A 57,031-nucleotide genomic window follows, 5' to 3' on the forward strand; every position below is an offset into this window, starting at 1 on the left:
GCTAAAAACCCGCATGCGAATCCCCCCCTTTCGCAAGAGTTTACAAAAGCTTCATCGTTGCGTCCGACACACTGGAAGGTACTTGTCGGCATTCTGATTTTGAGTGTCGGCCAACAAGTATTAAGACAGGCCAACGAAAGCTACGAGACCATAAAGCAAAGCTATGGGATAGGTGCCGCAGCCGGGCTGGGTATCGGGGGCGCGTTGATGCTGGTGATTGGTTGCGTTCTTATGTTCCGCGGCCTTACTGCGGCAAACAAGCAGCAAAACAAGACAATCTCACACGGTTCAGGAACTGATGGGCGCCCTAAACGTAAAGCGTCAAACAGGGCGCGGACCATCAGTTCTGTTGTGGGCTTCACTTTTGGCGCGATCGCGTCATTTTACCTGATCGTCGGAAAAGTCGCCCACTCAATCGGCACCAATGTTGCGCGTGAGTTCGCCACTGAGGCAGGCGCGGTCATGATTGGGCTAGCTCTTCTTTCCGTGTTCATCGGAATTACCGGGCTTCGCCTACGTGGGTTTGCCTTGGGTCGGGTTCCTGTTTACTTTCTAATTGGAGCCTTAGTAACGATTTCCGCCATGAAACTGAGCGGCATTAACCCCTACGAATGGAGCTGGTTGCTTTCCAGACTGCGCTGATCAACGCGAAGAATGCACAGCGTGTCTTTCCAAGCTCAATCTTCACGATATCTCCCAGTCATCCTCGTGAGGCACTTCACCTATTGCCGTCCACGTCACCCGTATCCTGGCAATGCGTGTGTCTGACCATGTACGGAACACGGCGACAAAACCTTCGGGCGTTATGTCCGCAGCCGTCACTTCGGCACGCAGGGCCGAGGATGTGTCCACATCCCACAGCGACACGCCGATCTGAACCACCGGCACCGACCGGAAGGGCTGACTGAAGGTGATGGGTTTGCGCCGTTCGCGCGGCCCCTCGCCCGTCCACATATCGCCACCATCAGCGAATTCGGAAAACAGCACGGCCTCGCCTTGGTCGATGCCAATCGGGTGGGTTCGAAATGTCTTCATTACATCGTCTTTTTCTTTGAATTCCGACACCTTATCCCGAGGTTTCGTTAAAATCACCACAAAAAAACGGCCCCGCGCAAGCGAGGCCGTTTTCGACATTCTGAATGCAGTGAGCCTTACAGGCTCATATGCGTTCCAAGGGCTTCCATGTCGGCCAGCAGCTTGGCGGCGTCGTCGACGATGGATTGGTCATCGCCTTCCTTCGCTGCTTCGTGCGAAGCGCGGGCCTCGGCCACCAGATCGTCCAGATGCGACCGGGTCACCTCGGCAACCGGAATGGCCTTTTCGGCCAGAACCGACAGGCTATCGCCGTTGATCTGAGCAAACCCGCCGGTGACCAGATATTCACTGGAGCCTTCGGGTGAGTCGACCTTCAGGATGCCCGGGCGCAGAGTGGTGATGGTGGGGGCATGATCGGGCATCGCCGTCATGTCCCCGTCCGCGCCGGGAATCTGGACCGCCGTCGCGCTGAGCGAAGCTAGGCTCCGCTCGGGGCTGACGAGGTCGAATTGCATCGTGTTTGCCATCAGGGATACTCCTTAGGCGGCTTCTGCGGCCATCTTTTCCGCTTTGGCGATCACTTCTTCGATGCCGCCAACCATCAGGAAGGCCGCTTCGGGCAGGTGATCGTATTCGCCGGCCACAACGGCCTTGAACGACGCGATGGTCACATCCAGAGGAACCTGAACGCCCGGCGACCCGGTGAAGACCTCGGCCACATCGAACGGCTGCGACAGGAAGCGTTCGATCTTACGGGCACGGGCCACGGTCAGTTTGTCTTCTTCCGACAGTTCGTCCATGCCGAGGATGGCGATGATGTCCTGCAGCGACTTGTAGCGCTGGAGGATCTGCTGAACGTCGGTCGCAACCTTGTAGTGCTCTTCACCAACGATGGCCGGGTCGAGCAGGCGCGAGGTCGAGTCGAGCGGGTCAACCGCAGGGTAGATACCCTTTTCCGAGATCGCACGGTTCAGAACGGTGGTCGCGTCCAGGTGCGCAAACGAGGTTGCCGGCGCAGGGTCGGTCAGGTCGTCCGCAGGTACGTAGATGGCCTGCACCGAGGTGATCGAGCCCGACTTGGTCGAGGTGATGCGTTCCTGCAGGGCGCCCATGTCGGTGGCCAGCGTCGGCTGGTAGCCCACCGCCGAAGGGATACGACCCAGCAGAGCCGAAACCTCGGAGCCCGCCTGCGTGAAGCGGAAGATGTTGTCGACGAAGAACAGAACGTCGGTACCGGACTGGTCGCGGAACTGCTCGGCCAGGGTCAGACCGGTCAGAGCAACACGCGCACGCGCTCCCGGAGGTTCGTTCATCTGACCGTAAACCAGGGCCACCTGCGATTCCGACAGGTTGTCGGGCTTGATGACGTTCGATTCGATCATCTCGTGGTACAGGTCGTTGCCTTCACGGGTCCGTTCACCAACACCCGCGAACACCGAGAAGCCCGAGTGCACTTTTGCGATGTTGTTGATCAGTTCCATGATCAGAACGGTTTTACCAACGCCGGCGCCGCCGAACAGGCCGATCTTACCGCCTTTGGCGTAGGGGGCCAGCAGGTCAACAACCTTGATGCCGGTGACCAGAACTTCCGACTCGGTCGATTGTTCGTCGAAGGTCGGCGCGGGCTGGTGGATCGCGCGGGCCTCAGACGCTTCAACCGGGCCTTTTTCGTCGATCGGTTCACCAACCACGTTCAGGATGCGGCCCAGGGTGGCGTTGCCAACCGGAACCGAGATCGGTGCGCCGGTGTCAGTCACGGCTTCGCCGCGGACCAGACCTTCGGTCGCGTCCATCGCGATGGTGCGGACGGTGTTTTCACCCAGGTGCTGAGCAACTTCCAACACCAGGCGCTTGCCGTTGTTGGTGGTTTCCAGCGCGTTCAGAATTTCAGGCAGCTGATCTTCGAAGTGCACGTCGACGACGGCCCCGATGATCTGTGTGACTTTGCCTTTTGCATTCGCCATGTTTCGTCTCCGGTTTTCTTACAGCGCTTCGGCGCCGGAAATAATTTCAATCAGCTCGTTGGTGATCACGGCCTGACGCGAGCGGTTGAACTGGATCGTCAGCTTGTCGATCATCTCACCCGCGTTGCGCGTCGCGTTGTCCATCGCGGACATCCGTGCACCCTGTTCAGACGCTCCGTTTTCGAGCAGAGCCGAGAAGATCGCGGTCGCGACCCCCTTAGGCAGCAGGTCGGCCAGGATGGCCTCTTCGCTGGGCTCGTAGTCGAAGATGGCACCGCTGTCGCCACCCGCCGCTTCGTCTTCGAACGAGGCGGGGATGACCTGCTGTGCCGTCGGGATCTGGGTCACAACGTTGACAAACTTCGAGTAGAAGATCGTGGCAACATCGAACTCACCCCCGTCAAAGCGGGACAGGATGTCCTTCGCGATGTCCTGCGCGTTGGTGTAACCAATGCGTTTTGCTTCGCTCAGGTCGACATGCCCGACGAACAGATCGCCCAGATCACGCTTGAGCGCGTCGCGGCCTTTCTTGCCGACGGTCAGAACCTTGACCGTCTTGCCTTTGCCGCGCAGCTCTTCCGCCTTTTGGCGGGCCAGCTTGGCGATGTTCGAGTTGAAGCCGCCACACAGGCCACGTTCAGCTGTCATCACAACCAGCAGATGGACATCATCACTGCCCGTACCACGGAGCAGCTTGGGGGCGCTGTCGCTACCCCCGACCGACGCCGCCAGCCCCGCCATCACGGCATTGAACCGTTCGGCATAGGGGCGCGAGGCTTCGGCAGATTCCTGGGCGCGGCGCAGTTTTGCGGCCGCGACCATCTGCATGGCCTTGGTGATCTTGCGGGTCGATTTGACCGACTCGATCCTGTTTTTAAGGTCCTTCAGACTAGGCATCGGAACCTCCTCTTATGCGAAGGTCGCGGCGTATTCGTCGATCGCTGCCTTGATCTTGTCGGACGCATCACCTTTGATCTTCGGATCTTCGTCGGTGAGCCACTGAAGCAGGTCAGCGTGCTTGCCGCGCAGGTGCGCCAGCAGACCGGCCTCGTAGCGGCCAACGTCGGACACTTCGATCTTGTCGAGGTAACCGTTGGTGCCTGCGAAGATAACGCAGACGATTTCCGCGTTGGTCAGCGGCGAGTATTGCGGCTGTTTCATCAGCTCGGTCAGACGCGCACCACGGTTCAGCAGCTGCTGAGTTGCGGCGTCAAGGTCAGAACCAAACTGCGCAAAGGCAGCCATTTCGCGGTACTGCGCCAGTTCCAGTTTAACCGGACCCGCGACCGATTTCATCGCGTTGGTCTGAGCCGACGAGCCCACACGCGAAACCGACAGACCGGTGTTCACGGCAGGACGGATGCCCTGGTAGAACAGTTCGGTTTCCAGGAAGATCTGGCCGTCGGTGATCGAGATCACGTTGGTCGGAATAAACGCCGAAACGTCACCACCCTGGGTTTCGATAACCGGCAGAGCGGTCAGCGAACCAGCACCGAAATCTTCGTTCAGCTTCGCCGAACGTTCCAGCAGGCGCGAGTGGAGGTAGAAAACGTCACCCGGATAGGCTTCACGTCCGGGCGGACGGCGCAGCAGCAGGGACATCTGACGATAGGATACAGCCTGCTTCGACAGGTCATCATAGATGATCAGCGCGTGGCGGCCGTTGTCACGGAAGTACTCGGCCATCGCGGTCGCGGCGTAGGGTGCCAGGAACTGCATCGGCGCCGGGTCGGACGCGGTCGCGGCCACAACGATCGAGTAGTCAATCGCGCCGGACTCTTCCAGTTTCTTCACCAGCTGCGCAACGGTCGAACGCTTCTGACCAACCGCAACGTAAACGCAGTACAGCTTCTTCGACTCGTCGTCGCCTGCTGCGTCGTTGTAAACTTTCTGGTTCAGGATGGTGTCCAGAGCAACGGCGGTTTTACCGGTCTGACGGTCACCAATGATCAGTTCCCGCTGGCCACGGCCAATCGGGATCATCGCGTCAACCGATTTCAGGCCGGTTGCCATCGGCTCGTGCACCGATTTACGCGGAATGATGCCGGGGGCTTTGACGTCGGCAACGCCACGCTTCGACGCGTTGATCGGACCTTTGCCGTCCAGCGGGTTGCCCAAACCGTCAACAACGCGGCCCAGCAGTTCGTCACCGATCGGAACGTCCACGATCGAGTTGGTGCGCTTGACGGTGTCACCTTCTTTGATGTCACGGTCGGAGCCGAAGATAACGACACCCACGTTGTCGCTTTCCAGGTTCAGGGCCATGCCCATGATGCCACCGGGGAATTCGACCATCTCACCCGCTTGCACGTTGTCCAGGCCGTATACACGGGCAATCCCGTCACCGACGCTCAGCACGCGGCCGATCTCGGCCACTTCCGCTTCCTGACCAAAATTCTTGATCTGGTCCTTCAGGATTGCAGAAATCTCTGCAGCTTGGATTCCCATTTATCCGACCTCTTTCATTGCATTCTGTAGGGAGTTCAGCTTCGAACGGATCGAGCTATCGATCATTTTCGAGCCCACTTTAACGACAAGACCGCCGATGAGGCTTTCATCCACGGTCGCATTGATTGTCACGGTCTTGCCCACACGCTCGGACAGCGTTTTGGACAGTTTATCCAGTTGTGTCTTGGTCAGCGCCTTGGCCGAGGCGACATCGGCGGTCACTTCGCCGCGCTCTTCGGCCAGCATGTCGCGCAGAACCTGCACCAGCTGCGGCACCACGAACAGGCGGCGTTTCTGCGCCATCAGGCCCAGCGTATTGCGCAGGATGGCGTGCAGGCCCATTTTGTCGGCAACCGCGGTGATTGCGCCTTCCTGTTCGGCGCGCGAAACCAGCGGAGATGCGATCAGGTCGCGCAATTCAGCGCTTTCGCCCAAAGCTGCTGCCAGATCATTGATGCCGGATTCCAGACCTGCAAGGTCATTGTTCTCTTTTGCAATCTCAAAGATTGCAGTGGCATAGCGCTCGGCGATGCCAGTGGAAATCGAAGCTGGTTCGGACACGTCCACCCTTCCGATATTTGAGGCCCCGATTTTGAGTAGCGGCCGCTACCTTGGGGCGTGAGGAAACCCCGTCCATGTAGGGCGGGGATCAAAATCACCGGGGATGTAGCAGAGCAGAACCAACCAAGCAATATACTATAGCGGTAACAGAATTATCCACAAATCTATATTTTTCAAATGCTTACACCAAGTGCGACGGTTTGGACCCCCTAGGTCAGTTGAAAAATGTTACGAATATGCAGGTTTTTGCGATTCCTGTGACTTTTTTCCCGCGTTTTTTCCGACCGCATGGCGGCTCAGCGGTCACGCGGGCTTCAACAAACCGTCCAACGCTTTGATGGGGCGCCGCTCGGTATCTTTGGTGACGCTGCCGCTGGGGGGGCGGATATGTTTGGTCACCTCAACCATCAGAACACCACCGGCCATGACCGTAGGCAAGCGTTGTCCGGTTTTCTCGATCAGACTTCCCGATTTCAGCCAGAAGCGCCGAAAGGACGGCGGCATGTAGAGGGCGGAACAGTGACTTTCCGGGATGAAATGATGCCCCTTTAGCTGACTTTCCAGCTGCGACGCCGAATACGGCCGCCCGAACCCGAACGGCGTCCGGTCCGTTCGCGACCACAACCCGGCCCGGTTCGGCACCACGAACAAGGCCCGCCCACCCGGCCCCAGAACACGCCAGCATTCATCCAGCAGTTCACTGGGGCGGCTTGAGGTCTCAAGCCCGTGCATGACCACCAGCTTGTCCACATGGCCGGTTTCAACGGGCCACGAGGTTTCCTCGGTCAGAACCGACACGTTGGGCATACCCGCGGGCCACGGCATCACCCCCTGTGGCCCCGGCATCAGGCCGATCACACGGCGTGCATCGGCCAGATAGGGGCGCAGCAAGGGCACCGCAAAACCAAAGCCCACCACAGTCTGTCCCTTGGCTTCGGGCCATATCTCGGTCAGCCGGCCCCGAATAGCCGCCTGCGCCGCCCGGCCCAATGTGCTGCGGTAGTAGAAGTTCCTCAGATCCTGCACATCAAGATGCATTGCGGACACCCGGTCAATCGGCTTAGCTGAGCGCAGTCTAGCAACGAAAGGGCAAAAGGCCATGCCTCTTGAGATCGTAACCATCCCATGTCTCCGCGATAACTACGCTTTTCTGGCCCATGACGCCGTCAGTGGCCAGACCGCCCTTGTTGATGCGCCCGAATCCACCCCGATTTTGACCGAACTGGAAGCACGTGGCTGGAACCTCACCCATGTGCTGCTGACCCATCATCACTGGGACCATGTCGACGGTCTGCCGGGCATTCTTGAAAAGCACCCCGCCAAGGTCATTGGAGCTGCTGCCGACGCCCATCGCCTGCCCCCGCTGGATCAGCAGGTCGCGGACGGGGATACGTTCGAGGTTGGCGGCGAACCGGTTCAGGTGCTGGACGTCTCCGGCCACACGGTCGGGCATGTTGCTTATTACATGCCGCAAAGCTCTGTTGTGTTCACCGCCGACAGCCTGATGGCGCTTGGGTGTGGCCGCCTGTTTGAAGGCACCGCGCCGCAAATGTGGGCGTCCCTCAGCAAACTGGCCGCCCTGCCGGACGATACAATCGTTTGCTCGGGGCACGAATATACACAATCCAACGCCAAATTTGCGGTGACCGTCGATCCCGACAACGCCGCACTGCAGCAACGCATGATCGATATCGACCGCGCCCGCGCCGAGGGGCGGCCCACGGTGCCGTCGACACTGGCGCTGGAACAGGCCACAAACCCGTTTCTGCGCGCCGCCGATCCTGCGATTCAAGCGCATCTGGGGATGGAAAATGCTGACCCTGCGGCAGTTTTCGCCGAAATCCGGGCTAGAAAAGACCGCTTCTAGTGCCTATTTCGCTCTCTTCACGGCCACGGTCACGTTAAATGTGACTGTCAAGAGCAAGAAAACCCTTGAAGCCGGGCCACGATCAACCAAACTCTAATAGTATGAGGACATGGTTGGATTGGGGCCATAGCCGCCCCCCTTCGACCCAAGACAGAGGAGCACCCGCGTGCCTTCATTCTCGAGCACATTAGAACAAGCCATTCACGCGGCCCTGGCGGCTGCGAATGAGCGGCGACATGAATTCGCAACGCTGGAGCATCTGCTGTTGGCGCTGCTGGAGGAACCTGATGCCATCCGCGTCATGAAGGCCTGCAGCGTCGATCTGGAAGAATTGCGCAGCACTCTGGTTGAATTCATTGACGAAGACCTGTCCAATCTGGTCACCGATATCGACGGATCTGAGGCCGTACCGACCGCTGCCTTCCAGCGTGTAATCCAACGCGCCGCGATCCATGTCCAAAGCTCGGGCCGGACCGAAGTGACCGGCGCCAATGTCCTGGTTGCGATCTTTGCCGAACGCGAAAGCAACGCGGCCTATTTCCTGCAGGAACAGGACATGACCCGCTATGACGCTGTGAACTTCATCGCACATGGTGTGGCCAAGGATCCGGCCTATGGCGAAAACCGCTCGGTATCCGGCGCGGATCAGGTCGAGGAAGAGGTTCAGGCCACCGCTGGCGAGGGCGACCAGAAAGAAAGCGCGCTTGGGAAATACTGCATTGATCTGAACGCGAAATCGCGCGCAGGCGACGTTGACCCGCTGATCGGCCGCGCCGATGAGGTTGAGCGTTGCATTCAGGTTCTCTGCCGCCGCCGCAAGAACAACCCGCTGCTGGTGGGGGATCCGGGCGTGGGCAAAACTGCTATCGCTGAAGGTTTGGCGCACAAGATCGTGGGCGGCGAAGCACCTGATGTGCTGTCTAATACCACCATCTACTCGCTGGACATGGGCGCATTGCTGGCGGGCACCCGCTATCGTGGAGATTTCGAGGAACGGCTCAAGGCGGTCGTAACCGAATTGGAAGATCACCCCGACGCAGTTCTGTTCATCGACGAGATACACACCGTGATCGGCGCCGGTGCCACATCAGGTGGGGCGATGGATGCGTCCAACCTGCTGAAACCTGCCCTGCAGGGTGGCAAGCTGCGCACCATGGGCTCGACCACGTACAAAGAATTCCGTCAGCACTTTGAAAAGGACCGCGCGCTGAGCCGCCGGTTCCAGAAGATCGACGTGAACGAACCTTCGGTCGAGGACAGCGTGAAGATCCTGCGCGGTCTGAAGCCCTATTTCGAAGAGCATCACGAGATCAAGTACACTGCGGACGCGATCAAGACCGCCGTGGAACTCTCGGCGCGCTATATCAACGACCGCAAACTGCCGGACAAGGCCATCGACGTAATTGATGAGGCCGGAGCCGCGCAGCATCTGGTCGCGGAAAGCAAGCGCCGTAAAACCATCGGTGTGAAAGAGATTGAGGCGGTCGTCGCCAAGATCGCCCGCATCCCACCGAAGAACGTCACCAAGGACGATGCAGAGGTTCTGAAAGACCTCGAAGCTTCGCTGAAACGGGTGGTGTTCGGTCAGGATGACGCCATCGTGGCGCTGTCCAGCGCGATCAAGCTGGCCCGTGCCGGTCTGCGGGAGCCTGAAAAGCCCATCGGCAACTACCTGTTCGCGGGTCCGACCGGTGTGGGGAAAACCGAGGTGGCGAAACAGCTGGCCGATACGCTGGGTGTCGAACTGCTGCGCTTCGATATGTCCGAGTACATGGAGAAACATGCGGTCAGCCGTCTGATCGGCGCGCCACCGGGTTATGTCGGATTCGACCAGGGCGGTCTGCTGACTGACGGCGTTGACCAGCACCCGCACTGCGTGCTGCTGCTGGATGAGATCGAAAAGGCACATCCGGACGTGTTCAACATCCTGTTGCAGGTGATGGACCACGGTGAACTGACCGATCACAACGGCCGCACGGTGAACTTCCGCAATGTGGTTCTGATCATGACCTCGAATGCGGGCGCGCAGGAACAGGCCAAGGCCGCCATCGGCTTTGCCCGCGACCGTCGCGAGGGCGAGGATACCGCCGCGATCGAGCGCATGTTCACGCCCGAGTTCCGCAACCGTCTGGACGCCGTGATTTCCTTCGCGCCGCTGCCGAAAGAGGTCATCCTGCAAGTGGTCGAGAAATTCGTGCTGCAGCTGGAAGCACAGCTGCTGGACCGCAACGTGACCATCGACCTGACGCACAAAGCCGCCGAATGGCTGGCCGACAAGGGCTATGACGACAAGATGGGTGCCCGCCCGCTGGGCCGCGTCATTCAGGAGCACATCAAGAAACCCCTGGCCGAGGAGCTGCTGTTCGGCAAGCTGGCCAAGGGCGGTGTGGTTCGCGTCTCGGTCAGGAAAGGTGAGCTGAACCTGGAAATCTTCGGCCCCGATCAGCCGCGTATTCCGGGCGACAAGCCGCCGTTGTTGACTGCGGATTGACCCCGGTCCCACAACAAATCCATACGCCCGCCGACCTATGTTGGCGGGCTTTTTTTGTGACGGATACCCGTCTGCGGGAGGAGAGCCGGAATGCGTAAAATCGGGGCGTTGATCTTTCCGGGGTTCGAGTTGCTGGATGTATTTGGCCCGATGCAGATGTTCGGCCTGCTTACCGATGACTTCTCATTGGAGCTTGTGGCCGAAACCGCAGGCCCGGTCACAAGCAATCAAGGGCTGAAAGCCTTTGCCGAAAAATCGCTTGGGGATGGTGGTCGCTATGACGTCCTGTTTGTACCCGGCGGTGCGGGAACGCGCCGCGAGGTTGGAAACGCACGCCTGCTGGACTGGATCACGCACTGTTCGAACTCCGCAGAGTTCACCCTCAGCGTCTGCACCGGCAGCGCCCTGCTTGCCAAGGCGGGCCTGCTGGACAATCGGCGCGCCACAACCAACAAGGCCGCGTTTTCGTGGGTCCGCGAACAGGGGCCGCATGTCGACTGGATTCCGCAGGCGAGATGGGTGGAAGACGGGCCATTTCTGACCTCGTCCGGCGTGTCCGCCGGCATGGACATGGCGCTTGGCGCAATCGCCCTGATGCACGGAAAGGACGTGGCCGAAAAAATCGCTAAATGGTGCGAATACACGTGGCACGAAGACAAGACCAACGACCCGTTTGCCCGCATTCATGGGTTGGTCTGAACGCCCGGAAGTTAGCGCTCGGTCAGCTTCAGCTCGATCCGACGGTTCTGCGCGCGGGCTTCGGGTGTGTCGGCCGGGTCGACGGGCTGAAACTCGCCAAAGCCGTTGGCGGCCAGCCGGTTCGGCGGAATGCCCAGGGCGTCGACCATGTAGCGCACCACCGACAAGGCCCGCGCCTGGCTCAGTTCCCAATTGTCGCGATAGCGCCCCGTCCCAGCCAGAGGCACGTTGTCCGTGTGGCCGTCGACGCGGATCACCCAGTTCAGACCTTCGGGAATTTCCGCCGCCACGCTGCGCAGGATTGTGGCCACTTTGGCGACCTCTTGCTGACCGACCGGGGACAAGATGGCCGACCCGGTGTCGAACAGCACCTCGGAGGAAAACACGAAACGGTCCCCTTCGATCCGCACGCCCTCTTCATCGCCCAGTACGTCGCGCAGGCGGCCGAAGAATTCCGACCGATAGCGTTGCAGGTCCTCGGCCTGCGCGGCAAGGTCCTGCGCCTCGGCCTCAAGACGGATACGTTCTGCCTCTTCCAGCAGGCGGCGGCGGCGCTCTTCCGAGGCCGCACGCGCCAGCGCGGCGTTCAGGTCCTGCCCCAGCGACTGGATGCGGATGTCAGCGGCAGCGTTGCGCTCGGCATAGTCGTCCAGCAGCGCCTGCAACCCACCCAATTGCTCGCGCAGCGCGGCCATCTGCTGGTTTAACAGCGCGGTTTCACGTTGCGCCTTTTCGGAAATCGCCTGCTCGGCTGCCAGCGTGTCGCGCGCCACGGCCAGCAGGGCCGCGCGCTCCTCGGCCAATGTCCGTTGTTCCTGCGCCTCGGCCTGAGCCTCGGTCCGCGCAGCAAGGGCGGCGTCAAGCCGGGCCCGCAGGTCTTCGTTGTTCAGATCGCCAAACTGCTGTTCCAGTTCTGCCTTAGCGGCCTGCGCCGCGGCCAGCAGGGTCAGCGTTTCCTCAGCTTCCTTGCGCTGTGCCTCCAGCGCGAGGGTCATGGCGGTCAGTTCGGCATCTGCGTTCTGCAGACGGGTCCGCAGGTTTTCGGCAGCGGCGGCCTCGGCCAATCTGGCGGCTTCTTCCGTTGTCAGCTGTTCTTCCAGCTCGGATATCCGGGTGGTCTGCGCCGCATCCGCTTGTTCCAGATCGGCCACCAGCGCCTCAAGCGCCTCGCGTTGGGCGGCGGCCAGACGGGCGGCCTCGGTCTGTTCGTCGATCTCGGCCCGGCTTTGCGCCAGAGCCAGGTTCAACGCGTCCTGTTCACTCTGCAGTTCGGCGATTTCATCCTGTGACCGCGCCTGATCCAGTAACAGGGCCGCGACCTGATCCTCAAAGTCGGTGAGTTGTATCTGCGCCTGCACCAATTCGGTCTCGACCTGGTTCAGGGTCGAGCTCAACACCCCCAACCGTGCCTGCAACCGGCTGTTTTCCCGTTCTTCCAGACCCAGCGCCCCGGCCAGGGCCGCGACCTCGTCCGACAGGGCTGTCAATTCATCCTCTTGTCCGGAAATGGTTTCTCGCAGCACGAATTGCACCACCATGAAGATGGTCAGCACAAAGGTCAGCACCATCAAAAGCCCGGTGATCGCATCCACGAATCCGGGCCAGACCGAGCCCTGAAAACGCTGACCTGTGCGGCGGGACAGGGCCATGGGCTACTCGCCTTCCGGAGCAGTACGCACGGCGCCTCGGGGCAGTGTCAGGGCTTTGACCAGCAGTTCGATATCCTTGCGCAGCTCGCTCATGCTCTCTTGCCGGCCAGCCGAGATTTCTTCGAGAATGCGCAGCAACTGCACGTCCATTGACCGCAGGCGCATCCGGCTTTCGGCATCGATCCCATCGCCGGTGCCCTGCTCGCGCATGTGATCCAGAAGCGCGTCCTGACCCAGGGCCACACGTTCCAGGGCCGCCGTCACGTTGTCGTTGTTCGATTGCCGCGCGTTCATTTCGCCAATCGAGTCCGCCAGTTGGCCCAATTTGGTCGATACAGCCGCGCCATCCGCCCCTTGCGCGGAAAACAGATCCTGCAGCGCGTTCATCTGTTCGGACATGGCATCCAGCACAGGGGTCAGCACGGCCAGTTCGGCGTTGCCTTCGTCCCCGGCGGCAAAGCCGACGCGAGTGATCGAGGACAACCATTCCTCAAGCTCGCGGTAGAACCGGTTCTGCCCGTGACCCGCGAACAGTTCCAACAGGCCGACGATCAACGACCCCGCCAAGCCCAGCAGAGAGGACCCGAAGGCCACGCCCATGCCCTGCAGCTGCGATTCCAGCCCGACCATCAGGCGGTTGAACACGGCCAGCCCCTCTTCGCCCTGTTGCGGGTTGAGGCTGCGGATGGTGTCGACGATGGCCGGAACGGTGGTGGCCAGACCGAAGAACGTACCCAAAAGGCCAAGGTAAATCAGGACGTTGGTGATATAGCGGGTAATCTCGCGCTCTTCCTCGATCCGCTCGGCCACCGAATCCAGAATGGACCGGGTTGAGGTTGAACTGATCTGCGACCGCGCGCCCCGTTCGCGCAACAGCGACGCCAGCGGCGCCAGCAATTGCGGTGTGCGGGCGTCCTCACCAACAACACCGCCGACAAACGCCTCGATCCAGCGGACCGACCCAATCAGCTGTGTCACCTGATAGAAACAGGCGAACACACCGATGATGAAGACGAGTATGATGAAACCGTTCAGGTAGGGGTTGGCATAAAAGACCGGCAAAACGTAGGGCAGCGCCATGAAGACCCCAAGCCCCGCCAAGGCGATCGCGACCAGCATCGTAACGATCTGACGAATGGGTTGCGAGAAATGCGGTCTCGCGCCCTGCTGTGCCTGCGCCATGCGCGTGGTTCCCGGTTTTTTGCCTGCTCTGAGTTGAATCTAACGAAAATACACCGGTGACGCCAAGGGTTTATGCTGTGATGGTCCGCACCCGTTGCGCCAACCACTCAAGATCGGGATCGCGCAGGTCGATCTCGGCCAGATGTTCGGCTGTGTTATACAGGTATTCGGTGTTCGGCCCGCGCCCGCCGACCGCATGGGCGATGATCTGCGCCTGTTCCTCCAGCGGCATCCCCCCGCAATACTGCACATGGTCGGCGTCGATCACATATGTCACCGCTGTCACCACTTCGCCACTATCCAGATGCACATCCAGCATCTTCTCGACATAGGCCGATGAAATCAGCTCGCGTTCGCGCAATTCGTGCAGTGTGCGATCTTCGTGGCCGGCCTCGACCGCCAGCGCCAGGCCTTTGCAATGGGCATCGGCCTGCTCGTCCAGCGCCAGCACGAGGCCGGGATGATCCTCGGTGCCGCGATGGTGGATCGAGCTCATGCAGAAGGACCGGGCATAGCCGTTCAGCGTGGCGCGTTCGCTGCGGGCCACCGGAAAGCCCGGATTCCACAGCAGTGATCCATATCCGAAAACCCACATCGTCATAGCACTGGTCCTTGCCCGTTTGCGCCTATAAACATCAATTCCGAGGCGGGAAAAAGGGCCATCTGTCATGCGCGGTCTGATGCGGTTTATCATTTTCATCTTTGTCGCGTGGAGCGCCTATTGGTTCATCGCCGGTTTCGGGCTGCGCAATGCCATCACCACTTGGTTCGACAAACAGCAAGAAAGGGGCTGGCAGGCCGAGTTTGCAGATGTTGAGACCGCCGGATACCCGTTCCACCACTTGACCCGCCTGAACAGCCCGGCACTGGCCGATCCGGTCAACGGCACCGCATGGAGTGCCGACTGGATCGAGTTCCAGAGCCCCGCGATTTGGCCCGGCCGACAGGTGCTGCGGTTTGCCGACACGCCACAGCGGCTGTCCTACTACGATCAGACGGCCACAATCGAAGCCAGCGACCTTCAGGCCGAACTGCAATTGCAGCCCGGCGTCGCGCTGGTGTTGGAAAAGATGGCGCTGACCGCTGGTCCGTGGTTGATCACCGACGATGCCGAGGCGCTGGCCGGTGGTGATACTCTGGCCCTGGTGATGGAGCAGACGCCGACCCCCGAGGCCTATGTAATTGGTGCCCGGATTGATGGCTTCACCCCCGGCGACGACCTGCGCGAATTGATGCGCTCGGCCACGACCCTTCCGCAGGCGTTCGAGGCGCTGGAACTGGATATGATTGCCACCTTCGACAAGGCCTGGGATCGCTCGGCGCTGGAGGAAAGCAGGCCGCAGCCGGTGAAGATTGACCTGCGTCTGGCCGAGATGAAATGGGGCGCGCTGCGTCTGTTCGCAACCGGAGAGCTGGAGGTCGATCGACAGGGCATCCCCACCGGAGAGATTGCCGTAAAGGCCGAGAACTGGCGCGACATGATCGCCATGGCCAACGCGGCTGGCGCCCTGCCCGATCAGGCGGTTGATCCGGTGACCCGCGCGCTGAACTTCATGGCCGGGCTGGGCGGCAACCCCAACGCCTTGGACCTGCAACTGAATTTCCGCGATGGTTTCGTGGCGCTTGGCCCCCTGCCCCTTGGACCGGCGCCACGTCTGATCCTGCGCTAACGGCAGTACGGCCCCCGGCGGTGGCGCGCCGTGTCCAGATGGAAATGATCCCGGTGATACCGGTCCGAGTTTGGCCCCAACACAGTGCCAAACGGCCCACACGCCCCGCGCCAAACCTTGGTCAGCTGCCGCTTTGACGGGTTCTTGCGCCAGCCTTTGAGCACGGTCACAACCTCTCCGTCTGCCATCTTGAAACCCGAGATATCGATCGCCCGGCCCTTGCCGTGTTCCGAGATACGCGCACCTTTGCGATTGTTACGCGTCCTGCAGGCGTAATGCGCGGCGACCTGAAGCTCGACCACCGGACCGCGCCGCTTGAAGGTGGGCTTGACCGACTTGTCGACCCATTGGTTCAGCGCAATGGCCGTGCCGCAATCCATTGTCGACGGGCGGCTGAGCGCCACGCCCGAGACCGAGGTGACCTGAACGGCATCCTGGATGCCGCACGCTGTGATCCTGCCGGGGACGTTGCCGACCGGTTTGCCCTGAATGTCGATATCCCCGCACACCGAGGTTCTGCGCAGCTTGCGTTTCTTGAACAGCACCTCAAGCTCCAGCGCTTTTGGCCGCAAGAGCGGTCGGATGGGCACGCTTTGCTCCAACACAGACACATCCGCCGGGGCTGTCGCTGCGGCCAGAACGATTTGCGGTTCGGGCCGCAATTTGGGGCGAATCTCAACGGGGGCCGGGCTTGCAAAGGCCAGCACCCCTGCCTCAGAAGGGCGCGTGACGGGAACCAGTGACTGTTCCGGAGGCGCCGCGTAGGACCATGTGGCGCTGACCGCCACGCATCCAACCATCAGAAACCTCCAGCCGCGTCTCATGGGTTCGCTTTGCCTCGTCCAAAGTCCGGCGCGTCCGTGTCCTGCCCCGCGTCGATGATCCCGCGCCGGATCGCACGTGTGCGGGTGAAATAATCGAACAGTTGCTCGCCATCGCCGGTACGGATGGCGCGCTGCAGGGCGAACAGCTCTTCGGTAAAGCGTCCGAGGATTTCCAGCGTTGCATCCTTGTTGGTCAGGAACACATCGCGCCACATGGTCGGGTCCGAGGCCGCAATCCGCGTGAAATCCCGGAAACCGGCGGCGGAATACTTGATCACCTCGCTATCGGTCACCCGGCGCAAGTCATCGGCGACACCCACCATCGTATAGGCAATAAGGTGCGGCGCGTGAGACGTTACAGCCAGCACCAGATCGTGGTGATCCGCATCCATCTCATCCACATTCGCTCCCATGCCTTCCCACAGCGCCCGCAGACGGGCGATGGCGTCGGGGTCCGAGCCTTCGACCGGCACCAGCAGGCACCAGCGATTGTCATAAAGCTCGGCGAAACCGGATTCGGGGCCGGAATGCTCGGTCCCGGCCAGCGGGTGGGCGGGGACGAAATGCACGCCTTCGGGGATATGCGGGGACACAGCCTGAATCACGTGCCGTTTGACCGAGCCCACATCCGTCACCGTCGCACCCGGTTTCAGAACCGGGGCGATATCTGCGGCCACAGCCTCCATCGCGCCGACGGGGACGCACAGAACCACGAGGTCCGCGCCCTCAACCGCTTCGCGCGCGGTATCGCACACACGGTCGCACAGACCGATGCGGCGCGCCGTTTCGCGTGTCGCATCGGACCGGGCATAGCCAGTGACCTCACCGGCAAGACCTGCGCGCTTGATGGCCCAGAACATGGACGATGCGATCAGGCCCAACCCGATCAGCGCGACGCGGTCGTAAACCTGGCTCATGCCGCACCTCCTTTGAACGCGGTGATGGCCGCAACAACACGGCGGCAGGCTTCCTGGTCACCAACGGTGATCCGCAGGGCGTTGGGCAGGTTGTAGCCCGCTACGCGGCGCACGATCAGACCTTGGGTCTTGAGGTAATCGTCACAGGCCTCAGCCTCGGCCTGATCGGCAAACCGGACGAGGATGAAGTTGGTGCAAGACGCATCCGACGGAACTCCGATCTTGGCCAGCTCCTCGGACAGCCACACCCGCAGGCGCACATTTTCTGCCTGACAGAAAGACAGGAACTCTACATCCTTCACCGCAGCTTCGGCCGCCGCCAGTGCGGTCAGCGACAGGTTGAACGGCTGACGCACACGGTTCAGCACATCGATGATCGACTGCGCGGCATATCCCCAGCCAACACGCATGCCGCCCAGACCGTAAACCTTGGAAAAGGTCCGGGTCATGATCACGTTCTCGAACCGGTCGACCAGAGACGCACCACCGTCGAACCCATGGACGAATTCGGCATAGGCGCCGTCGATCACCATAAGACAAGTCAGCGGCAGCGCCTCGGCCAATCGCACCAGTTCAGCCTCGGGGATCATGGTCGAGGTCGGGTTACCCGGGTTGGTCACAAAGACGATCCGCGTTTGGTCCGTGACCGCCGCAAGGATGTTGTCCACGTCCACATGCCGGTCCCGCTCGGGCACCATCACAGGCGTCGCACCGGCCATGCGGGCAATGATCGGGTACATGGAAAACCCATGCTCGGTATAGATGACCTCATCCCCCGGTCCGGCATAGGCTTGCGCCACGAATTGCAGCACCTCGTCACTGCCCACGCCACAGATGATCCGCGCCGGGTCCAGCCCGTGCCGCTCAGCAATTGCCGCACGCAGGGGGGCGTGGTCGGTGCTGGGATAGCGATGCAGGGTCGCGGCACTGTCGCGCACCGCCTCAATCGCCCTGGGGCTGGGGCCAAACGGGTTTTCGTTCGAACTCAGCTTGATCACATGCTCGACCCCGGCCACATGCGACTGGCCGCCCTGATAGAGCGCGATGTCCATAATGCCGGGTTGAGGGGTGATCTTGTTCATAAGAGGCTCCGTTAATTGGAGCCCCTCATACCTGTCTCAACGCGTTGAGAAAAGCGGCAATTCCGTCACGCCGCTTTGAAGCGGGCGGTTGCCGGGTCAGCGCTGTAATAGGGCACAAATTCCTCGGTCCGGCGGGACAGGTCGTTGACGCTGTCGATGATGAACTGAACCGTCTCTTCGCTCATCAGATACGAGAAATTCAGGCGCACCCAGCCCGGTTTCTTCATCTCTTCCCCGGCCGACAATGCCGCGTGCAACTCATCCGAAGTTGCCCGGTCGATCCCCAGCAAACGGTGCGCATACGGCCCGGCACAGGCACAACCGCCCCGCGCCTGAATCCCATAGATATCGCTGAGCATCCGGGTGAACAGCTGCTGATGAACAGGCTGCCCCGAGTTGTCGTGCACCAGAAAAGAATAGATCGGCAGCCGATGCGGGTTGTCCGTGCCCAGCAAGGTCAGGTTCGGGTTGTCGCCCCACCCGTCCAACGCCATGCGGTTGTATTGCGCCTCGCGGCGGGCAATCTCATCGGTGCCGACCACATCCTTGACGATGAAGGCCAGCGCCGCGCGGATATCACCGATCACGTTGGGTGTTCCGGCCTCTTCGCGCGCGGCCAAATCCTCACTGTAGTCGTGCCGCCAAGGCGAGACGAAGCTGACCGTGCCGCCACCGGGCCAACTGGGACATGTGCGTTTCACAGCGCTTTGGTTGACGATCAGCACGCCCGACGCACCCGGTCCGCCCGGAAACTTGTGCGGAGAGACAACGATGGCATCCTTGCGCGCATCCTCAGGCCCCATGTCCATCGGCAAATACGGCCCGCCGCCCGCGTAATCCCAAACCGACACCGCCCCATGCGCCTTGAGCAACCGGGTGATCGGGTCCGGGTCGGTGATGATTCCGGTGACATTCGATGCGGCCGAGAACGAGCCGATGATCAGATCGGAACCGGCATTATCGACCAAGGCTTGTGCAAGCGCCGCCAGATCAACGCCGCCCCCTGCAGCCTCGGGGATCTCAATCACCTGCGCCTTGCTTTCGCGCCAAGGTAGAATGTTCGAATGATGCTCGTACGGCCCGATCAGAACGACCGGCCGGTCAGCCGCGTCCACACCCAACAAGCTGACCAGCCGGTTCAGACCCGCAGTGGCGCCGGACCCGGTGAAGATCACCGCGTCTTCGCCCCTCGCACCAACAATGCGGGCAATTTCTGCGCGTGCTTCACGGCGCAGACGGGTCATATAGGACCCGCAATAGGAGGCCTCGGTATGGCTGTTGGCATAGAAAGGCAGCACCTGTTCGGCGACAAAATCCTCAACCTGCCGCAGCGCACGGCCCGAAGCGACGTAATCCGCGTATACCAGCGGCACGTCCCCATGCAGACCCGGGATCAGAACGTTTTCTCCGATCAGCCCGTCGCGCAAGCTTGAATTGCGAGTGGTGGACTGGATGTCTGCGCGAAATTTGGACAGGGTCATGGCATAGGCTCCGTATTGCCCTTCCAATGTGATTGAATAGAAGCGAGGAAACTTCACCTTTCTTTTGATGGTTTTCTCATTTTTTGTGTCATATGATCAGTTATGCCAGAAAAAATAGATCAGATTGACAAACGCATACTGCGAGAGCTGCAAACCGACGCCACGCTGTCCCAACGTGAATTGGCGGATCGGGTCGGGTTGTCACAGAACGCCTGTTGGCGTCGCCTGAAGGCGCTGAATGAAAATGGGGTCATCACCGGCTCAACCGCCCGGATCGCACGCGAGAAACTGGGGCTGAGCCTTGTGGTCTTCGTCATGCTCCGCACGCGGCACCATTCGGCCGAATGGCTGCAGGCCTTTCGCAGCCACGTCCTGACCATTCCCGAAGTGGTGGATTTCCACCGCATCGGCGGCGACTATGACTATCAGCTGAAAGTCGTGACCGAGGATATGGCCTCGTATGACAAGGTCTATCAACGCCTGATCGAAAAGGTCGAACTGGACAGCGTGACCTCATATTTCGCGATGGAAGCGATCGCCGAGGGGCGACCGCTGCCGATCTGAGTGTCAGGCGAGCCCAAGCGTCGTTTTCATGCCACCGATGAAGGCCGCGTCATCCAGAGCCTTGCGGTTGTCCAGCAACTCAACCGCATCGGCCCCGGCGCGATAGCGCAGCGTATCCGTTCCGTCGGTTACCGCATCCCAGATCACTTCAGCCACAACACCGGGCGGCGAGGTGCGTTCAGCCATTTCCTCGGATCCCCAGGTGCTGAACAGGGCCTGCACCACCGGTTGGTATTCGGCCATGCTTTCGTCATTGACGAAATCGAAGGACCGGCCGCCGAAATCCGTGGCGATCAGGCCGGGCTCGACGATCTTGACCTTGATGCCGGCCGCGGCAAGTTCGTAATGCAGCGACTCCGACAGGCCTTCGACCGCGAATTTCGTGCCGTGATACAGCGCCCCAAGCGGGAAGGTGATCTGCCCGCCGATGGATGAGATATTCACGATACAGCCTGCCCCGTTGGCGCGCATATGCGGTAGAACGGCCTTAGTCACGGCCAGTAGACCGACCACGTTGGTATCGAATTGCCGCCGGATGCGATCCATTGGAAAGGCTTCCAACGGCCCATAGGCGCCGTAACCTGCGTTGTTCAGCAAAACATCAATCTGCCCGAACCGCGCAATCCCCTCGGCCACCGCCGCCGTGATCGAGGTCTCGTCGGTGACATCCAGCCGTGTCACCAGCACGTTTTCCAACTGCGTCAACTCAGTTTCCCTCTCGGGGCTGCGCATGGTAGCGATGACGTTCCAGCCTTGCTTCTGAAACAGCTCCGCCGTGACTTTGCCGATGCCCGAAGACGCGCCGGTAATGAGGATTGTCTGTGCCATAGTCTTTCTCCGCTGTGAAAAGCCTAACAGTCAGATAGCCCCCGGCGTCGTGACTTGCCTGCCGGATTCTCCGCAAGTTCTGCCTGATTCTCTGAACCTAGGGATTTTTACTGGCAGGTATACACCCTGCACAATATGCTCAACGGGACCAAGAGGCCCGATATGACAGAATTCGATCTGATTAGCGAAATCCGCGAAGCCGTGAGAAACGAGCCGGAAGACGCAGCATATTACCCTACTTTGATAGAGGACTTTGGCCTGCTGCACGACGTCAAGACCAAGTCCATCGAGGCACAGGTTTATGAACCCATCGTCTGCCTGGTTCTACAAGGTAAGAAAGAAACGCGTATCGGCGACCGCTTGGTCCATTTCGGAGCGGGTGACTCTTTGATCGTCAGCCATTCGGTTCCGGTGCTGGCTGCGGTCACTGAAGCGAGCCGCCAGAAACCCTATGTCGGCCTCGTCTTCTCACTCGATTTATCTATCCTTCGGGGTCTTAATGACGAGGTCGGATCCGCCACGGTCAACACAGAGGCGGCCCATAGCCTTGCGGCCTCCAAAGCCTCACCCGATCTGGTCGACGCCATGGCGCGCCTTTTCCGGGCCAGCCAGACCCCGACAGACGCGCAGGTTTTGGCACCGATGATCAGCCGCGAGATCCACTATCGGCTGCTACAGGCCGATCACGGTGGAATGCTGCGCCAGATGTTATGGCGCGACAGTACCGCCAGCCGGGTCGCGCGGGCGATAGACGTCATCCGGGCGGATTTCCGGACCCCTCTGCCCGTGCCCGACCTTGCGCGGACCGCTGGCATGAGCGTTTCGGCCTTTCACGCGCATTTCAAAGCGGTGACCGCCAAGTCACCGCTGCAATACCAAAAAGACCTCAGGTTACTTGAGGCGCGCCGATTATTGTCCCACGGCACGCTGAGCGTGTCGCAGGCGGCCTTTGACGTGGGGTATGAAAGCCCGACCCAGTTCAGCCGGGAATATTCGCGCAAATTCGGCGTGTCCCCGCGACAGGACATCGGAACGCAAAGCGCAGCCTGAACAAAAAAGGCCGCGCAGAACGCGCGGCCTCGGAAATCTGTATGTCGGCGAAGATTAGTTCTTCGCGTAGAATTCGACGACCAGGTTCGGTTCCATCATGACCGGGTAAGGCACATCGCTCAGGCCCGGTGCGCGCACGAAGGTCGCGGTCATTTTCGAGTGGTCGGCGTCGATGTAGTCAGGCACATCGCGCTCGGCCAGAGCAACAGCTTCCAGAACAACAGCCAGCTGCTTGGACTTATCGCGCACTTCGATGATGTCGCCTTCTTTGACACGGTAGCTGGGGATGTTGACCCGCTTGCCGTTCACTTTGACGTGGCCGTGGTTCACGAACTGACGTGCGGCAAAGACGGTCGCGACGAATTTGGCGCGGTAGACCACAGCGTCCAGACGGCGTTCCAGCAGGCCGATCAGGTTTTCACCGGTGTCGCCGTTCACACGCACGGCTTCGGCATAGATGCGGCGGAACTGCTTCTCGGTCAGGTCGCCGTAGTAGCCTTTCAGCTTCTGCTTGGCGCGCAGCTGCAGACCGAAGTCCGATAGTTTGCCCTTGCGGCGCTGACCGTGCTGGCCGGGGCCGTATTCACGACGGTTGATCGGGGATTTCGGACGACCCCAGATGTTCTCGCCCATCCGGCGGTCGATTTTGTACTTGGCAGACGTGCGTTTGGTCACGGCTGATCTCCTTCGTTTAGGTCGAAGGCGCTCCCCTGCTAAGGGAGTAGGTTAGCGCCTACTATGAAGGGCGTTGTCCTCTTGAGGTTTCCCCCATGACAGGCATCCCCTTGCGAGGGCCACCAACACCAATGAAGCCGCGCTTATATCCGCGAAACTGGCAGAGTCAACCGGCCGCACCATGCGACAACGGCTTTTCTGTCAAAAATTTGGGATTTATTCGGCCCTGCGCCCGGCGGTAACCGCAACCCGCAGGTCGGCCCCGCCCATGTCCTGCCTTGCTCGGGCCGGGAATGCGACGACGGTATTCACCAACTCCGAGGACGTGCCGTCTTGAAGTCCGCTTTCCGCAATTTCGCTGATCCAGAATTCCTGATCCCGTTCGGGGCAATCGCCTTCGAACACCAGCATCGGAACCGATTCACCGGCCACCAGGAACAAGGCCGCTGTGAAGGTTTGTGCGCCATTGGTCAAAACAAGCAGACCGCTTGCTTCTTCCGGTAGATTTTCAATTTGAGCGCAATGATCAAGAGTTGCAGCCTTGCTGCCGCCGGCATGTCCGGTCCATTCCACTGCGTGGGCGGCCGTCTCAACCAGATATCGCGCCTGTCCGCGCCAGGACCACGCTGCTCCGACGGACAGAAAGGACAAAGGCGCTGCCTCAAGCCCATCGATTTCCGTCTGACTCCAAAATACTGCCGTTCGACCGTTTTTTCCGGCTCTCATTGTACCCGCCTGCACCTTAAACATTTCACTACTGACTGGGCTTTTCTTATCAACGCAAAATGAGGCGGAAAAGAGACGTTAACGCAACATTAACGAAATTTTTACCTAAACGATTCGGCCATTGACCGTGGCTGCAAAGACACTTGCCAATCTGGTTTTATCTACCGTGTTAGCGGCTGGCGGTCGCAACGGCACCAACCTCAAGATGCTTTGGCTTCTCAAGCCATCCCAAGACCAGTCACAAGCTTACCCAAATAGGCCAGTTGGCCTATAGCAAAGAATGACTGAGAGGATCAAAAATAGAAGTCGCCCGATCCATAAACCGGGCGCCTGCAAGCGGTTGAAAAACCAAGGGGTCACGAGCTTTGAGCGTCACAGCCCCTTCGGGTGGAGGCCAGGTTCTACCGAGCCGCTTCGCGTCGCCTTGTATTTCATTGGCAGTTCTGGAACGATACATAAGGTGACACTTTTTGCGACTGGAGCCCCCTTGTTTTGTGGGGCTTCCTGATAACGCCGACATCTAACTTGCCATTTCCCGACACGTAACTTGCAACTCATCGAACAAATAAGTGCTGCAACACCCAACCCACGGCATTTCTCAATAAATCTCAACCAAATGACGCGTCTTCGCGCCCGAAAATTCCTCTCGGCATTGCCCGACACTGACTGCGTGTAGAATCCAAACCCTTTCGATCGATAGATGAGAAAATTCCGTCACTTACTAAAAGGCATACAGACTGAAATGAGCTTTGCTTGTCGCTAGGTTTCACTCGAAGCATCGTCAACAGCACAGATCGCGTCCAATACCTTCAATACCTCTCTGAGTTCCCGTCTCACGAGCTCGACGCGCTGCATTGCCAAAGTCTCATGACGTCCAGCTAGCTCCAAAACCACGTCCATCACACTATCCGAGTGCTTCATCAAACCAATCAAATGCTCACCACTTGGGCCGTATGAACCGGCTATCCAGTTCTTTGCGGTCCTTTCGCTGACACCTGTCCACTTTATCGTTGCTTTCGCCGCCCGGCCCGCGCCTCCCAGTTCATAGGTCAGCGCAGACCTAACTGCCTCTCGATATTCTACAGCCGAAACTAGATCCTGGCTGCCTCCATGAAAGATGTTGCCCTTTTTATGAAACATGTTTCCGTCTCCCTTCCGATAAGTTCGTGAAAGGAATCGCAGAACAGCTGCGCAAAATTACGAATTTGAATATGGAGGGCCACGTCATTGAGTTGGCCAAATAACAAATCAGACGGAGACAAACGCCGGAACGCAGCCCAGTACGTTCGTATGTCGACCGAGCACCAGCGATACTCAACCGAAAACCAGGCCGACGCCATCCAGCGATATGCGGAAGAACGCGGCTACAAGATAATCCAAACCTATTCTGATGCTGGCAAAAGCGGATTGAGCATTCAAGGACGCGCTGGTCTCTCGCAACTCATCTACGACATCGAAGCAGGTGAGACCGATTTCAAAACAGTTCTCGTCTATGATGTCAGTCGCTGGGGCCGTTTTCAGGATGCGGATGAAAGCGCCTATTATGAGTATATCTGCAAGCGCGCTGGCATTTCTGTTGAGTATTGCGCCGAGCAATTCGAAAACGACGGAAGCCCCGTTTCCACCATTGTGAAAGGCGTCAAGCGCGCGATGGCTGGCGAATACAGTCGCGAGCTGTCGCAAAAGGTCTTTGCAGGACAGCGCCGACTGATTGAGTTGGGCTATCGACAAGGCGGCGCACCTGGGTTCGGGCTGCGGCGCATGTTGATCGATGAAGCCGGTCGTACCAAGGGCATTCTGTCGCGAGGTGAGCACAAGAGTATTCAAACCGACCGGGTTACACTTGTTCCGGGTCCGGCTGATGAAGTCGCTATAGTAAACCAGATCTTCTTGAGGTTTGTGAATGATAGCTGGTCTGAAGCTGAGATTGCGTCAGACCTGAACCGACGCGGCATCCGAACTGATCTGGATCGGGACTGGTCACCAGCGGTTGTACGTCAAATTCTGACCAACGAAAAATACATCGGGAACAATCTCTGGAACCGCCACTCTTTCAAACTCAAGAAACGCCATGTCCAGAACGATCCGGAAAACTGGGTCCGCGCTGTTGGTGCCTTTGAAGCAATTGTTGACGCTAACCTGTTCAACGCTGCCGGAGCAATCATTGCAGCTCGTTCACACGTATTGTCCGACGATGAAATGCTGGATCGGCTAAAGGAGGTTTTGGAAGAAAACGGCTACCTCTCAGGCTTTGTCATCAATGAAGCGCCAAAGCTTCCATCAAGCGGCGCCTACCAGAACAGATTTGGCAGCTTGTTGCGCGCTTACAGCCTCGTCGGCTTCAAACCTGACAGAGATTACCGTTACATTGAGATCAACAGACGATTGCGCAGCCTGCATTCCGACTTCGTCCAGGACATCATCGCCGGGGTCGAAGCCGTTGGCGGAAACGTCGCTCAAAGCCACAATGCAGATACTCTCATCATCAATGACGAGTTCACCGTTTCCATTGTCATCGCACGCTGCATGCAAACAGGCGCGGGCGCGTATCGCTGGAACATTCGCCTGAGCACCGGCCAACTTCCGGACTTGTCCATCGTCGTCAGGATGGGACAGGCCAATACCGCGCCCCTCGACTACTACTTGCTGCCCACCTTTGACATGACCAAATCAAAGCTACGCTTGGCGGAAAACAACGGCTTGTCCCTGGATGCATTCCGCTTCGACAACCTGGCGCATTTCTTCGACATGGCTGCACGTGCGCCGATACTGGAGGTAGCGTGATGAACTACGCACCAGTCGAGCACACTGTTCTTGTTCCCGTCGATGCAATCACTGTGGTCAACCCAAGGCTCAGGAACAAAAAGGTATTCGATGAGATTACCGCGAACATCGCGGAGCTTGGGTTGAAAAGACCCATTACGGTTGCGGCGCGTGAGACTGAAGACGGAGACAAGCCGGTATACGAATTGGTCTGCGGCCAGGGCCGACTGGAAGCATTCAAGGTTCTTGGCCAATCTGAAATCCCGGCAATCGTCATCAATGCCAGCAGCGAAGACTGCCTTGTAATGAGCCTGGTAGAAAATCTGGCGCGCAGGCAGCATCATTCGCTGGATTTGCTCCGAGATATTGGGCGCCTCAAGGAAAAGGGATACTCTGAAGCTGAAATCGCCGCCAAGACCCAGCTGTCCAAGAAGTATGTCCACGGCGTTATTAAGCTTCTGGAAAGTCATGAACATCGCCTGCTGCGTGCAGTGGAGAGCGGTAAAATTCCGGTCAGTGTTGCCGTTGACATTGCGGACGCGGATGACGTCGGCGTGCAACGTGTTCTCCGGCAGGCTTATGAGAAAAAGCTCCTGCGCGGCGGAAGACTCCTTGCAGCCAAGCGTCTTGTTGAAGCGCGCCAGAAACACGGCAAGGGTCGCGCGAACACTGTCGAACGGCCACGCAAGAGTCTATCTGTCGAGACACTGCTTAAGACCTATGAAAACGATGTCGAGAAAAAGAAGGTGCTGCTGAGAAAGGCAGGCGCAACGCGGAGCGAATTGCTTTTTCTGACACAAGCGCTCAAGACGCTGATGGCTGACGAAAACTTCGTCACTTTGCTTCGCGCCGAAGGGTTGGCCAGTCTGCCAAAACAAGTTGCAGACCGCCTAACTCAGCCCGAGGAGGCGCCCGCATGTCGGTGACCCGGGAAGAACAGACGGTTGCAGCTGCTTTTGAGCAGGAGCTGGTAACGCTTCCATTCGAAGAGATCGCGCCACTCTATGTGGTCACCCCGCAAAAGAAGGCCAGCATTAAGTTCAAACAGATCGCTGCATCTGTTCTGGAAATTGGCCTTGTTGAACCTATTGTCGTGTCCCGCGACCCTTACAACGCTGGTCAATATACATTGCTTGATGGTCATCTGCGCCTTGAGGTTTTGAAGGACCAGGGCCAGACACATGCGCGATGTCTTGTCTCCACCGACGATGAAGCCTTCACCTACAACAAACGCATCTCTCGTCTCGCGACCATTCAAGAGCACAAGATGATCCTGAGAGCCCTCTCTCTTGGCGTGCCGGAGGCCCGTCTGGCGAGCGCGCTCAATGTCAACATCAAGACCCTGAAACAGAAGCGCCAGCTTCTGGATGGTATCTGCGACGAGGCGGCGGAACTGTTGAAAGATAAACAAGTGGCTTTGACCGGGTTTCAGATTCTCAAGAAAATGAAGCCGATCCGGCAGATTGAAGCGGCGCAACTCATGGTCGCCATGAACAAGTTCACGATCAACTATGCCCGATCGCTTCTGGCCGCGACGCCCGAAAACCAGTTGGTGTCGGCGGCAACGCCGAAAAAGATCAAGGGCATTTCGCGCGAGCAACTGGAGCTTATGGAGCGCGAGTCTGCCAATCTGGAACGCGAGGTCCGCCTTGTCGAGGACAGCTACGGAGCCGATCATCTCAATTTGGTCCTGACCCGTGGTTACATCGCGAAATTGATGCGCTGCGAGCGGATCACACGTTACATATCGCTGCACCATGACGCGTTCTTACCCGCATTTGAAAAGATCACCGAGAACGAAGCCTTCACATCATGATCTCTCGCGGCTGATTGAAACGGCTATTGGGGACCCGGACCCATCAAGCGCGGGGACCGCAGGAGACGCCGCACTGTGGGGCGGATCGAGTGCGGCGATGGGAAGGACGGCGACCCCGTCGGGGCCCATCATGCCGGGCCAGACGCCCGGCGAAGCGACATCAATCAGTCTGCGCGCGCTTTTTTGTATGGGCGCGCAGACAGCTTTTGGTTGAAGCACGACATCGTAACGAACCGGGAACGTCGCTGAACGGGTGTTATGTAAACCGCCTTCAGGTTGAGTTCAGCCGTTCAGATTTCAAAAATCAGATCTCTGATCCGCGCTGCAGGGTCCGCAATTTCGTCGGGATATCCGAGTGACACATTGATCAGCTGGGTATCGCCAACACTTGAATTTCTAACCCCGTGACAATGCCCGAAGAACCAGCGTTCGGGGCGATGCTTCAGAATAAGCTCACTTAGATCGCTGGCATAGGCGGCAGCAATGTTGCCGTCGTGCTTCTCAAGCACGGAAGGATGAGGCGCATGATGGGTTGCCACGAAGGTTTGGCCGTCAAAATCCTCTGCGAGAGCGCCACTCAGCCAATCGAGTTGATTGCGATGGGCAAATACTAGGTCGGACGGCCTCAGCTTTCGATATCCCTTGGAAGCGACGCGAATGTGCCTAAAGTCATTCATTCGCGCGGAGGCGTGACTTTCGTTGATGGTTCTACCTGCTCCCAACTCAAAGTCGGTCCAAAGTGTCGCACAAAGAACACGTGTGCTGCCAAATACGAGCTGCTTCTTTTGCACATACCCGACCCCAAATGCGGAGGCGATTTGTTCCAGACGGTCCTCGCCATCGAGGCGAAAATCATAGAAGTCGTGGTTGCCTGGGAAAACCGAAACTCTTTCAAGCGGCAGCAGCTTCGATAATCTCTCAAACGCGTACTTCCACCGCACCTTTGGCTTGTTGGTAAGATCGCCCGCAATCAGTAGGTGGTCGAGCCCGCCAATTTGATCCTCGATGCCTTCAAAGGGATCACGGTCGGCATCCACCCAGAAGTCATCGTGCAGGTCCGAAAGGAAAAGCAGTTTCAAAGGCTGCCTCCCGTGTTATTTGAGCTATTCAAGCCCGTTAATTCGTTTCCAGATAGCACGTCTTCACGCCGAAAAAATCTCCCTCGGCACTTTTCCGGCACTGGCAATTCATACAAGCCAGTCCCTTTGATCAGATAGCTGAGATTGCGTGCTGAAATTTGCATTTCCTGGGCCAGATTTCTGAGGCTGATGTAGGTTCCAGAAAACCGTTCAACGCTGGAAATAGTTATATATGAGCGCACCTTTCGAGACTGCCTGCATCGGGTTCGGAACTCATCAAAGTGACCTTCACGCAGCAGAAAGGCCAGTGTTTTCCCACAGACGCCGAAATGCTTCAGAAGCTCTTCCCGTGTCATTGCATCGGTCACTTCCCGATAAGCTGGCAGTGCCTCAAAAACCTCGGCGGGATCGACACGTATAGCATCAAAACCTTGCTCGCCTCCAACCAGACCGACATCCTGAAGTTTCCCGGAAGTCAGCAGTGTTACGACTTCACTGATACTGCAAACAGATTGATTTGCAGCCTTATAGACCGGCACCAGATCCGCGCTTTCTCCCGACAATACGCGAGCGTTTTTACACATCGCGTCCCGCAGGTGTTTCAGTTCATGAAGACAGTACATGTATTGCCCTCTACAGGCTGGATTAACCGGCGCAATCAATCCGGACTCCTGAAGGTTCATCAAGTGCCGCCATGGCAGCCCGAGGAAACTCAACGCATCCTTTGTGAGTACCGAGGAGGACAGCTTTCGAAGCATCTCTTCCGCTGGTTCTGCTTCGATCATGATGGGATCTGACGCTGATATCTCAGCCATAAGACCTGCCGACCTCAGCACATTTGCAAGCTTCACAGGATGTACACCGGTCAGATCGGAGGCGGACGTAAGGGTGTGAAACCTTCGTGTCGCACACACCTCGCCAAGTAGTTTGTCACCCGGGTGTATTACGAAATTCTCAAGAATAACGTCTCTGAGAACGGCCCTGACCATTGGGATTGCGTCACCCATTTTCCCATCCATAAGATGAAAAAACACGCCGAAAGTTTTGCGCAGGCTGGATCGACCGCGTTGCTCTATGAGTTCCTCCAACACGCGTTGCAGAGATTCCGGCCCATTTGAAAGCACTGCAAAGCCAACATCTGCCAGCCTGGCCAGTTCTTGACGACTTAACTGCCTGGCAGATCTGAATCCCTCAATTATGCAACCCAGTCTCTCGCTCGCACGGGACACTGCATAGGCACTGCTGCCCGCCAGCCAAGTACTGTCAGTGTTCCCGGAGAATGAAGCAATAGAGAATTCATCTACTCTGGTTGGAGCATGTGTCAATAGACCAATCAGGGTCTCTTTCCCAATCTGAGCCTGCGACAAACGGGCCGTAAAATCATATGGAAACCAGCCGACCTGCTGCTCTGGCATTGGGACCAGCAACAATCCGTGTTTCGGGCAGGTTCGCACAAAATCAAGATACCAAAACACATCGGGGGGAACATGATACCATTCGCGATCGTCGGCGGCTTCCAGAACGCATTTTGGGCAGATGTACTGGGTTTGAATCTTGATATCTTTGTTCGGAAATATTTGACCTCCAAGAGTACGTGGGGCGCGTGTATTCGTCCGAATGGAGAACCGCGCCAAATTCGCGACGACTATACCCGACAGATCAGAAAGGTGGCTCAGCTCCTCTGGGTCAGCGCGCGAGAGCTTCAAAGCGGAAAGACCCACCAGACTGCAGAATGCCCAGAGACTGGAGCAGCCATTTAAGGCAGCCAACCGAGAGGCGTAAGCCACTGCTGGTTCATTTCGCCCGATTGGAAGAGTTAACCCTAGTCTTGCTCGCCTCATGACAATGCCCAAGGCTTATTGTGCCCCCCCTTTCCTGACCAGCTTCCCTTCCAGAACGACTCGCGTATTGATGCTATTGAAATCGTCCGCAACAAACGGGTTAGCACCATCCACGGCTCCGGTACGATGTCGATAGACCTCTTTGAAATCACCTGTCTCTAGGGTTGTTCTACCGGCGTCGAAGACAAGCTGTATTGCCTCCAGAATAAACTCGAAAACCAGACCAAGCTGCCCCGAGGCAGAGACTATCAGCCTTGCCAAGAAGTCGCTCATCTCCGTGGGCGGCTTAAACTCCAGCTTCGCAGCACTAAGATATTGTGACAGGATGTGTTCAACATCATCCAGGTCGGCTTCTGGTGCCAGATTTTCAAAATGGACGGGCGGAAGCCGCCGTCCAAGCTGAAAGTCACTGTCCAGAATATCGGCCAGAACGGTATTACCTGACAATATAACCGAAACCGGCCAGGTCTCAGATTGGGTCAGGCTCTTGATCGTGTTGATCACGCTGCTCGCTTCACGGCCAGACTGGTTTAGAATGAAGTCCTGAGCCTCGTCAAAATGCAAAAAGAACACCTTGTGCTCGGCGAGATGATGGCGCACCAACTTCCAAAGTTCAGGCGCACTTAGTTTTCCCACAATATCAAACTGCAGGGCTTCCAGTGTTGCGATGCCGGTTGACTTCAGTGTTGCCGGTGAAGGTGTTTCGACCGTTACAAACTCACCGACACGTTCATCGGGCGCGTTTTTGCGCGGCACACAGTAGTTTTGACGAATTTTCTTAAGTGCTTCTGATTTTCCCGCACCAGACTCGCCGATCACTGAGAGTCCCTTCTGCCTCCTGATCTCCCCAAATTTGAGTTCAGCACGCCGCTGCCTGGCCAAGGCAGCAATACGCTGTTCAAGATCAACAAACCGATCATGGCGCACAAACAATTTGCCGAGCTGAACCATGCGATCAGCGCTGTTTGCCAGAGTTTCCTCTCTGCTCAAGTCGCTCATTCTCCGCCCTCCAGAGTCCATTTGGGTTTCAGGCCTGACGGCTTTGGAGCTTCGACGATCGGAGACTCTAGATCATTCTCACCCTGTTTGGGTTGACCGGTTGGCATACCGCCAGTGAAAACCTGAGCAACATCAGGAACTGGCTCCGGATCGCGCCATGGGATGACTTCTTCACCATTGAAGAGCTCCTCTTCCAACTGGTTTATGTAATCCGCAGTCAACCTCTTGGGAGTTAGACCCACCAGAGCTGCGGCATCCCCGTTGATCTTTCTGATGGCTGCAATTGCTTTTCGAATGGCTGGCAGGTCGCGTTCAAACTGCGCCTGCCCCTTTCGTTTTTTCGCGAGATTGGCCTCAGCCCATTCCTCGGATGTCACCCCTTCAAGATCAGGAATGGTAGAATATGCCGCAATCCAGTTGTCATCGACGCGCACAACAACCCAACTAATGTCGTAAGGATCAACACGAATATCGACGTCACACATATAGTTGTCGATGAAGAATTTTCTAAGCTTCGGACTTGTATACCGAATCCCATTCACAAGGACACCGGTACCGTCAACCTGACGGGTGATCATCTCTCCAAATGCCGCACGCATCCGGTAGCCGTCCGGCGGCGCAGATGTCCCGACCTCCTTGGTAAGCTCGGCCCATTTGACTGAGGGAGCTACGTACCCGATACCTGCGTGAGGGGTCCGGTGATAGATATCGACAACATACCAAATCAGAATCCGCAGAAGTTGTTCCGGCGTTAAGGCGGCGGTCGAAGCCGGATCAATATCGCCCCGTTCAAAGATATTTCCAAAGGTGCGGCCACTCATCATCGGGGTGATCTTGGTTGAAAAAATCCCAAAGAGCCTTTCATTGACACCCCTAAGAGATGGGGCGGCAGCAGGGTTTCTTTCGTACGCACCGAGCGCTGCAATTGCTGCCGTCTCGAATTGCTCATTAGCAAATTCGCTGCCCTGATCGGAAACGACCGTTGAGAATCCGCCTCCTTCAACCCAATTAAAAGTCGTGCCGACCGCATCAGATATCGTCGTCTTGTCGCGGGTTGCCATCTCAAGGGCACGGACTGTTTCATCTGCACTGCCATTCAGCACAACACGAAGCCCGACAACACAGCGTGTGGCATGATCAATGACAACATAAACCCAGACACGGCTTCTGGGAATTCTCTGTAAAACTTCGGGCGGCAGTTTACTTGATATTCCTGCATCATGAAGCAGAAGCATTACGTCGCCTTTCCAACCGTCCATCTCGAAACGCTCACATGGCAAGAGTGTTTCAAGGCCAGTCGACGAGCAGTTGAAAATGCCTCGTGCGCGATCTATGCCTTCGCGTTCGCATTTTACAAGGAAGGGTGGAAGCTCTGATATATACCGCTCGATCTGCCTGACGCAGGGCCGACCGAGTTGGTTTTGACCCGCCTCAAGACGCGCTTCGTTCATGTCATCGATTGCAAGCTGCGTCTCAAAGGCAACTTCATTTGCATAACGCCTTTCTGGAGACGCATATGCCAGAATCTGAGTATCTATGAACGCATATGTTTCATCACAGAACTTTCGGTTGTGATTGCCTGAATTGCATCTGCCATCCTTGAGACTGAGAGGGTTATAGCCCGACTTCTCATACTTCCTGACCCACCTCATCAGGGTATCAAAGGACGGGCCAAAGGTTACCTCTACAATTTGTCCGGTTTGCCGCTTCTTTTGCTGAAGCGTCCTTCCAATACATCTTTTCATCATTTCGATATCTAATGCAGTGATGAATGGTTTAGCGTTGAGCGGAGTGCGCTTCACTCTCCCCGCATCTTCTTCGGTGAACCATCTTTGAATACAAAACAGCCGGTCTCGGATTTTTTGCTGCTGCCAGAGAGGCTGATCAGCGATCAACTCCTCTGTTCCCAGTGCCCGAAGACGGGCCGAACTCTGGGAATAGTGCCCCGGCCAAATCTTAAAATGCGGAGCCTTTAACAGGTGCCGCAACTTTTCGTGGGATATGGTGTCAAACACCTCGGGATTGTCACTGCAGCGAAGTGTGACGCCGTTAGGACCGTGTGCGAACGCTCGCCACGTTGCTCCGTTGTAGTCCACCTTGTCATGCGGATAGATGCGGAAAATGGGTGCAACTTTCATGCTGCTTCCTCCGCTTTGAAAACAGAGCTGCTAGCGGTTAGCGATCCCGCATTTGCCCGTTGGATTTCACCCCGAAAAACGGCACGAAATGCTGCCCGGAAGCCTCGGCCAGCCAGGTCAGTCTTCCCAGCCAGTGCTCCCAAAGTGGTCGTACCACTCAGGCGATCGATTACTTCGCGGATCGCGTCATCCGCTTCAGGGTCAGGATGCTTTTGAAACTCATGTAGGCGACGTGCATCGGCGACGAGCCACTTCGGGCAGCTCTTTTCCGTGAACAGCGTAACTTGATTGGCAAAGTCAGCTGGCACAAATTCCGCAACCCGCGTTAGCTTGAGTTCCGTTTGTCGTTTAATCGCGATCGCAGACGGCTTGGTTTCAACCAGGACTTTGAAGCCGGATCGGTATTCGATCAGTGCATCGGCTGTGTATTCTGCTTGGCGACCATCCCATTCATAGTATTTCACCGATTTGGGCTGATCCCAGATGTGCACAACATTTGGATCCGCCATTGCGACATAGTGACAAGCCCCCTCTAGGTGGCTTTCAGTTTTTAGAGTCACATATTTTTGCAACTTTGGGCTAAAGTATGGGATACCTCCCCGGCTACTTTGACGTGACCTCTTGCTGAGCTTTCTGGTTCCGTCATTGCCCATTGGAACCCTCACGATTCCCTGAGAGCAATCGACATAGGATTGCCGTGCATCAAGTTCCGATTTCGGGCTAGATTCTTGTTGATCGTCGGCCACAGGGCCAGATTCTGGTGACGACATCATGCGCCTCCTTCATTTTACGTAAAAACAATAGCCAGCGCCGCCGCAGAGCGGCGTCGCAGCTTGACTTTTGGCGTATGAGAAGGGAAGTTCGTCAGAGGTGGCCTAGAAATCTACCTACTGAGAGCCCTCGATCGTCATTGACGAAAGAGGGTTTTCGTCTTCCCGGGGGTTGCTTATTTATTCATCCGGGTTCTCCTTTTTTGGTTTATCCGTGCCAAACAGTTCTTCGACTGACGTCCCGAGCTGTTTCGCAATGAATTCTTGAACCGGTTCTGAACTCCGGCTGCGATGGATCACTTTGCTTACGAGGCTACGTGAGACACCGACGCTCTCGGCCACATCAGCCAGCGCAAGTCCAGCCATCTTGAGCTGGTACTTCAGAGTTTCTGCATCCGTGCGCTGTTCATTCATTGAATCGCGTGCCTCAGAAATCAGCCGTCTTCCCGGTGCACCAGATCTGGTGTCACCTCGTGTACACAATACGATCCCAGGTGAGGCACACAAGATAAATCAAGTGCAAAACCGAAATTAATATTATTATTTCAATGGGTTAGTTAATATTCAAAACGATTATTAACTTATTGCATCTGCGCCTGCGACTTTTGCGACCCCTCGTAAATCCGCTTGGCTCTAATGCTCTGAAATTTGACCAAAGCCCAAATAGCGTGCAGGCACCGCATCGGTAAGCCAAACACCATTGTCGGCGCGGAAAAACTCAAACCCGTCGTCAAACATCCGCTGAGCTTCAACGCGCAACACAACCGGCCGACCATGGCGCTGCCCGACACGTTCAGCGGTATCCGGATCAAGAGACAGATGAACCTGCTGACGATTCCCTGGCAACAGACCATTTGAAAAGATCGCATCCAAGTTCGCGCTGGCCGTTCCATGATACAACTCGCATGGAGGCTGCTGAGGCTTCAAACCAAGATCTACCTCAATCGAATGACCTTGTGCCGCTCTGATACGTTTTCCGTCCTCAGACAGAGTAAAGCGTTTCTTGTCGCTGGTATCGACAATCTCAATAAGCTCATCATGGCTGAGTTTCCGACCGGATTTCTTAAGCTTTCGCAGCAACTCGTCAACGCGAGCCCATCCATGCGTATCGAGCTGAAGATCAATTTCTTCAGGTTTGTGCCGAAGCACCAGACTTAGAAATTTGCTCTCTTTACTCATGTTAAGCACAAATACACTTTTGTTTGTTGCCCTATACTAACGACTCAACCTCTTAGGAAGTACGCTGGCCAGTGATCAAGCTATATCTTCTCAAGAATTCAGTTCACTGAATTGCAACGTAAGGAATGTCTGAACTCGAAAAGCGCATAATATTTGAATTCAGTGCGGTCATCGGAGCCAGTGTGGAAACTAATCTGTGGAAGAAGGAAACCACTTTTTGAACGACCCATACCTGCCATTCATCTGGTTGGATCACCGCAACGCTGCAGCCTGTCGGACCGGACTTTCGCTGCGGAAAGGTATAAGTGAACTCACGGACTAGGGCAAAATCCGCCTTCGCCGCAAATTTGCCAATGTCCAGATCGGCGAACTCGCCCAAAATGATCTTTTTCGCAGTAAGGACGCCCCCCCCTCAAAGTACATGGTAAAAAGGGGGAAGAGCCCTAAATTCACTGTCGGCGTCGGAAAAATCGGTTAAACAACACCCAGAACAATATGGTTTGGAATTGCGATGCCCTCAGTTTTCTTCTCTTACAGCCATGCAGACGAGGCGCTTCGCGACCAGCTCGAAAAGCAACTGGCCATCTTGAAACGCCAAGGCTTGATAGAAACATGGCACGACCGGCGGATTGATCCTGGCCAAGAGTTTGGCGGCGAGATCAACACTCACGTTGAGAACGATGACATCATACTTCTTTTGATCAGTTCTGATTTTCTTGCATCTGAATATTGCTACGAAAAGGAGATGTTGCGGGCGATTGAGAGGCATGAACGTAAGGAAGCAATCGTCATTCCAGTTATCTTGCGTGATTGTCTTTGGCACGACACTCCGTTTGGCAAAATTCTCGGAGTTCCAACCGACGGAAAGCCAGTCACGCAGTGGCCTGATAGAGATCAAGCCTTTCGGGAGGTTGCTCAAGCTGTTCAGAAAGCTGCAAAGCGACTCGGTGGTTCAGCGCAATCCCAAGCTTTATCTGAAGCCACTCATCAGTTTTCAACTTCGACGACCGAGCCCAGAATTAGATCAAGCAATCTCAGAGTATCCAAATCGTTCACAGACCGTGATCGTGACGTCTTTCTGCATGAAGCGTTCAACTACATGGCCAAATATTTTGAGAATTCGTTGACCGAACTTGCATCTCGCAATCCAGAGATCGAAGGGACCTTTAGGCGTATCGACGCCAACAGGTTCACGGCAGTTTGTTATCGCGGCGGCGAAAAAGTCAGCGCTTGTACTATTTTTATGGGGTCAGGGCATTTTGGTGGAATTGCCTACTCAGGGAGCGAGAACGCTTCCACCAATGGCTATAACGAGCAGCTTACGGTAGAAGCTGACGATCAGGCCTTGTTTTTGAAAAGTCTTGGAATGGGGTTTGGTCGCCAAGAGGGTGTTAAGCTAACATTTGAAGGTGGAGCTTCACTTTACTGGGACTTGTTGATCGAACAACTGCAGTAGGATTCCTAGTTATGGCAATATTTCAATCAAGACTGCGAAACCTGCTTAGAGTGGTTGTGGCGGAAGATCACGGGAGCTAGGCCAGTCTCAGGATCAGTCTCGCCGAGGACAATTTTCCAAGATTTAAACACTGCTTCAACGGGCGATCTATTGGAAACGGTGCCAGTCAGTGGAATGTTGATCTTTCTCTTCATGGGGCTGTGAGACTGAGACGCGCACAAACCATAGACACCATTCCACATAACTATGTCGCCAATTTCGGGGGAGGCATAAACTCCCATTTGGATATCGCCAGTTGGGTCGATAACTAGTTTCCAGTCCTGACCATAAGAAAGGCAGAGGTCAGGTCTGTGTTCCACATAGTGAATACTGAACAGATCATTGCCCTGGTCATGCATTGTAGCGAATCCAAGATCCTCCTCGAGTTTGACAACAAGCATGGCCAATTCCGCCCCTCTGCCAAAGTTGCAGAAACCGATTTCTCCCACTTCAAAGTCGGCCATGGGTTTGAGGGTTGTTGAAAAGAGAACGTCCATTGGGTCACCTAAGTTGGCTGTATGTTGTATTAGAAATCTGCATCTTTTCACGAGGATGATGCTAAACGCCTGCTCGCGTCATCCTAGCGCACATTCAAAGCACTGAAACTTAGATTTATTGGGCAAGTATATCCGGTCTGAAACAGTCATGCATCCCGCCGTTCGCCGCCGCAGCGCAACTGCCGCATAGCGGACATTTACCACATCGGCCTATCCAGGACCTCTGAAACGCAGGATCTTGCCGGTTTACCCTGCGAGAATGGTTGCCTCAGGAACTCGATCCGGCTGGTGGCTCAGCAATCCCTGCATTACAGATAACGCGGGTAAAAATGCTTCTTTATAGCCCATAGAATGCCAGTCGATGTTTTCGCGAGCTCCCAGGCGGTCCTGGTGGAGCAAATCGCGAACGGACTTGGCGACTGCTATACTGGCTTCTAGTTCTAGGCTACCGTCTTCATCGAAGTGCTCGACCAATGCGGCAATCCATTGCTTTGTAGAAACGCGCTTTCCTGTGGATCCATCATCGCCCTGATCCGTTAGATAGTAAATTGAACCCAGCCCTTCACAAACTGAGAACGTGCCGACACAGAATTCGAAGGTCATGATTTGAGAATAGGGCTCGAACAAGACTGATCGCCCAGCGAGACGTTCGCCATGTGGAATGAGGAGCCCGGCTTTCATCTCGAGTCCAACTATGGTGCGTTTCAAGTTAGAACTAAGTCGGCGACAGACCTCTTCATGAGCTTCTTTGGGAATAACAGACAATAGCCAAGGCTCCCATTCCGAGGACGTCGAGTTTGCCGTGAATCCTGTCGCTTCGTCTGAAAAATCATCTAAATAAAACACTACTTTCTTTACCCTCACTTTCAATAGGATTTTCGTCGATCTCTCAAGTCCTTCCAAGACGATCTTGTGAGGCGCTCACGAGCCAATTCCAGCTCTCGGTAGTGGCAATTCCGTAGCCGCTGCCCGCTTCCACATGGGCATCGAGCGTGTCCCTTCATATTTCTTTGAGACAAGATGGCCAACGCTCGATCTACCTGAACATTTGGGATATCGCTCAGCATTTTCATCACTGCTTGATCTAGCCCTTTTTTGTCATGGTCACGCTGACCGAAAGGCCATTCCCCAGTCATCTCAAATATCGACTGGCTGACAAAGTATGAATGGAGCGGCCCGACAAGAAAGTCCTCGAAGCCAACGTTAGGTTTCCCGCAAAGCCATTCTTCCCAAACACACAAACAGCAATTGCCAGGCTTTGGATAGATGTGGCGGTCTGCAGTTCTGGGTATACGATCGCCGGTTTCCCAAACGAATGGCTCCGTCAGTGGAAAACCAACCGGTAGTACAGCGGAGATTTTGAAAAAATCAAACGGCCCGTCATCGCCTGTGCAAATAAGATTTCCACTGATGCAGATGCTTTCTTTGACGAGGCTTGAAGAAAGCTCTGGCTGAAGACGACGAAGCACAGCATCGACGTGCTCGCGATACTCATCACCGTTCTCAGGGGTCAGTGTTTTGTCGAAGCCCATGGACTTGTTCCACGCCCGCTAGATCGAATACCATCTACGGCCGAGGCCGCCCTGCGAATTTTCTCTTCGGCGGAAAGAGACTTTGTAGCAAGCGATGTATGCGCAGTTGCCGCTACCGTTGATGCACCGAGCAAAGCTGGAGCGGCGAGCGCTGATGCTTTCGATTTTTCGTTCTTGTACCGATCAGAGAAAAACGTTGTGTCAAAGACCTTGTCCCAACATTTTAGCGCCCTTTCGCGCGTGCAATCAGGTTCAAACAGCGGTTGCAGGTCGCCCAAAGCGCTCTCGAGTTTTTCGAGAAAAAACTTCGCCTTGGCGTCCTCGGGACCGTTTGTAAGCCAACCATTTGGCGTAACAGGATGTTTGATTTCCAGATCCCAAAGGAGACGAGAGCGAATAGCCCTCATGGTATTGTACATTGCAACGTCTTCGCGCGTCGAAGAGGCTGAGAATTTCTCAGTTGTCAGTACGGAAATAGCGAAACCGCTAAGTGTTCTGCTCCCCCAGCTCGCTCGACTTTTTGCAAATTTTTTCAAGTTGCGGTTGATGCGGCGCATTTGAGTACCGTCCAAGCTAAACTTGCGCTTGTCTTCATACCAATTGGTGACATCGCGCGCGTCAGAGCGAACCCAGGTTGAGCCTGAAGCGAGTTCATAGTAAACGATCTCGTTTCCAAAAATGTCTTCGTCGACTATCTTTCGATATACGGGTTGATCAACGTGGTACCCGGCATCGTAATAGACACGCACACAGTTTTGGCGCACTTCGGGTGCTGTCTTGAATGACCCATCATCGACAGCATCCCGCGCCATCTCTCGGGCTTGCCTTGGTGACATTTCGCCACCTCTAGGTCCGACCAAGTTTTCCTTACGGAAGTAGATGCCGTCGTCGATATCGTAGTCCAGGTCGGGATTCCAGACCATCGTTCTCATCGCGTAGCTACCTTGGCTCACGAACTCCAACGGAGCAGGTTTACCAGCGTCCTTGAGGCCTTTCTTGACGCGGTTTCGGTTGCTGTTGCGGCGGTCCCGCATCTTATCTTGGTCCTTTTGGGGGAGGGTCACTCGATCATTGTGAAAGGCTCGCACGTCTTTTGCGCAATCAAACATTTTCCACCTCACTTCTGACGCGCATAGACGCGAGCCAACTGTCTTCTGTTCTAAGTTCGGGCACATCCACAAAAATCTTTTTGATGCGTATGCCATCTGGGTTATTGTCATCGTCACACGCACTTTTTGTGAGATCCGCATCAATGTGTGCCTGCTGAATCAAGCGTTCTCTCGCAATTTTTCGTGTGTCATCGAGCCCCAAGAAATCCATCATGGATGCGGGAACTGGTTTTTGCGGGAAGCGGATGGTTTTTACCTCCCTCCCCAGCTCAGTGAATGAATTAGCGAGCATTCTCGCCATATCGTCGAACGCGCTTTCCTGAGCTGCTATGCCCAACGGAGCCACTTTAGCGCCCATCCACCATTCAAAAATGGTTCTGTGCGCTTCCTCGCCTTCTACGTGCTCTCCTTCTGGCCGAGGGCAAGTGCCTAGGGAAAAAAGTTCAATCGGCTGATCAGGTGCTGCGTTTCGAATTGCGTCAATTAACCCGACCAGAACGGGATTATTTGCCCAAAGCCCACCGTCGGCAAAGACCTCTTTTCCACCCGCGCCGCCGCTTGGGTTGTCAATTGCGGCCAGGGACCGGTAGATCGGTGCGGCACTAGTAGCAAGGCAAACATCGACCAGTGGATAGTTGTCGTCTCGAACGCCACTTTTGAGAGTCTTTTTGAACACCCAAGCTTTGTGAGTGTTCATTCGAATTGCGGGTACGGCTAGGGATATCCCCCTGCCGTTATAAACGTCAGACATAGTAATGTTGCCGAGCACTTCGGATAAAGCAAGCTTCAAGCGCGCCTCGCCATGTTCAAGCGACTTACGTCCCTTCAATCCGTGTTTGATCGCACTGAGAGGTCCAGTAATCCGGTTTTGAAATATGTCGCTGCCATGATTTGAGTAAAGCTCTATGACTTTGCTCATTGGTATACCCGCCGCGAGGCCGACACCGACAATGGCACCTGTGCTGGTCCCAACGATTAGATCGAAACCCAGACCAACATCGAGGGCTGAGAGACCGCGGAGACGAGCATACTGGTCAGACAAGCGCTCCAGGAACGCCGCAGTGTATATCCCGCGCATTCCTCCACCGTCCAAACACAATACACGATACGGTTTCACAGCCACCATTTCTTCGACCTTTGTGCGCACAAGTTGCTACTTCTCTCGTACCGTGGTTCCAGGGTGGGTTTTCCCGTATTTTGCGCTCACAAAACGGCCGCTTACGGCGCTTCTGTAGCTGCCGCCGGTCGATCCACTTTTGCCCGGTGCCTCTTTCACAGTCGTCCGCGGATGCGATTTTCCGTATGCCTTCGTGACGTACCGGCCCGATTTCGCGCTGCGGTATCCTCCCCCGCTTTTTCCCCTACCTGCCATCGGATGTCCCTTTCTGCTGAATTGCCCGATTCTTTAAGTATTGAGGTGATCATGATTGGGAATCATATTGTTGTCAATTCAAACAATATAATGTTTATATTACAAACAAATGTTTAATATATTGACAAAGCGATGTCGATATAAGTAACTAGAGGCATGTCAAAAGACGCTATTTATCAAGCGTTCGGACGCGCTGTTGCAATCCGAAGAAAACAGCAGGGCAAAATGACCCAGCTGGATCTCGCTCAAAAAACCGGACTGTCCCGCGCGTCTATCGCGAACATTGAGCGCGGGCAGCAGAATGTCGGCCTGCACCATCTTTATGCGATTGCGAGAGCCTTGGAGATGACCAAGGTCTCTGATCTGTTGCCGCCACTCGGCATCGGCCGTGAAAGGGAGGAAGAAACTACCATGGAAACCAACGAAATTTTGTCGGAGGCCAGCAAAGCAACTCTCGAACAAATGATCCGTAATGCGCGCCTGCACGTCAAGAAGCAGAGTAGCGACAGATGACTGGCCCTAAGCAACATGCAATTGAAGCTGCGAAAAAGGTTTTGGAAGAATGCGGCATTAAACGAGCCCCGATTCCAATAGAACGGATCATCAAGTCCAGAGGTATAGTGCTCGATTACGAGCCCCTAGATGAAGAATTGTCGGGAATGGCTTTTATCGAAGACGGCATATCTATCATTGGCGTGAATGCCCTGCATCACCCCAATCGACAAAGGTTCTCTGCGGCGCACGAGCTCGCCCATCATATCCTCCATGAAGAAGAACTTCGTGGAAAAATTCATGTATCAAAAGGGTTGCGAGCGCTAAAGAGAGACTCTGTGTCTTCGCAGGGCATCGATCCATTGGAAGTCCAAGCAAATGCATTCGCATCCGCACTTCTTATGCCAGAAGAGCTTCTGTTGGAGGCTTGTGATAGGGACGGTTTAGACCTCGACGACGAGGCCAGCGTTGAGAGACTGGCCAAAAAATTTCGTGTCAGCGTATCAGCGATGAATTACCGACTGGCCAGCCTCATGTGATAATGGTGACCTCTTGCCTTTTGTATTCTTTGACACCGAGACCACTGGACTTCACGCTGGTTTCGACCAAATCGTTCAGTTCGCCGCCATAAGAACCGACAACGACCTAAACGAAACTGATCGGTTAGAATTGAGGTCAAGGATCGACCCGAATGTTGTTCCAAGTGGCCAGGCGATAATCGCTAATGGCCTCTCCATTGATGAGCTGACAGACCAGAGGCTTCCTACTCACTATCAAATGATCTGCGAGTTAAATGCACGATTGGAGTCTTGGTCGCCTGCTATTTTTCTTGGATACAACTCCATAAGATTTGACGAAGAGTTCCTTCGTCAGGCGTTGTATCAAACTCTGCATCCGCCTTACCTTACGAGCTTTCACGGAAACGGGCGTAACGACGTAATGTCTTTGGCTTTGGCCTGCTCCGCTTCCGGTGATACCGCTCTAACCGTCCCGCTCAAAGAGACCGGAAGCGCAAGCTTCCGACTTCAGGACCTAGCCGCCGCCAACGGCATAATATCGACGAAAGCACACGATGCATTGTCCGACACCCAGACGGCGCTTGAACTCTGTAGGCTTGTGAAAAGACTGAGTCCTGACCTTTGGCGAAGGTTTGTGCGTTTCTCCAATAAAGCCTCGGTCGCAGACTTTATTTCATCGGATGAACCCTTCTTGCTTACTGAATTTTTTGCAAACCGAGCTTGCCACACTCCCGTAGTGTTCGTCGCAAATGAACCCGATCAGCCGAATACCATGCTTTGTTTGAGTCTGAATGCACCGATCCGCGATCTCGCATCAATGTCAGATGAACAGTTGGTGGCCAAACTATCAAACCAACCAAGCCCTATCCGAAGAATCCGAACGAACGCCGGCCCTACGATGGTGCCACTTTGGGAGGCCCCCGAAGAACTTTTTGAGGGCGTATCTTGTGAAGAGCTGGAAGATCGTGCGGCTCAAATAGTTGCAGACGAAAACCTTAAGTCCAGGCTCGCGGAATGCTATTTAGAAACTCGTCCAAAGTATCCTGAACCAACTCACGTTGAAGAGATGCTATACGCGAGGTTTTCAAGCTGGAACGACGTCGCGCTTTGTGATCAGTTTCACGCCGCGCCTTGGAAGGAAAGGCAGAAGATTGCACACAGTTTTGAAGACGACAGACTCAAAGAACTAGCCCTGCGGATAAACTATTTCGAATGCCGCTCCTCGTTGCCACCTGAAAAAGTTCAGAAAATGGATATCGATTTAGCGCGTCGCCTGATGTCTTCGGAATCTAAGCCGCTTTCCATTGAACAAGCTCTGAAGCAAGTCGAAGAGATTCAAGCAAAGTCCAAAACTGACCCGAACGCAACTGTGCTTTTGGAGGGGTATGCAATGTTCCTTGTCGAACGTCGCTCAAACATCTTGAAGTTTCTAGAGGCGCAACCAAGGTCCGCTTTAGTAAGTTGAGATAGCCGACCAGCCTATTGCGACGAAGGTTCGGATTCCGCCGCTAATTTATGGAACACGCAAAAATCTGCTATGAAAGTTGCAGGTTTGACGCCAAGAAATGGCAACTCGGCGTCAATAAATGTCACCTTATGTGTCGTTCCACAGCAGTTTACCCCCCAGGGTCAGCCACATTTGGAGTGCCCACAACTGCGGCAGGTCATGCAGCCTTCGATCATCACCATGTCGAACTGGCCGCAGGACGGGCATGCTTTGCCGCGGGGGGCATCCATGTTGACCACCTGCGCTTGCGGGTCGGACTTCAGGCCCATGCCTTCGCCCTCGAGGAAACCGATGTTGATCAGGTGTTGCTCAATCACCCCGCCGATCGCGGCCAGGATCGAGGGGATGTACTTGCCCTTCACCCAGGCGCCGCCGCGGGGATCGAAAACCGCCTTCAGCTCTTCGACCACGAACGACACATCCCCACCTCGCCGGAACACGGCCGAGATCATCCGGGTCAGGGCCAGCGTCCAGGCGTAATGCTCCATGTTCTTCGAGTTGATGAACACCTCGAACGGACGACGCCGCCCGCCGATGACGATATCATTGATGGTCAGGTAGATCGCGTGCTCGCTATCTGGCCATTTCAGCTTGTAGGTCGAGCCTTCCAGCGATTGCGGCCGATCCAGCGGTTCGGACATGTATACAACCTCGCCTCCATCGACCTCATGCGGGGCAGCCGCGCTTTCACCCGGTGCGGTGTCGGCGCTCTCGGATACTGTCAAAACCGACCCAGTCACGTCGTTCGGACGATAGGTCGTGCAGCCTTTGCAACCCTGATCCCAGGCTTGCATGTAGACATCCTTGAAAGCGTCAAAGCTGATGTCTTCGGGGCAGTTGATCGTCTTCGAGATCGAGCTGTCGATCCATTTCTGCGCCGCCGCCTGCATCTTGACGTGATCCGACGGAGACAGCGTCTGCGCGTTGACGAAATAGTCCGGCAGCTCCTTGTCACCGAACTTGTCCCGCCACATCTGCACGGCGTAGTCCACGACCTCTTCTTCGGTGCGCGAGCCGTCCTTCTGCAAAACCTTGCGGGTGTAGGCATAGGCAAAGACCGGCTCGATCCCCGAAGACACGTTGCCCGCATACAGGGAAATCGTGCCGGTCGGCGCGATCGAGGTCAGCAGAGCGTTGCGGATACCATGCTCGCGGATTGCGTCGCGTACATCCTCATCCATCTGCTGCATGGTGCCGCTGGCCAGATATTTCTCGGCATCGAACAGCGGGAACACCCCTTTTTCCTTGGCCAAATCCACCGACGCCAGATACGCGGCGCGGGCGATCGCCTGCAGCCAGCACTCGGTCTGACGCGCCGCCTCGTCGGACCCATAGCGCAGACCCAGCATCAGCAGCGCATCGGCCAGACCGGTCACACCCAGCCCGATCCGGCGCTTGGCCTGTGCCTCAGCGGCCTGTTCGGGCAGCGGGAATTTCGACGCGTCGACCACATTGTCCATCATCCGCACGGACGTCGCCACCAACTCCTGCAGCGCGGCTTCATCCAGATGCGCGGCGTCCTCGAAAGGCTCGGCCACCAGCCGCGCAAGGTTGATCGACCCCAGCAGGCAGGCGCCATAGGGTGGCAGGGGTTGTTCACCACACGGATTGGTCGCCGCGATGGTTTCCACATAGCTCAGATTGTTGGCCTGATTGATCCGGTCGATGAAGATCACGCCCGGCTCGGCATAGTCGTAGGTGGCCTGCATGATCTTGTTCCACAAGTCACGGGCTTGAACGGTGTGATAGACCTTGTCGCCGAACACCAGCTCCCACGGGCCATCGGCCTTGACCGCCTCCATGAACGGGTCGGTGACCAGCACCGACATGTTGAACATGCGCAGACGCGCCGGGTCGGATTTGGCGGTGATGAACTGTTCGATATCCGGATGGTCGCAACGCATGGTCGCCATCATCGCCCCACGGCGCGAGCCTGCGGACATGATCGTCCGGCACATGGCATCCCATACGTCCATGAAGCTCAACGGCCCCGAGGCATCGGCTGCCACGCCATGCACATCGGCGCCCCGCGGGCGAATGGTCGAGAAATCATAACCGATCCCCCCGCCCTGCTGCATGGTCAGCGCAGCCTCTTTCAGCATGTCGAAGATGCCGCCCATACTGTCGGGTACGGTGCCCATGACAAAGCAGTTAAAAAGCGTCACCTGCCGCGCAGTGCCTGCACCTGCGGTGATACGACCGGCGGGTAGGTATTTGAAATCCTCCAACGCCTCAAAAAACTTCTCTTCCCAGTGCGCGGGGTCTTTTTCCACCCGTGCCAGATCGCGGGCGATGCGTCGCCAGCTGTCCTCGACCGTCTGGTCGATGGGCGTGCCATCCGCCTGTTTGAAACGGTATTTCATGTCCCAGATCTGCTCGGCGATGGGGGCGGCAAAGCGGCTCATTGGCGATTCCCTGTATTAGAAGAGGGATACAGACTATCACCTACTAAACCTTGATGACAATCGCGCATGAGCTACAATGGATAGATAGTCGATGGACGACTCTGTGGGAAAGCTGTGGATAAGTACGTAAACCTCATAAAACTCTCGGTTGGCTCGGAAAGCGTCGACACGCTGATGGCGTGGCAGGACAGCCGCAAACCGCTGTATGAGGACGGCTGCCCGCGCCACGTCACCCGCATGTGGCCCAAGCGCGAGGCCGAGATTCTGAACGGCGGTTCGATCTATTGGGTGATCAAGGGCGTGATCCAGTGCCGCCAGCGTATCCTGCGGCTGGACGAGGTGCGGGGCGAGGATGGGATCCGCCGCTGTGCCATCGTGCTGGACCCCGAGGTGCACCGCACCCAGAACGCCCTTAAACGACCGTTTCAGGGCTGGCGCTATCTGAAACCCGAGGACACGCCTGCCGACCTGCCCAAGGGGCGCGAGCAGGACGACACCCTGCCCGATGACCTGAACCGCGCGCTGGCCGATATCGGCTTGCTTTAACGCAGCCGATCCATCAGTTCGGACAGAACCGCCTTTTCCGCTGCATCGCATTTCGCCACCCGGCTACGCCACAGCGTCGCCTGAGATTGCAGGATCAGCCCGTCCGACAGGATTTTCAGGTGGTTTGCCCGCAGGGTTTCCCCGGTCGAGGTGATGTCAGCAATCGCCTCGGCGGTTTCGTTCATCACCGTGCCCTCGGTCGCGCCCTGGCTGTCGACCAGAGTGTAGTCAGCCACGCCCGCATCCGTCAGGAACTCACGCACCAGCCGATGATATTTGGTGGCAATGCGCAGCCGGTGGCCATGGGTCTTGCGAAACGCCGCAGCAGCCGCGTCCATATCGTCCAGCGTGTCCACATCCACCCAGCAGGCGGGCGTGGCGATGATCAGATCAGCCTTGCCGAACCCAAGCTGCGAAACCTCTTCGACCTGCTGTTCCCAGCGCGGCAGTTTCTCGTGCACCAGATCGATCCCGGTGACGCCCAGGTGAATGCGCCCCGCGGCCAGTTCGCGCGGGATTTCCCCGGCGGACAACAGGACCAGCGAAACACCATCGATCCCCTCGACCTTGCCCGCATATTCCCGGTCCGATCCGCTGCGCGACAGGGTGATGCCGCGCTTCTCGAACCACGAGAAGGTCTTCTCCATCAACCGGCCCTTCGAGGGCACGCCCAGTTTCAGGCTCATTGCGCGTCCTCCTCAATCTCCAGCATCAGGTCGGGGCGGATGACGCCGCCGACAGCCGGAATTTCAGCGCCGTTGCCCAGTTGCCGGGTCAGCGCGTCATAGCGCCCGCCGGTTGCAATCGGAGGCAGGTCCGGGCGGCCCTCGGCGTAAAAGCCAAAGACAAACCCGTCGTAATACTCCATCGACGTCCTGCCATAGGCGGCCTCGAAATCCAGCCGGTCCACATCAACGCCGCGCGCCTGCAGCGATGCGACCCGCGCCTCAAGCCGATCCAGCGCTGGAGTGATTTGCGGCAGGTCCACCGCCACGTCACGCAGTTGCTCCAGCGCAAAGGGCATGGTCTCGCGTACGTTCAACAGCGTTTCCAGACCAGCCAGTTCACTGTCTGAAATCGGCGGCGTATCGCGATCTTCGCGCAGGGCTTCGATCCGTGCCTCTACCTCGGACGCGCGACGCTTGCCGATCATGGGGATGTCGTGGTCCAACGGGTTTTCCGCATTCAACAGAGCCTCGCGCCCTTCCGGGCCGGGTTTGCGGCCCGCGAAACGGTCCAGCAGAACCCGGAACCGGCGCGGACGCCACAGATGCCGCATCAGCGCGGCTTTGCGGCGGTCCGTCGTGCGCAAGCCCTGAACGGCTGCGGTCAGGATGCCGATATCCCCGGTCGCGGCACGCAAAGGCAGACCGCGCAGTTGCAGCGCGAACAGCGAAAACACCTCGGCATCGGCGCCCGAGGGATCGTCACGGTCGAACACCTCATAGCCGACCTGAATGTATTCGTTGGACCGATCCGGGTCGTGTTCCTGACGGCGGAACACCTCACCGGAATAGGTGTAACGCGCGGGCTCGGCCCCCTCGCTCATGTGCATCTGCACTACGGGCAGGGTGAAATCGGGGCGCATCATCTGCTCACCGCGCAGCGCATCCGAGGTCACGTAAGCGCGCGCGCGGATATCCTCGCCATAAAGGTCCAGCAGCGTTTCAGCCGGTTGCAGCAGCGGCGGGTCCACCACCTGCGCGCCTGCGGCCTCGAACCGGACGCGCATCATCGCGGCGCGGGCCTGTATCTGGGAACGGTTGGGCATGGCCTAGTCCTGACTGTCCAGAATTTCACGCACCTTGGCGACCAGATCGCTGCGCGGTACTTCGAACTGGCTGGGGCGTTCCTTCCATTCCTCAAGCGTGGCGCTTTCGGCGATCTTGGCGCCAAGGATCAGGTCCTTGATTTGCACGATGCCGTTGGCCTTTTCATCACCACCTTCGATCACCGCAATCGGCGAGTTGCGCTTGTCCGCATATTTCAGCTGATTGCCGAAATTCTTGGGGTTGCCCAGATAGACCTCGGCGCGGATACCTGCATTGCGCAGCTCGGCCACCATCGCCTGATAGTCGGCCATGCGGTCGCGATCCATGACGGTGACTACAACGGGACCAGTCGCCTTTGCGGCGATCCGGCCCTTTTCGCGCAAGGCAGCCAGCAGGCGGTCGACACCGATAGAGATGCCGGTTGCAGGCACTTCCTGCCCTGTGAACCGCTTGACCAGATCGTCATAGCGGCCACCGCCCGAAACCGATCCGAATTGCCGCTTGCGGCCCTTGTCGTCAAGGATGTCAAAGGTCAGTTCAGCTTCATAAACCGGCCCGGTATAATAGCCCAAGCCGCGCACCACCGAAGGATCGATCTCGATCCTGTCCGCGCCGTACCCACCAGCATCAAGAAGGGCGCCGATCTGTTCCAGCTCGGCAATGCCATCCGCACCGATCTTGCTATCGCCGACAGCGGCGCGCAGGTTCGCCAGCGTCCCGGCGGTATCCGCGGCTTTCGATGTCAGGAAGGCAATCACCGGCTCTGCCTGATCGTCGCTCAGGCCGACGCCATCGATGAACGCACCAGACGCATCCAGACGGCCCTTGGTCAGCAGCTCGCGCACACCGGCCTCGCCCACCTTATCAAACTTGTCGATGGTACGCAGGACGTTGTCACGGGCGGCGGCGTCTTCGCCCAGGCCCATCGCCTCGAGCACACCGTTCAGGACCTTGCGGTTATTGACCCGCACCAGATAGTCGCCACGGGGAATGCCGACGGTCTCCAGCGTATCCGACAGCATCGTGCAAATCTCGGCGTCCGCAGCCATCGAGGCCGTGCCCACCGTATCCGCATCACACTGATAGAACTGACGATAGCGCCCCGGCCCCGGCTTTTCGTTGCGCCAGACCGGACCCATCGCATAGCGGCGATAAGGCGTCGGCAGATCGTTGCGGTGCTGCGCATAGACGCGGGCCAGAGGCGCGGTCAGATCATAGCGCAGGGCCATCCAGTCGCCCTTGTCGTTTTCGTCAACCTCCTGCCACGCAAACACGCCCTCGTTCGGGCGATCCACATCCGGAAGGAACTTGCCCAGCGCCTCAACGGTTTCGACCGCGCTGCTTTCCAGGGCATCAAACCCGTACCGATGATAGACGTCCGCAATGGTCCGCAGCATCTCGGTGCGCTGCGAGACTTCCTGGCCGAAATAGTCGCGGAACCCTTTGGGCGTAATCGCCTTGGGGCGGGGCTGTTTCTTGGGCTTGGCCATGTGGGGCGTCCTTGGGATTTTCATGTTCCGCGCGCGGTCTATCCCATGGCCCGCATCTGGGCAAGGCGCGCTTTCGCTGGCCACGGCGTCACAGGGTCGCTATGACCGGCGCAGGAACAGGAGTCCCCCATGCAGCATCTGGAAGAACAGATCGCCCATCTGACCCGCACGGTCGAAGAGCTGAACACGGTCGTCACCCGCCAGCAATCCGAGATCGACCGCCTCACCCGCCGCGTCGAGATGCTGTTGCAGCGCGAGGCCGAACGGGCGCAGGAAGGATCGGGCGGAGTCGTCTTCGGAGACGAACGCCCGCCGCATTATTGACGGATCACAGACCCAGCGTCGTCTTCACCGCGTTGTCGACAACCCCACCCAAAAGGGCATCCTTATCCGCGGCGCAGCCTTCGGACAGCGCTGCAATGAAGGCTTCACGCAACTGAGTCTTTTCCTCGTCTGTGGTCGCGTGATCTTCGATATTGATCTGACGATTATAAAGCGACAGGGCCGTCATCTTGCCCACGACCTCGACAACAAAGGCTTCGTCCCCGTCAGCCTCTTCAGCAATCGAGGCGCAGGTGTAGTGCATCACAGGCAACGCGTCCTGTACCATCTGTTCAGCCGCGTCATCGGCAATCGCCACACACGGAACCATCAGGATTGCGGCGCAAACGGGCATTTTGAGTTTATCAGTCCGCATCGCCATCACTTCCAGTTGTGTCCAATAATGGCCCCGGCCACGCCACCAATCGCTGCGCCCTTGCCGTCACCGACAAGTGCCCCGACACCCGCGCCGATCAGCGCGCCTTCGATCGTCTTTTTCTTTTTGTCATCCTTGTCATCTGCCAGCCCCCCGGACGCCATCGCCAGAGACGCGGCGGCTGCCAATGCAAATGTTCTTAATCCCAAAGCTGAAAAGCGCATGAAAGTGCCCTCCTGTGACACGCCCCAAATGAAGCAATGATCACAGCCTAGCCGCGCAAAAACGCTGTGGCAACAAATGGCTGGCTCAGATTTCCTGAACGTCGGTGACACCGTCCAGAGACTTGATCGCGCCCTTGATCTGAGGGTTGATCGGGAAATCCTGCCCCAGATCCATCTCGACATCACCCGGCAGGCCCGGGTCCATCAGAAAGACATGGATCGGCCCTTTCGAGGCCCGCTTGGCCGCACCAGCGGCGTCCTCAAGCACCTTGGCGACGGTTGCCAGCACCGCCGGTTCGTCCACGAATATCCTTAGCCCCGTTGCCCCAGCCTCGGCCACGACCGTATCCACCGGCCCAACCGAGCGGCCCAGCAGTTTCAGCTGGTCCGCCTCCATCGTCGCCTCGGCGGTCAGCACCACCTGCGCGCCGGTTTCCAGATACTCGCGCGATTTCTCCAGCGTTTCCGAGAACAGGGTGACCTCATAGGCGCCCGTGGGGTCCGAGAGCTGGGCAAAGGCGAACCGGTTACCGCGCGCCGATTTCCGTTCCTGCCGCCCGGCCACGACACCCGCCATTTTCGCAATGAACGGCCCTGACCGCGCCTTTTCCGTCACTTCATCCAAGGTCAGCACCTGCTTGCGCTTCAACGCAGGCATATAGTCATCCAGCGGGTGGCCCGAAAGGTAGAAGCCGATGGCCCTGAACTCCTCGCTCAAGCGCTCGGCGGGCAACCAGTCGGGTGTCGGCGACAGACGCGGTTCCGGCAGGTCGTCGCCCGCCTCACCAAACAGCGACACCTGGTTCGAGTTCTTCTGATCATGGATTGCCGCAGAATACTGCACCAGAGGATCAAGGCTTTCGAACACGCGGCGGCGGTTATTATCGAGTTGATCGAAGGCCCCGGCCCGCGCCAGCATCTCCAACGGGCGTTTGCCGACCTTCTTCAGATCAACCCGGCGGGCAAAGTCGAACAGGTTGACGAACGGCTTGTTGCCACGCCCTTCCACAACCAGATTCATCGCCTCGACGCCGACGTTTTTCAACGCGCCCAGCGCATAGACCAGTTCGCCATTCACCACGTCGAAGGTCGCCAACGACCGGTTCACACAGGGCGGTACATAGGGCAGTTCCAGCCCCTTGCGGACCTCTTCGAAATAGACAGCCAGCTTGTCGGTCAGGTGGATATCGCAGTTCATGACCCCGGCCATGAACTCGACCGGGTGGTTCGCCTTCAGCCAGCCGGTCTGATAGCTGACCACCGCATAAGCCGCCGCGTGGGATTTGTTGAAGCCGTAGTTGGCGAATTTCTCCAGCAGGTCGAAGACTTCGCTGGCCTTTTTGGCGTCCACGCCATTCTCGCCCGCGCCCTTTTCGAATTTCGGGCGCTCGGCGTCCATCGCCTCTTTGATCTTTTTACCCATCGCGCGGCGCAGCAGGTCGGCACCGCCGAGACTGTACCCGGCCATGACCTGCGCAATCTGCATCACCTGTTCCTGATAAACGATGATGCCCTGCGTTTCCTCAAGGATATGGTCGATGAGGGGATGAACCGAGGTGATCTTGCGCAGCCCGTTCTTGACCTCGCAATAGGTCGGGATGTTCTCCATCGGACCGGGACGATACAGCGCCACAAGGGCCACGATGTCCTCGATACAGGTCGGCTTCATCCGCTTGAGCGCGTCCATCATGCCCGAGGATTCCACCTGGAACACCGCAACCGTTTTGGCCGCTGAATAGAGCTTGTAAGTCGCCTCATCATCCAGCGGGATGGCGTTGATCTGGTTCTCGGCCCCTTCTGCAGGTTCGTAAAGCTCGGTGCCGTCCGCCGCGACATGCAAGGGACGCCCGGACTTGAAAATGATGTCCATCGCGTTCTGGATCACGGTTAGCGTCTTCAGGCCCAGAAAGTCGAACTTGACCAGCCCGGCCTGTTCCACCCATTTCATATTGAACTGAGTTGCCGGCATGTCCGAGCGCGGGTCTTGGTATAGCGGCACCAGCGCGTCCAGCGGACGATCCCCGATCACAACCCCCGCCGCGTGGGTCGAGGCGTTTCGCAGCAGCCCTTCGACCTGCTGACCGTAGGTGAGCAGGCGGTCCACCACCTCTTCGTTGCGGGCCTCTTCGCGCAACCGTGGTTCGTCTTTCAGCGCCTTTTCGATCGAGACGGGTTTTACCCCCTCAACCGGGATCATCTTGGACAAGCGATCCACCTGCCCGTAAGGCATCTGCAACACCCGCCCGATATCGCGCACGGCAGCTTTCGACAGCAACGCGCCAAAGGTGATGATCTGCCCCACCTTGTCGCGCCCGTATTTCTGCTGCACGTAGCGGATCACCTCTTCGCGGCGGTCCATGCAGAAGTCGATATCGAAGTCGGGCATCGAAACCCGCTCGGGGTTCAGGAAGCGTTCGAACAGCAGGGAATAGCGCAGCGGGTCAAGGTCGGTGATCGTCAGCGCATAAGCCACCAAAGACCCCGCGCCCGAACCCCGCCCCGGCCCCACCGGAATGTCATGATCCTTGGCCCATTGGATAAAGTCCGCAACGATCAGGAAGTAGCCGGGAAAGCCCATACCTTCGATGATCCCAAGCTCGAAATCCAGCCGTTCCTGGTATTCTTCAGGTGTCACCGCATGGGGGATCACCGCCAGACGTTTTTGCAAGCCCTCATTCGCGATGCGGCGCAGTTCAGCGACCTCGTCATCGGCGAATTTTGGCAGGATCGGATCGCGGCGATAGGCCATGAAGGCGCAGCGTTTGGCGATCTCGGCCGTGTTCTCGATGGCTTCGGGGAGATCGGCGAACAGAGTCACCATTTCCTGCTGTGACTTGAAGTAGTGCTGAGCGGTCAGGCGACGGCGGCCCTCCTGCTGGTCGACATAGGCGCCCTCGGCGATACAGATCAGTGCGTCGTGGGCCTCATACATGTCTGTCGTCGGGAAATAGACGTCGTTGGTCGCGACCAGAGGCAGGTTCTTGGCATAAGCCATCTCGACATGGCCACGCTCGGTGAGGCGTTCGGCTTCGGGCTGGCCGTCTTCCCCCGGATGGCGCTGAAGTTCGATGTAAATGCGATCTGGGAACATCGCCGCCAACTGATCAACCAGCACCTCGGCCGCCGGGCGCTGACCCTGCTGCAGCAGCATCCCCACAGGCCCATCCGGCCCGCCGGTCAAACAGATCAAACCGTCCGACCGGTCCGCCAACTCTTCCAACGTGACCTGCGGCAACTGCCCGCCCTTATCCACGTAAAGGCAGGAACTGAGCTTCATCAGGTTCTCATACCCAACCTCGGATTGCGCCAGCAGTACCAGCGGCGCAGGCGCTTTGGGTTTCTCGCCGGGCTGCGCCTGCAGATAAGTCAGATCGACCTGACAGCCCATGATCGGCTGCACCCCGGCGCCACTGGCGGTCACTGAAAACTCCAGCGCCGAGAACATCGAATTGGTGTCTGTCACCGCGACGGCGGGCATCTCCATCTTCTCGCACAGGGCGGGCAGCTTTTTCAGCCGCACGGCGCCTTCCAGCAGGGAATATTCGGTGTGAACACGGAGGTGAATGAATCGAGGAGTACTGCTCATACCGCCTACGCTATCCCAGCCAGCTGCCCGGCAAAAGCGGGAACCGCAGCTTTGGAATGCCAAAAAAATCAGTGCGGATTATTCGGCTTTTGCAGAAGGTGCTTCGGGATTGACCGGGCGCCGCCCGCAAAAAGCGCTTTATTTACAAGCGACTGCCTTTTACACAAACGCGACATTCACAAGCTGTACCCGTCTAATGGTGCATAATATAGGCAGTTTTTCTTGCCAGAGAACCTGCCCTGTTTCTAACATCTGACGGCAAGCTATCCGCCCGCCACTCTTTCTACGTCGCATCGAAGGAGGGCACCCAAGGGCGCAACCGGGTAAGGCGACGGGTTTCTCGAATGAATATCACGTTTCTTCTGAACGGAGAGACAGTGGAGTTGGCGGATGTCGATCCGACAGCGACCCTGCTGGACTGGCTGCGCGAGGATCGCGGCCTGACCGGCACCAAGGAAGGCTGCAACGAGGGCGATTGCGGCGCCTGCACGGTCATGGTGACGGATGAAGGCGGCGCCAAAGCGCTGAACTCCTGCATCCTGTTTCTGCCGCAACTGCATGGCAAGGCTGTCCGCACTGTCGAAGGCGCCAGCGGCCCGAAGGGCGAGGCCCATCCGGTGCAACAGGCGATGGTCGATCTGCATGGGTCGCAATGCGGTTTCTGCACCCCCGGCTTTGTCATGTCGATGGTCGCCAGTCATGCGAACGGCGCGACGGATTACGACACCCAGCTTGCCGGAAACCTGTGCCGCTGTACCGGCTACGCCCCGATCATTCGCGCGGCTCAGGCCGCTGAGGATCAGCCTGTTCCCGTCTGGGTCAAAGACAAACCGGTCGCCGTGCAGGCATCGCCGATGGTGCCCGGCTCGTCCGACGAGTTGGCAGCAGTGTACGCCGAGAACCCGGATGCCACCCTTGTCGCTGGAGCGACCGATGTCGGGCTTTGGGTCACCAAGCAATTGCGCGATCCGGATCCGGTGATTTTCCTCAACCGCTGCGAGGATCTGAAACAGATCACGATCACCGAGGACGAAATCCGCTTTGGCGCGATGGTCGACATGAACCGTATGGGCGCGGCGCTGACTGATTTGCACCCCTCTTACGCTGAAATGATCCGCCGTTATGCCAGCGTTCAGGTGCGCCACGCGGCCACCGTGGGCGGCAATATCGCCAATGGGTCACCCATCGGAGACAACCCACCCGCCCTGATCGCGCTGGACGCCACCCTGCATCTGCGCAATGGCGATGCGCGGCGGTCGATGCCTCTGGAAGAGTTCTTCATCGATTACGGCAAGCAAGACCGCGCACCGGGTGAGTTCGTCGAAGCCGTCAGTTTCCCCCGTCAAGCGGATCGCTTGAAAGCCTACAAACTCAGCAAACGGTTCGATCAGGATATCTCGGCCGTCTGCGGGTGTTTCAACATCACCGTTTCGGACGGTACCGTCACGCAAGCGCGCATCGCGTTTGGCGGCATGGCGGGCATCCCGAAAC

At 57.2% G+C, this 57,031-nt stretch carries 55 protein-coding genes (2 of these 55 cut by a window edge); 17 read left to right on the forward strand and 38 right to left on the reverse strand.

The window, feature by feature from the left end; translation table 11 throughout:
• Positions 1-642: the 3' portion of a hypothetical protein gene (locus ACR0DO_RS04275; RefSeq protein ID WP_480556865.1), read on the forward strand. 42 nt of this gene lie to the left of the window's left edge; 642 of the gene's 684 nt are visible here — the last part of the coding sequence; the start codon falls outside the window, past its left edge; its stop codon occupies positions 640-642.
• A gap of 42 nt (positions 643-684) precedes the next feature.
• On the opposite strand, the gene ACR0DO_RS04280 is transcribed toward ACR0DO_RS04275, so the two are convergent.
• The 7 genes from ACR0DO_RS04280 to ACR0DO_RS04310 all read right to left on the reverse strand — a co-directional run bounded on the left by ACR0DO_RS04280 (position 685) and on the right by ACR0DO_RS04310 (position 7,046).
• Complete coding sequence (locus tag ACR0DO_RS04280; protein WP_480556866.1) at positions 685-1,035, reverse strand: H-type lectin domain-containing protein; 351 nt, start codon at positions 1,033-1,035, stop codon at positions 685-687.
• A gap of 116 nt (positions 1,036-1,151) precedes the next feature.
• The gene (locus ACR0DO_RS04285; RefSeq protein WP_480556867.1) at positions 1,152-1,562 is read right to left on the reverse strand and encodes a F0F1 ATP synthase subunit epsilon; all 411 of its coding nucleotides are present in this window, start codon (positions 1,560-1,562) and stop codon (positions 1,152-1,154) included.
• Positions 1,563-1,574: 12 nt separating this feature from the next.
• Positions 1,575-2,999, reverse strand: a complete 1,425-nt coding sequence (gene atpD / locus ACR0DO_RS04290) for a F0F1 ATP synthase subunit beta (protein ID WP_010441763.1) — start codon at positions 2,997-2,999, stop codon at positions 1,575-1,577.
• A gap of 18 nt (positions 3,000-3,017) precedes the next feature.
• Positions 3,018-3,896 (reverse strand): F0F1 ATP synthase subunit gamma, encoded by an 879-nt coding sequence (locus tag ACR0DO_RS04295; protein WP_480556868.1) that lies wholly within the window; start codon positions 3,894-3,896, stop codon positions 3,018-3,020.
• A 12-nt stretch (positions 3,897-3,908) separates the two neighbouring features.
• Positions 3,909-5,447 carry a F0F1 ATP synthase subunit alpha gene (gene atpA / locus ACR0DO_RS04300; RefSeq protein ID WP_170440756.1) on the reverse strand — a complete coding sequence of 513 codons (1,539 nt, stop codon included), beginning with the start codon at positions 5,445-5,447 and terminating at the stop codon, positions 3,909-3,911.
• Complete coding sequence (locus ACR0DO_RS04305; protein WP_480556869.1) at positions 5,448-6,008, reverse strand: F0F1 ATP synthase subunit delta; 561 nt, start codon at positions 6,006-6,008, stop codon at positions 5,448-5,450.
• 303 nt (positions 6,009-6,311) lie between these two features.
• Positions 6,312-7,046, reverse strand: coding sequence for a methyltransferase domain-containing protein (locus ACR0DO_RS04310; protein ID WP_170440752.1), 735 nt, complete (start codon positions 7,044-7,046; stop codon positions 6,312-6,314).
• Between the two features lie 61 nt (positions 7,047-7,107).
• On the opposite strand from ACR0DO_RS04310, the gene gloB reads away from it, so the two are divergent.
• From gloB to ACR0DO_RS04325, 3 genes are all read left to right on the forward strand, one after another.
• Positions 7,108-7,875 carry a hydroxyacylglutathione hydrolase gene (gene gloB, locus ACR0DO_RS04315; RefSeq protein WP_480556870.1) on the forward strand — a complete coding sequence of 256 codons (768 nt, stop codon included), beginning with the start codon at positions 7,108-7,110 and terminating at the stop codon, positions 7,873-7,875.
• 166 nt (positions 7,876-8,041) lie between these two features.
• Positions 8,042-10,366 (forward strand): ATP-dependent Clp protease ATP-binding subunit ClpA, encoded by a 2,325-nt coding sequence (clpA, locus tag ACR0DO_RS04320; RefSeq protein WP_170440748.1) that lies wholly within the window; start codon positions 8,042-8,044, stop codon positions 10,364-10,366.
• Positions 10,367-10,456: 90 nt separating this feature from the next.
• A complete protein-coding gene (locus ACR0DO_RS04325) occupies positions 10,457-11,065 on the forward strand; it encodes a DJ-1/PfpI family protein (protein ID WP_480556871.1) in 609 nt (202 codons plus the stop codon).
• An 11-nt stretch (positions 11,066-11,076) separates the two neighbouring features.
• Here ACR0DO_RS04325 and ACR0DO_RS04330 read toward each other — a convergent pair whose 3' ends face one another.
• From ACR0DO_RS04330 to ACR0DO_RS04340, 3 genes are all read right to left on the reverse strand, one after another.
• A complete protein-coding gene (locus tag ACR0DO_RS04330; protein ID WP_480556872.1) occupies positions 11,077-12,714 on the reverse strand; it encodes a peptidoglycan -binding protein in 1,638 nt (545 codons plus the stop codon).
• A 3-nt stretch (positions 12,715-12,717) separates the two neighbouring features.
• Positions 12,718-13,896, reverse strand: coding sequence for a biopolymer transporter ExbB (locus ACR0DO_RS04335; RefSeq protein ID WP_480556873.1), 1,179 nt, complete (start codon positions 13,894-13,896; stop codon positions 12,718-12,720).
• A 70-nt stretch (positions 13,897-13,966) separates the two neighbouring features.
• A complete protein-coding gene (locus ACR0DO_RS04340) occupies positions 13,967-14,497 on the reverse strand; it encodes a gamma-glutamylcyclotransferase (protein ID WP_480556874.1) in 531 nt (176 codons plus the stop codon).
• 67 nt (positions 14,498-14,564) lie between these two features.
• Here ACR0DO_RS04340 and ACR0DO_RS04345 point away from each other — a divergent pair, with 67 nt between their 5' ends.
• Complete coding sequence (locus tag ACR0DO_RS04345; RefSeq protein ID WP_480556875.1) at positions 14,565-15,566, forward strand: DUF2125 domain-containing protein; 1,002 nt, start codon at positions 14,565-14,567, stop codon at positions 15,564-15,566.
• Here the strand turns inward: ACR0DO_RS04345 and ACR0DO_RS04350 are convergent.
• The 4 genes from ACR0DO_RS04350 to ACR0DO_RS04365 form a co-directional block, all read right to left on the reverse strand.
• A complete protein-coding gene (locus ACR0DO_RS04350; protein WP_480556876.1) occupies positions 15,563-16,366 on the reverse strand; it encodes an extensin-like domain-containing protein in 804 nt (267 codons plus the stop codon). The two genes, ACR0DO_RS04345 and ACR0DO_RS04350, sit on opposite strands and share 4 nt — an antisense overlap.
• A 20-nt stretch (positions 16,367-16,386) precedes the next feature.
• Positions 16,387-17,307, reverse strand: a complete 921-nt coding sequence (locus tag ACR0DO_RS04355; protein WP_480556877.1) for a prephenate/arogenate dehydrogenase family protein — start codon at positions 17,305-17,307, stop codon at positions 16,387-16,389.
• A complete protein-coding gene (gene hisC / locus ACR0DO_RS04360; protein ID WP_480556878.1) occupies positions 17,304-18,389 on the reverse strand; it encodes a histidinol-phosphate transaminase in 1,086 nt (361 codons plus the stop codon). The genes ACR0DO_RS04355 and hisC overlap by 4 nt, the downstream gene beginning before the upstream one ends.
• 65 nt (positions 18,390-18,454) lie before the next feature.
• Entirely contained in the window at positions 18,455-19,870 is a 1,416-nt protein-coding gene (locus ACR0DO_RS04365) for an aminotransferase class V-fold PLP-dependent enzyme (RefSeq protein ID WP_480556879.1), read from the reverse strand.
• Positions 19,871-19,972: 102 nt separating this feature from the next.
• Here ACR0DO_RS04365 and ACR0DO_RS04370 point away from each other — a divergent pair, with 102 nt between their 5' ends.
• On the forward strand, positions 19,973-20,434 hold the full coding sequence (locus tag ACR0DO_RS04370; RefSeq protein ID WP_480556880.1) for an Lrp/AsnC family transcriptional regulator: 462 nt from the start codon (positions 19,973-19,975) through the stop codon (positions 20,432-20,434).
• A 3-nt stretch (positions 20,435-20,437) separates the two neighbouring features.
• On the opposite strand, the gene ACR0DO_RS04375 is transcribed toward ACR0DO_RS04370, so the two are convergent.
• A complete protein-coding gene (locus ACR0DO_RS04375) occupies positions 20,438-21,262 on the reverse strand; it encodes an SDR family oxidoreductase (RefSeq protein WP_480556881.1) in 825 nt (274 codons plus the stop codon).
• Positions 21,263-21,424: 162 nt separating this feature from the next.
• On the opposite strand from ACR0DO_RS04375, the gene ACR0DO_RS04380 reads away from it, so the two are divergent.
• Complete coding sequence (locus ACR0DO_RS04380) at positions 21,425-22,312, forward strand: AraC family transcriptional regulator (protein WP_480556882.1); 888 nt, start codon at positions 21,425-21,427, stop codon at positions 22,310-22,312.
• A gap of 54 nt (positions 22,313-22,366) precedes the next feature.
• On the opposite strand, the gene rpsD is transcribed toward ACR0DO_RS04380, so the two are convergent.
• The 3 genes from rpsD to ACR0DO_RS04395 all read right to left on the reverse strand — a co-directional run bounded on the left by rpsD (position 22,367) and on the right by ACR0DO_RS04395 (position 24,853).
• Complete coding sequence (gene rpsD / locus ACR0DO_RS04385; protein ID WP_170440727.1) at positions 22,367-22,987, reverse strand: 30S ribosomal protein S4; 621 nt, start codon at positions 22,985-22,987, stop codon at positions 22,367-22,369.
• Positions 22,988-23,203: 216 nt separating this feature from the next.
• Complete coding sequence (locus ACR0DO_RS04390; RefSeq protein WP_480556883.1) at positions 23,204-23,461, reverse strand: hypothetical protein; 258 nt, start codon at positions 23,459-23,461, stop codon at positions 23,204-23,206.
• A 1,011-nt stretch (positions 23,462-24,472) separates the two neighbouring features.
• Entirely contained in the window at positions 24,473-24,853 is a 381-nt protein-coding gene (locus tag ACR0DO_RS04395; RefSeq protein ID WP_480556884.1) for a hypothetical protein, read from the reverse strand.
• Positions 24,854-24,940: 87 nt separating this feature from the next.
• On the opposite strand from ACR0DO_RS04395, the gene ACR0DO_RS04400 reads away from it, so the two are divergent.
• From ACR0DO_RS04400 to ACR0DO_RS04410, 3 genes are read left to right on the forward strand one after another with little or no spacing between them, the layout of a single operon-like run.
• Positions 24,941-26,497 carry a recombinase family protein gene (locus tag ACR0DO_RS04400; RefSeq protein WP_480556885.1) on the forward strand — a complete coding sequence of 519 codons (1,557 nt, stop codon included), beginning with the start codon at positions 24,941-24,943 and terminating at the stop codon, positions 26,495-26,497.
• Positions 26,497-27,402 (forward strand): plasmid partitioning protein RepB C-terminal domain-containing protein, encoded by a 906-nt coding sequence (locus ACR0DO_RS04405; RefSeq protein WP_480556886.1) that lies wholly within the window; start codon positions 26,497-26,499, stop codon positions 27,400-27,402. Before ACR0DO_RS04400 ends, ACR0DO_RS04405 begins: the two co-directional genes overlap by 1 nt.
• On the forward strand, positions 27,393-28,292 hold the full coding sequence (locus tag ACR0DO_RS04410) for a plasmid partitioning protein RepB C-terminal domain-containing protein (protein ID WP_480556887.1): 900 nt from the start codon (positions 27,393-27,395) through the stop codon (positions 28,290-28,292). Before ACR0DO_RS04405 ends, ACR0DO_RS04410 begins: the two co-directional genes overlap by 10 nt.
• A gap of 290 nt (positions 28,293-28,582) precedes the next feature.
• Here ACR0DO_RS04410 and ACR0DO_RS04415 read toward each other — a convergent pair whose 3' ends face one another.
• The 8 genes from ACR0DO_RS04415 to ACR0DO_RS04450 all read right to left on the reverse strand — a co-directional run bounded on the left by ACR0DO_RS04415 (position 28,583) and on the right by ACR0DO_RS04450 (position 36,677).
• Entirely contained in the window at positions 28,583-29,371 is a 789-nt protein-coding gene (locus tag ACR0DO_RS04415) for a metallophosphoesterase (RefSeq protein ID WP_480556888.1), read from the reverse strand.
• Entirely contained in the window at positions 29,368-31,212 is a 1,845-nt protein-coding gene (locus tag ACR0DO_RS04420) for a TniQ family protein (protein ID WP_480556889.1), read from the reverse strand. The genes ACR0DO_RS04415 and ACR0DO_RS04420 overlap by 4 nt, the downstream gene beginning before the upstream one ends.
• A 15-nt stretch (positions 31,213-31,227) precedes the next feature.
• On the reverse strand, positions 31,228-32,211 hold the full coding sequence (locus ACR0DO_RS04425) for a TniB family NTP-binding protein (RefSeq protein ID WP_480556890.1): 984 nt from the start codon (positions 32,209-32,211) through the stop codon (positions 31,228-31,230).
• Complete coding sequence (locus ACR0DO_RS04430) at positions 32,208-34,349, reverse strand: transposase (protein ID WP_480556891.1); 2,142 nt, start codon at positions 34,347-34,349, stop codon at positions 32,208-32,210. Before ACR0DO_RS04430 ends, ACR0DO_RS04425 begins: the two co-directional genes overlap by 4 nt.
• Entirely contained in the window at positions 34,346-35,119 is a 774-nt protein-coding gene (locus ACR0DO_RS04435; protein ID WP_480556892.1) for a hypothetical protein, read from the reverse strand. Before ACR0DO_RS04435 ends, ACR0DO_RS04430 begins: the two co-directional genes overlap by 4 nt.
• Before the next feature lie 180 nt (positions 35,120-35,299).
• On the reverse strand, positions 35,300-35,533 hold the full coding sequence (locus ACR0DO_RS04440) for a helix-turn-helix domain-containing protein (protein WP_480556893.1): 234 nt from the start codon (positions 35,531-35,533) through the stop codon (positions 35,300-35,302).
• Positions 35,534-35,752: 219 nt separating this feature from the next.
• On the reverse strand, positions 35,753-36,298 hold the full coding sequence (locus ACR0DO_RS04445; protein ID WP_480556894.1) for an RNA 2'-phosphotransferase: 546 nt from the start codon (positions 36,296-36,298) through the stop codon (positions 35,753-35,755).
• 103 nt (positions 36,299-36,401) lie between these two features.
• Positions 36,402-36,677, reverse strand: a complete 276-nt coding sequence (locus tag ACR0DO_RS04450; protein ID WP_480556895.1) for a hypothetical protein — start codon at positions 36,675-36,677, stop codon at positions 36,402-36,404.
• Between the two features lie 132 nt (positions 36,678-36,809).
• On the opposite strand from ACR0DO_RS04450, the gene ACR0DO_RS04455 reads away from it, so the two are divergent.
• Positions 36,810-37,754, forward strand: a complete 945-nt coding sequence (locus ACR0DO_RS04455) for a toll/interleukin-1 receptor domain-containing protein (RefSeq protein ID WP_480556896.1) — start codon at positions 36,810-36,812, stop codon at positions 37,752-37,754.
• 26 nt (positions 37,755-37,780) lie between these two features.
• On the opposite strand, the gene ACR0DO_RS04460 is transcribed toward ACR0DO_RS04455, so the two are convergent.
• The 5 genes from ACR0DO_RS04460 to ACR0DO_RS04480 form a co-directional block, all read right to left on the reverse strand.
• Positions 37,781-38,257 (reverse strand): hypothetical protein, encoded by a 477-nt coding sequence (locus tag ACR0DO_RS04460; protein ID WP_480556897.1) that lies wholly within the window; start codon positions 38,255-38,257, stop codon positions 37,781-37,783.
• A 279-nt stretch (positions 38,258-38,536) separates the two neighbouring features.
• Positions 38,537-39,154 carry a hypothetical protein gene (locus ACR0DO_RS04465; RefSeq protein ID WP_480556898.1) on the reverse strand — a complete coding sequence of 206 codons (618 nt, stop codon included), beginning with the start codon at positions 39,152-39,154 and terminating at the stop codon, positions 38,537-38,539.
• 2 nt (positions 39,155-39,156) lie between these two features.
• On the reverse strand, positions 39,157-39,822 hold the full coding sequence (locus ACR0DO_RS04470; RefSeq protein ID WP_480556899.1) for an SEC-C metal-binding domain-containing protein: 666 nt from the start codon (positions 39,820-39,822) through the stop codon (positions 39,157-39,159).
• The gene (locus tag ACR0DO_RS04475; RefSeq protein ID WP_480556900.1) at positions 39,801-40,886 is read right to left on the reverse strand and encodes a cyclic GMP-AMP synthase DncV-like nucleotidyltransferase; all 1,086 of its coding nucleotides are present in this window, start codon (positions 40,884-40,886) and stop codon (positions 39,801-39,803) included. The genes ACR0DO_RS04470 and ACR0DO_RS04475 overlap by 22 nt, the downstream gene beginning before the upstream one ends.
• Positions 40,887-40,923: 37 nt before the next feature.
• The gene (locus tag ACR0DO_RS04480; RefSeq protein ID WP_480556901.1) at positions 40,924-42,057 is read right to left on the reverse strand and encodes a patatin-like phospholipase family protein; all 1,134 of its coding nucleotides are present in this window, start codon (positions 42,055-42,057) and stop codon (positions 40,924-40,926) included.
• A gap of 402 nt (positions 42,058-42,459) precedes the next feature.
• Between ACR0DO_RS04480 and ACR0DO_RS04485 the strand changes: the two genes are divergently transcribed.
• From ACR0DO_RS04485 to ACR0DO_RS04495, 3 genes are read left to right on the forward strand one after another with little or no spacing between them, the layout of a single operon-like run.
• Positions 42,460-42,816, forward strand: a complete 357-nt coding sequence (locus ACR0DO_RS04485) for a helix-turn-helix domain-containing protein (protein ID WP_170663139.1) — start codon at positions 42,460-42,462, stop codon at positions 42,814-42,816.
• Positions 42,813-43,334 carry an ImmA/IrrE family metallo-endopeptidase gene (locus ACR0DO_RS04490; protein WP_480556902.1) on the forward strand — a complete coding sequence of 174 codons (522 nt, stop codon included), beginning with the start codon at positions 42,813-42,815 and terminating at the stop codon, positions 43,332-43,334. The genes ACR0DO_RS04485 and ACR0DO_RS04490 overlap by 4 nt, the downstream gene beginning before the upstream one ends.
• 13 nt (positions 43,335-43,347) lie before the next feature.
• Complete coding sequence (locus ACR0DO_RS04495) at positions 43,348-44,778, forward strand: exonuclease domain-containing protein (RefSeq protein ID WP_480556903.1); 1,431 nt, start codon at positions 43,348-43,350, stop codon at positions 44,776-44,778.
• Between the two features lie 164 nt (positions 44,779-44,942).
• On the opposite strand, the gene ACR0DO_RS04500 is transcribed toward ACR0DO_RS04495, so the two are convergent.
• Positions 44,943-47,225 carry an adenosylcobalamin-dependent ribonucleoside-diphosphate reductase gene (locus ACR0DO_RS04500; RefSeq protein ID WP_480556904.1) on the reverse strand — a complete coding sequence of 761 codons (2,283 nt, stop codon included), beginning with the start codon at positions 47,223-47,225 and terminating at the stop codon, positions 44,943-44,945.
• 114 nt (positions 47,226-47,339) lie between these two features.
• On the opposite strand from ACR0DO_RS04500, the gene ACR0DO_RS04505 reads away from it, so the two are divergent.
• On the forward strand, positions 47,340-47,771 hold the full coding sequence (locus ACR0DO_RS04505) for a DUF1489 family protein (RefSeq protein ID WP_170674701.1): 432 nt from the start codon (positions 47,340-47,342) through the stop codon (positions 47,769-47,771).
• Here the strand turns inward: ACR0DO_RS04505 and hisG are convergent.
• The 3 genes from hisG to hisS are packed head-to-tail and all read right to left on the reverse strand — an operon-like array spanning position 47,768 to position 51,033.
• Positions 47,768-48,457, reverse strand: coding sequence for an ATP phosphoribosyltransferase (gene hisG / locus ACR0DO_RS04510; RefSeq protein WP_480556905.1), 690 nt, complete (start codon positions 48,455-48,457; stop codon positions 47,768-47,770). The two genes, ACR0DO_RS04505 and hisG, sit on opposite strands and share 4 nt — an antisense overlap.
• Positions 48,454-49,542 carry an ATP phosphoribosyltransferase regulatory subunit gene (locus ACR0DO_RS04515; protein WP_480556906.1) on the reverse strand — a complete coding sequence of 363 codons (1,089 nt, stop codon included), beginning with the start codon at positions 49,540-49,542 and terminating at the stop codon, positions 48,454-48,456. Before ACR0DO_RS04515 ends, hisG begins: the two co-directional genes overlap by 4 nt.
• A 3-nt stretch (positions 49,543-49,545) precedes the next feature.
• Positions 49,546-51,033, reverse strand: a complete 1,488-nt coding sequence (gene hisS / locus ACR0DO_RS04520; protein WP_480556907.1) for a histidine--tRNA ligase — start codon at positions 51,031-51,033, stop codon at positions 49,546-49,548.
• A 129-nt stretch (positions 51,034-51,162) separates the two neighbouring features.
• Between hisS and ACR0DO_RS04525 the strand changes: the two genes are divergently transcribed.
• Positions 51,163-51,357 carry a SlyX family protein gene (locus ACR0DO_RS04525; RefSeq protein ID WP_170440680.1) on the forward strand — a complete coding sequence of 65 codons (195 nt, stop codon included), beginning with the start codon at positions 51,163-51,165 and terminating at the stop codon, positions 51,355-51,357.
• A gap of 4 nt (positions 51,358-51,361) precedes the next feature.
• Here the strand turns inward: ACR0DO_RS04525 and ACR0DO_RS04530 are convergent, their stop codons facing one another.
• The 3 genes from ACR0DO_RS04530 to dnaE all read right to left on the reverse strand — a co-directional run bounded on the left by ACR0DO_RS04530 (position 51,362) and on the right by dnaE (position 55,540).
• Positions 51,362-51,709, reverse strand: coding sequence for a hypothetical protein (locus tag ACR0DO_RS04530; RefSeq protein WP_480556908.1), 348 nt, complete (start codon positions 51,707-51,709; stop codon positions 51,362-51,364).
• 26 nt (positions 51,710-51,735) lie between these two features.
• A complete protein-coding gene (locus tag ACR0DO_RS04535) occupies positions 51,736-51,954 on the reverse strand; it encodes a YMGG-like glycine zipper-containing protein (protein WP_170440677.1) in 219 nt (72 codons plus the stop codon).
• Positions 51,955-52,039: 85 nt separating this feature from the next.
• The gene (gene dnaE, locus ACR0DO_RS04540; protein WP_480556909.1) at positions 52,040-55,540 is read right to left on the reverse strand and encodes a DNA polymerase III subunit alpha; all 3,501 of its coding nucleotides are present in this window, start codon (positions 55,538-55,540) and stop codon (positions 52,040-52,042) included.
• 344 nt (positions 55,541-55,884) lie between these two features.
• On the opposite strand from dnaE, the gene xdhA reads away from it, so the two are divergent.
• Positions 55,885-57,031, forward strand: the 5' portion of a protein-coding gene (xdhA, locus tag ACR0DO_RS04545) for a xanthine dehydrogenase small subunit (protein ID WP_480556910.1). The gene runs 212 nt beyond the window's last position; only the first 1,147 of its 1,359 coding nucleotides appear in the window; its start codon is at positions 55,885-55,887; its stop codon lies beyond the right edge, outside the window.

The organism is Ruegeria sp. AM9, from assembly GCF_056540565.1.

Bases quoted from the DNA above. Each gene is read 5' to 3' on its own strand.
- ACR0DO_RS04280 (WP_480556866.1), bottom strand. From the start codon at position 1,035: ATGAAGACATTTCGAACCCACCCGATTGGCATCGACCAAGGCGAGGCC.
- ACR0DO_RS04285 (WP_480556867.1), bottom strand. From the start codon at position 1,562: ATGGCAAACACGATGCAATTCGACCTCGTCAGCCCCGAGCGGAGCCTA.
- atpD (WP_010441763.1), bottom strand. From the start codon at position 2,999: ATGGCGAATGCAAAAGGCAAAGTCACACAGATCATCGGGGCCGTCGTC.
- ACR0DO_RS04295 (WP_480556868.1), bottom strand. From the start codon at position 3,896: ATGCCTAGTCTGAAGGACCTTAAAAACAGGATCGAGTCGGTCAAATCG.
- atpA (WP_170440756.1), bottom strand. From the start codon at position 5,447: ATGGGAATCCAAGCTGCAGAGATTTCTGCAATCCTGAAGGACCAGATC.
- ACR0DO_RS04310 (WP_170440752.1), bottom strand. From the start codon at position 7,046: ATGCATCTTGATGTGCAGGATCTGAGGAACTTCTACTACCGCAGCACA.
- gloB (WP_480556870.1), top strand. From the start codon at position 7,108: ATGCCTCTTGAGATCGTAACCATCCCATGTCTCCGCGATAACTACGCT.
- ACR0DO_RS04325 (WP_480556871.1), top strand. From the start codon at position 10,457: ATGCGTAAAATCGGGGCGTTGATCTTTCCGGGGTTCGAGTTGCTGGAT.
- ACR0DO_RS04330 (WP_480556872.1), bottom strand. From the start codon at position 12,714: ATGGCCCTGTCCCGCCGCACAGGTCAGCGTTTTCAGGGCTCGGTCTGG.
- ACR0DO_RS04335 (WP_480556873.1), bottom strand. From the start codon at position 13,896: ATGGCGCAGGCACAGCAGGGCGCGAGACCGCATTTCTCGCAACCCATT.
- ACR0DO_RS04340 (WP_480556874.1), bottom strand. From the start codon at position 14,497: ATGACGATGTGGGTTTTCGGATATGGATCACTGCTGTGGAATCCGGGC.
- ACR0DO_RS04345 (WP_480556875.1), top strand. From the start codon at position 14,565: ATGCGCGGTCTGATGCGGTTTATCATTTTCATCTTTGTCGCGTGGAGC.
- ACR0DO_RS04350 (WP_480556876.1), bottom strand. From the start codon at position 16,366: ATGGTTGGATGCGTGGCGGTCAGCGCCACATGGTCCTACGCGGCGCCT.
- ACR0DO_RS04355 (WP_480556877.1), bottom strand. From the start codon at position 17,307: ATGAGCCAGGTTTACGACCGCGTCGCGCTGATCGGGTTGGGCCTGATC.
- hisC (WP_480556878.1), bottom strand. From the start codon at position 18,389: ATGAACAAGATCACCCCTCAACCCGGCATTATGGACATCGCGCTCTAT.
- ACR0DO_RS04365 (WP_480556879.1), bottom strand. From the start codon at position 19,870: ATGACCCTGTCCAAATTTCGCGCAGACATCCAGTCCACCACTCGCAAT.
- ACR0DO_RS04370 (WP_480556880.1), top strand. From the start codon at position 19,973: ATGCCAGAAAAAATAGATCAGATTGACAAACGCATACTGCGAGAGCTG.
- ACR0DO_RS04375 (WP_480556881.1), bottom strand. From the start codon at position 21,262: ATGGCACAGACAATCCTCATTACCGGCGCGTCTTCGGGCATCGGCAAA.
- ACR0DO_RS04380 (WP_480556882.1), top strand. From the start codon at position 21,425: ATGACAGAATTCGATCTGATTAGCGAAATCCGCGAAGCCGTGAGAAAC.
- ACR0DO_RS04395 (WP_480556884.1), bottom strand. From the start codon at position 24,853: ATGTTTCATAAAAAGGGCAACATCTTTCATGGAGGCAGCCAGGATCTA.
- ACR0DO_RS04405 (WP_480556886.1), top strand. From the start codon at position 26,497: ATGAACTACGCACCAGTCGAGCACACTGTTCTTGTTCCCGTCGATGCA.
- ACR0DO_RS04410 (WP_480556887.1), top strand. From the start codon at position 27,393: ATGTCGGTGACCCGGGAAGAACAGACGGTTGCAGCTGCTTTTGAGCAG.
- ACR0DO_RS04420 (WP_480556889.1), bottom strand. From the start codon at position 31,212: ATGAGGCGAGCAAGACTAGGGTTAACTCTTCCAATCGGGCGAAATGAA.
- ACR0DO_RS04425 (WP_480556890.1), bottom strand. From the start codon at position 32,211: ATGAGCGACTTGAGCAGAGAGGAAACTCTGGCAAACAGCGCTGATCGC.
- ACR0DO_RS04430 (WP_480556891.1), bottom strand. From the start codon at position 34,349: ATGAAAGTTGCACCCATTTTCCGCATCTATCCGCATGACAAGGTGGAC.
- ACR0DO_RS04435 (WP_480556892.1), bottom strand. From the start codon at position 35,119: ATGTCGTCACCAGAATCTGGCCCTGTGGCCGACGATCAACAAGAATCT.
- ACR0DO_RS04440 (WP_480556893.1), bottom strand. From the start codon at position 35,533: ATGAATGAACAGCGCACGGATGCAGAAACTCTGAAGTACCAGCTCAAG.
- ACR0DO_RS04445 (WP_480556894.1), bottom strand. From the start codon at position 36,298: ATGAGTAAAGAGAGCAAATTTCTAAGTCTGGTGCTTCGGCACAAACCT.
- ACR0DO_RS04455 (WP_480556896.1), top strand. From the start codon at position 36,810: ATGCCCTCAGTTTTCTTCTCTTACAGCCATGCAGACGAGGCGCTTCGC.
- ACR0DO_RS04460 (WP_480556897.1), bottom strand. From the start codon at position 38,257: ATGGCCGACTTTGAAGTGGGAGAAATCGGTTTCTGCAACTTTGGCAGA.
- ACR0DO_RS04470 (WP_480556899.1), bottom strand. From the start codon at position 39,822: ATGGGCTTCGACAAAACACTGACCCCTGAGAACGGTGATGAGTATCGC.
- ACR0DO_RS04480 (WP_480556901.1), bottom strand. From the start codon at position 42,057: ATGGTGGCTGTGAAACCGTATCGTGTATTGTGTTTGGACGGTGGAGGA.
- ACR0DO_RS04485 (WP_170663139.1), top strand. From the start codon at position 42,460: ATGTCAAAAGACGCTATTTATCAAGCGTTCGGACGCGCTGTTGCAATC.
- ACR0DO_RS04490 (WP_480556902.1), top strand. From the start codon at position 42,813: ATGACTGGCCCTAAGCAACATGCAATTGAAGCTGCGAAAAAGGTTTTG.
- ACR0DO_RS04500 (WP_480556904.1), bottom strand. From the start codon at position 47,225: ATGAGCCGCTTTGCCGCCCCCATCGCCGAGCAGATCTGGGACATGAAA.
- hisG (WP_480556905.1), bottom strand. From the start codon at position 48,457: ATGAGCCTGAAACTGGGCGTGCCCTCGAAGGGCCGGTTGATGGAGAAG.
- ACR0DO_RS04515 (WP_480556906.1), bottom strand. From the start codon at position 49,542: ATGCCCAACCGTTCCCAGATACAGGCCCGCGCCGCGATGATGCGCGTC.
- hisS (WP_480556907.1), bottom strand. From the start codon at position 51,033: ATGGCCAAGCCCAAGAAACAGCCCCGCCCCAAGGCGATTACGCCCAAA.
- ACR0DO_RS04525 (WP_170440680.1), top strand. From the start codon at position 51,163: ATGCAGCATCTGGAAGAACAGATCGCCCATCTGACCCGCACGGTCGAA.
- ACR0DO_RS04530 (WP_480556908.1), bottom strand. From the start codon at position 51,709: ATGCCCGTTTGCGCCGCAATCCTGATGGTTCCGTGTGTGGCGATTGCC.
- ACR0DO_RS04535 (WP_170440677.1), bottom strand. From the start codon at position 51,954: ATGCGCTTTTCAGCTTTGGGATTAAGAACATTTGCATTGGCAGCCGCC.
- dnaE (WP_480556909.1), bottom strand. From the start codon at position 55,540: ATGAGCAGTACTCCTCGATTCATTCACCTCCGTGTTCACACCGAATAT.